Origin of the sequence: Paenibacillus thiaminolyticus (assembly GCF_007066085.1) — a bacterium.
Taxonomy (GTDB): domain Bacteria; phylum Bacillota; class Bacilli; order Paenibacillales; family Paenibacillaceae; genus Paenibacillus_B; species Paenibacillus_B thiaminolyticus.
In genome coordinates, this window is sequence record NZ_CP041405.1 from 1,268,775 (window position 1) to 1,326,445 (window position 57,671).

General features: G+C 54.8%; 59 protein-coding genes and 1 pseudogene (2 of these 60 cut by a window edge). 13 read left to right on the forward strand and 47 right to left on the reverse strand.

From position 1 onward, the window contains the following. The 6 genes from FLT43_RS05750 to FLT43_RS05775 form a co-directional block, all read right to left on the reverse strand. Positions 1–645: the 5' portion of a sugar phosphate isomerase/epimerase family protein gene (locus FLT43_RS05750; protein WP_087442608.1), read on the reverse strand. 243 nt of this gene lie to the left of the window's left edge; only the first 645 of its 888 coding nucleotides appear in the window; it begins with the start codon at positions 643–645; the stop codon falls past the left edge of the window. 174 nt (positions 646–819) lie between these two features. Beyond that, positions 820–1,590 (reverse strand): SDR family oxidoreductase, encoded by a 771-nt coding sequence (locus tag FLT43_RS05755; RefSeq protein ID WP_373994943.1) that lies wholly within the window; start codon positions 1,588–1,590, stop codon positions 820–822. Between the two features lie 2 nt (positions 1,591–1,592). Then, positions 1,593–2,876 carry a hypothetical protein gene (locus FLT43_RS05760; RefSeq protein ID WP_087442606.1) on the reverse strand — a complete coding sequence of 428 codons (1,284 nt, stop codon included), beginning with the start codon at positions 2,874–2,876 and terminating at the stop codon, positions 1,593–1,595. Positions 2,877–2,955: 79 nt separating this feature from the next. Continuing rightward, on the reverse strand, positions 2,956–4,131 hold the full coding sequence (locus tag FLT43_RS05765) for a Gfo/Idh/MocA family protein (RefSeq protein WP_087442605.1): 1,176 nt from the start codon (positions 4,129–4,131) through the stop codon (positions 2,956–2,958). Positions 4,132–5,383: 1,252 nt separating this feature from the next. Then, positions 5,384–6,250 (reverse strand): helix-turn-helix transcriptional regulator, encoded by an 867-nt coding sequence (locus tag FLT43_RS05770; protein WP_087442604.1) that lies wholly within the window; start codon positions 6,248–6,250, stop codon positions 5,384–5,386. A 153-nt stretch (positions 6,251–6,403) separates the two neighbouring features. Beyond that, positions 6,404–7,534, reverse strand: a complete 1,131-nt coding sequence (locus tag FLT43_RS05775) for a M20/M25/M40 family metallo-hydrolase (RefSeq protein WP_087442603.1) — start codon at positions 7,532–7,534, stop codon at positions 6,404–6,406. 88 nt (positions 7,535–7,622) lie between these two features. Here FLT43_RS05775 and prli42 point away from each other — a divergent pair, with 88 nt between their 5' ends. Continuing rightward, positions 7,623–7,724: a stressosome-associated protein Prli42 gene (gene prli42 / locus FLT43_RS05780; protein ID WP_087442602.1), complete on the forward strand. Its 102-nt coding sequence runs from the start codon at positions 7,623–7,625 to the stop codon at positions 7,722–7,724. Positions 7,725–7,888: 164 nt separating this feature from the next. Here prli42 and lipB read toward each other — a convergent pair whose 3' ends face one another. The 5 genes from lipB to lpdA all read right to left on the reverse strand — a co-directional run bounded on the left by lipB (position 7,889) and on the right by lpdA (position 13,746). After that, positions 7,889–8,617: a lipoyl(octanoyl) transferase LipB gene (gene lipB, locus FLT43_RS05785; RefSeq protein ID WP_087442681.1), complete on the reverse strand. Its 729-nt coding sequence runs from the start codon at positions 8,615–8,617 to the stop codon at positions 7,889–7,891. Positions 8,618–8,679: 62 nt separating this feature from the next. Then, a complete protein-coding gene (locus FLT43_RS05790) occupies positions 8,680–10,077 on the reverse strand; it encodes a dihydrolipoamide acetyltransferase family protein (protein WP_087442601.1) in 1,398 nt (465 codons plus the stop codon). 99 nt (positions 10,078–10,176) lie between these two features. Beyond that, positions 10,177–11,160, reverse strand: a complete 984-nt coding sequence (locus tag FLT43_RS05795; RefSeq protein ID WP_087442600.1) for an alpha-ketoacid dehydrogenase subunit beta — start codon at positions 11,158–11,160, stop codon at positions 10,177–10,179. Beyond that, on the reverse strand, positions 11,151–12,182 hold the full coding sequence (locus FLT43_RS05800; protein ID WP_087442599.1) for a thiamine pyrophosphate-dependent dehydrogenase E1 component subunit alpha: 1,032 nt from the start codon (positions 12,180–12,182) through the stop codon (positions 11,151–11,153). Before FLT43_RS05800 ends, FLT43_RS05795 begins: the two co-directional genes overlap by 10 nt. A 136-nt stretch (positions 12,183–12,318) precedes the next feature. Beyond that, positions 12,319–13,746: a dihydrolipoyl dehydrogenase gene (lpdA, locus tag FLT43_RS05805; RefSeq protein WP_087442598.1), complete on the reverse strand. Its 1,428-nt coding sequence runs from the start codon at positions 13,744–13,746 to the stop codon at positions 12,319–12,321. A 192-nt stretch (positions 13,747–13,938) separates the two neighbouring features. Between lpdA and FLT43_RS05810 the strand changes: the two genes are divergently transcribed. Beyond that, a complete protein-coding gene (locus tag FLT43_RS05810; protein WP_087442680.1) occupies positions 13,939–14,307 on the forward strand; it encodes a DUF2627 domain-containing protein in 369 nt (122 codons plus the stop codon). Between the two features lie 56 nt (positions 14,308–14,363). Here FLT43_RS05810 and FLT43_RS05815 read toward each other — a convergent pair whose 3' ends face one another. After that, the gene (locus tag FLT43_RS05815; protein WP_087442597.1) at positions 14,364–15,866 is read right to left on the reverse strand and encodes a VanZ family protein; all 1,503 of its coding nucleotides are present in this window, start codon (positions 15,864–15,866) and stop codon (positions 14,364–14,366) included. Between the two features lie 151 nt (positions 15,867–16,017). Here FLT43_RS05815 and FLT43_RS05820 point away from each other — a divergent pair, with 151 nt between their 5' ends. Both FLT43_RS05820 and FLT43_RS05825 read left to right on the forward strand, forming a co-directional pair. Then, positions 16,018–16,635, forward strand: coding sequence for a DJ-1/PfpI family protein (locus FLT43_RS05820; protein ID WP_373994964.1), 618 nt, complete (start codon positions 16,018–16,020; stop codon positions 16,633–16,635). 305 nt (positions 16,636–16,940) lie between these two features. Further along, positions 16,941–17,255, forward strand: coding sequence for a winged helix-turn-helix domain-containing protein (locus tag FLT43_RS05825; RefSeq protein ID WP_087442595.1), 315 nt, complete (start codon positions 16,941–16,943; stop codon positions 17,253–17,255). Positions 17,256–18,163: 908 nt separating this feature from the next. Here the strand turns inward: FLT43_RS05825 and FLT43_RS05835 are convergent. The 30 genes and pseudogenes from FLT43_RS05835 to FLT43_RS05980 form a co-directional block, all read right to left on the reverse strand. Beyond that, positions 18,164–19,186: a serine hydrolase domain-containing protein gene (locus FLT43_RS05835; protein WP_087442594.1), complete on the reverse strand. Its 1,023-nt coding sequence runs from the start codon at positions 19,184–19,186 to the stop codon at positions 18,164–18,166. A 23-nt stretch (positions 19,187–19,209) separates the two neighbouring features. Next, positions 19,210–20,031: a MerR family transcriptional regulator gene (locus FLT43_RS05840; RefSeq protein WP_087442679.1), complete on the reverse strand. Its 822-nt coding sequence runs from the start codon at positions 20,029–20,031 to the stop codon at positions 19,210–19,212. 255 nt (positions 20,032–20,286) lie between these two features. Further along, positions 20,287–20,376: pseudogene (locus FLT43_RS30465) on the reverse strand (HRDC domain-containing protein); the annotation flags it as partial. Between the two features lie 297 nt (positions 20,377–20,673). Continuing rightward, positions 20,674–21,492, reverse strand: a complete 819-nt coding sequence (spo0A, locus tag FLT43_RS05850) for a sporulation transcription factor Spo0A (RefSeq protein WP_087442592.1) — start codon at positions 21,490–21,492, stop codon at positions 20,674–20,676. A gap of 226 nt (positions 21,493–21,718) precedes the next feature. Then, the gene (spoIVB, locus tag FLT43_RS05855; protein WP_087442591.1) at positions 21,719–23,056 is read right to left on the reverse strand and encodes a SpoIVB peptidase; all 1,338 of its coding nucleotides are present in this window, start codon (positions 23,054–23,056) and stop codon (positions 21,719–21,721) included. A gap of 120 nt (positions 23,057–23,176) precedes the next feature. After that, positions 23,177–24,898 (reverse strand): DNA repair protein RecN, encoded by a 1,722-nt coding sequence (gene recN, locus FLT43_RS05860; RefSeq protein ID WP_087442590.1) that lies wholly within the window; start codon positions 24,896–24,898, stop codon positions 23,177–23,179. 23 nt (positions 24,899–24,921) lie between these two features. After that, the gene (gene ahrC / locus FLT43_RS05865; protein WP_087442589.1) at positions 24,922–25,371 is read right to left on the reverse strand and encodes a transcriptional regulator AhrC/ArgR; all 450 of its coding nucleotides are present in this window, start codon (positions 25,369–25,371) and stop codon (positions 24,922–24,924) included. Positions 25,372–25,453: 82 nt separating this feature from the next. Then, complete coding sequence (locus tag FLT43_RS05870; protein ID WP_244194193.1) at positions 25,454–25,969, reverse strand: DNA-binding protein; 516 nt, start codon at positions 25,967–25,969, stop codon at positions 25,454–25,456. A 65-nt stretch (positions 25,970–26,034) separates the two neighbouring features. After that, positions 26,035–26,865 carry a TlyA family RNA methyltransferase gene (locus FLT43_RS05875; protein WP_087442588.1) on the reverse strand — a complete coding sequence of 277 codons (831 nt, stop codon included), beginning with the start codon at positions 26,863–26,865 and terminating at the stop codon, positions 26,035–26,037. 32 nt (positions 26,866–26,897) lie between these two features. Beyond that, complete coding sequence (gene dxs, locus FLT43_RS05880; protein WP_115057861.1) at positions 26,898–28,796, reverse strand: 1-deoxy-D-xylulose-5-phosphate synthase; 1,899 nt, start codon at positions 28,794–28,796, stop codon at positions 26,898–26,900. Then, positions 28,777–29,403: a CNNM metal transporter family protein gene (locus FLT43_RS05885; protein ID WP_087442586.1), complete on the reverse strand. Its 627-nt coding sequence runs from the start codon at positions 29,401–29,403 to the stop codon at positions 28,777–28,779. Before FLT43_RS05885 ends, dxs begins: the two co-directional genes overlap by 20 nt. A gap of 819 nt (positions 29,404–30,222) precedes the next feature. Next, a complete protein-coding gene (locus tag FLT43_RS05890) occupies positions 30,223–31,137 on the reverse strand; it encodes a polyprenyl synthetase family protein (RefSeq protein WP_087442677.1) in 915 nt (304 codons plus the stop codon). Continuing rightward, positions 31,130–31,396 (reverse strand): exodeoxyribonuclease VII small subunit, encoded by a 267-nt coding sequence (xseB, locus tag FLT43_RS05895; RefSeq protein ID WP_087442585.1) that lies wholly within the window; start codon positions 31,394–31,396, stop codon positions 31,130–31,132. Before xseB ends, FLT43_RS05890 begins: the two co-directional genes overlap by 8 nt. Positions 31,397–31,399: 3 nt before the next feature. Next, positions 31,400–32,755 (reverse strand): exodeoxyribonuclease VII large subunit, encoded by a 1,356-nt coding sequence (gene xseA, locus FLT43_RS05900; protein ID WP_087442584.1) that lies wholly within the window; start codon positions 32,753–32,755, stop codon positions 31,400–31,402. Between the two features lie 133 nt (positions 32,756–32,888). After that, complete coding sequence (folD, locus tag FLT43_RS05905; RefSeq protein ID WP_087442583.1) at positions 32,889–33,764, reverse strand: bifunctional methylenetetrahydrofolate dehydrogenase/methenyltetrahydrofolate cyclohydrolase FolD; 876 nt, start codon at positions 33,762–33,764, stop codon at positions 32,889–32,891. A gap of 65 nt (positions 33,765–33,829) precedes the next feature. Continuing rightward, positions 33,830–34,372, reverse strand: coding sequence for a transcription antitermination factor NusB (nusB, locus tag FLT43_RS05910; protein ID WP_174818140.1), 543 nt, complete (start codon positions 34,370–34,372; stop codon positions 33,830–33,832). Between the two features lie 196 nt (positions 34,373–34,568). Further along, positions 34,569–34,799 (reverse strand): DUF2273 domain-containing protein, encoded by a 231-nt coding sequence (locus FLT43_RS05915; protein WP_087442582.1) that lies wholly within the window; start codon positions 34,797–34,799, stop codon positions 34,569–34,571. A gap of 16 nt (positions 34,800–34,815) precedes the next feature. Next, the gene (amaP, locus tag FLT43_RS05920) at positions 34,816–35,355 is read right to left on the reverse strand and encodes an alkaline shock response membrane anchor protein AmaP (RefSeq protein WP_087442581.1); all 540 of its coding nucleotides are present in this window, start codon (positions 35,353–35,355) and stop codon (positions 34,816–34,818) included. A gap of 75 nt (positions 35,356–35,430) precedes the next feature. After that, entirely contained in the window at positions 35,431–35,838 is a 408-nt protein-coding gene (locus tag FLT43_RS05925; RefSeq protein ID WP_087442580.1) for an Asp23/Gls24 family envelope stress response protein, read from the reverse strand. A gap of 110 nt (positions 35,839–35,948) precedes the next feature. Further along, the gene (gene accC, locus FLT43_RS05930; RefSeq protein WP_087442579.1) at positions 35,949–37,292 is read right to left on the reverse strand and encodes an acetyl-CoA carboxylase biotin carboxylase subunit; all 1,344 of its coding nucleotides are present in this window, start codon (positions 37,290–37,292) and stop codon (positions 35,949–35,951) included. Between the two features lie 46 nt (positions 37,293–37,338). Continuing rightward, positions 37,339–37,827, reverse strand: coding sequence for an acetyl-CoA carboxylase biotin carboxyl carrier protein (gene accB / locus FLT43_RS05935; RefSeq protein ID WP_087442578.1), 489 nt, complete (start codon positions 37,825–37,827; stop codon positions 37,339–37,341). 153 nt (positions 37,828–37,980) lie between these two features. Then, the gene (locus tag FLT43_RS05940) at positions 37,981–38,697 is read right to left on the reverse strand and encodes a SpoIIIAH-like family protein (protein ID WP_087442577.1); all 717 of its coding nucleotides are present in this window, start codon (positions 38,695–38,697) and stop codon (positions 37,981–37,983) included. 49 nt (positions 38,698–38,746) lie between these two features. Further along, positions 38,747–39,406 (reverse strand): stage III sporulation protein AG, encoded by a 660-nt coding sequence (gene spoIIIAG, locus FLT43_RS05945; protein WP_087442576.1) that lies wholly within the window; start codon positions 39,404–39,406, stop codon positions 38,747–38,749. 110 nt (positions 39,407–39,516) lie between these two features. Further along, positions 39,517–40,317 carry a stage III sporulation protein AF gene (gene spoIIIAF / locus FLT43_RS05950; RefSeq protein ID WP_087442575.1) on the reverse strand — a complete coding sequence of 267 codons (801 nt, stop codon included), beginning with the start codon at positions 40,315–40,317 and terminating at the stop codon, positions 39,517–39,519. A 27-nt stretch (positions 40,318–40,344) separates the two neighbouring features. Then, a complete protein-coding gene (gene spoIIIAE, locus FLT43_RS05955; RefSeq protein ID WP_087442574.1) occupies positions 40,345–41,592 on the reverse strand; it encodes a stage III sporulation protein AE in 1,248 nt (415 codons plus the stop codon). A 12-nt stretch (positions 41,593–41,604) separates the two neighbouring features. Further along, positions 41,605–41,994: a stage III sporulation protein AD gene (spoIIIAD, locus tag FLT43_RS05960; RefSeq protein ID WP_087442573.1), complete on the reverse strand. Its 390-nt coding sequence runs from the start codon at positions 41,992–41,994 to the stop codon at positions 41,605–41,607. A 51-nt stretch (positions 41,995–42,045) separates the two neighbouring features. Continuing rightward, positions 42,046–42,249 carry a stage III sporulation protein AC gene (gene spoIIIAC / locus FLT43_RS05965; RefSeq protein WP_006676747.1) on the reverse strand — a complete coding sequence of 68 codons (204 nt, stop codon included), beginning with the start codon at positions 42,247–42,249 and terminating at the stop codon, positions 42,046–42,048. Between the two features lie 11 nt (positions 42,250–42,260). Then, the gene (gene spoIIIAB / locus FLT43_RS05970; RefSeq protein WP_087442572.1) at positions 42,261–42,785 is read right to left on the reverse strand and encodes a stage III sporulation protein SpoIIIAB; all 525 of its coding nucleotides are present in this window, start codon (positions 42,783–42,785) and stop codon (positions 42,261–42,263) included. Continuing rightward, positions 42,755–43,780, reverse strand: coding sequence for a stage III sporulation protein AA (gene spoIIIAA / locus FLT43_RS05975; RefSeq protein WP_087442571.1), 1,026 nt, complete (start codon positions 43,778–43,780; stop codon positions 42,755–42,757). Before spoIIIAA ends, spoIIIAB begins: the two co-directional genes overlap by 31 nt. A gap of 120 nt (positions 43,781–43,900) precedes the next feature. Continuing rightward, entirely contained in the window at positions 43,901–44,170 is a 270-nt protein-coding gene (locus tag FLT43_RS05980; RefSeq protein ID WP_174818139.1) for a YqhV family protein, read from the reverse strand. 266 nt (positions 44,171–44,436) lie between these two features. Here FLT43_RS05980 and comA point away from each other — a divergent pair, with 266 nt between their 5' ends. From comA to FLT43_RS05995, 3 genes are all read left to right on the forward strand, one after another. After that, positions 44,437–45,252: a phosphosulfolactate synthase gene (gene comA / locus FLT43_RS05985; protein ID WP_087442570.1), complete on the forward strand. Its 816-nt coding sequence runs from the start codon at positions 44,437–44,439 to the stop codon at positions 45,250–45,252. A 59-nt stretch (positions 45,253–45,311) separates the two neighbouring features. Next, positions 45,312–46,034 (forward strand): 2-phosphosulfolactate phosphatase, encoded by a 723-nt coding sequence (locus FLT43_RS05990; RefSeq protein ID WP_087442569.1) that lies wholly within the window; start codon positions 45,312–45,314, stop codon positions 46,032–46,034. A gap of 140 nt (positions 46,035–46,174) precedes the next feature. Beyond that, positions 46,175–46,636, forward strand: coding sequence for a DUF441 domain-containing protein (locus tag FLT43_RS05995; RefSeq protein ID WP_087442568.1), 462 nt, complete (start codon positions 46,175–46,177; stop codon positions 46,634–46,636). Between the two features lie 94 nt (positions 46,637–46,730). Here FLT43_RS05995 and FLT43_RS06000 read toward each other — a convergent pair whose 3' ends face one another. Continuing rightward, a complete protein-coding gene (locus tag FLT43_RS06000) occupies positions 46,731–47,984 on the reverse strand; it encodes an aspartate kinase (RefSeq protein WP_087442567.1) in 1,254 nt (417 codons plus the stop codon). Between the two features lie 599 nt (positions 47,985–48,583). Here FLT43_RS06000 and FLT43_RS06005 point away from each other — a divergent pair. Next, the gene (locus FLT43_RS06005; RefSeq protein WP_087442566.1) at positions 48,584–49,501 is read left to right on the forward strand and encodes a transposase; all 918 of its coding nucleotides are present in this window, start codon (positions 48,584–48,586) and stop codon (positions 49,499–49,501) included. Between the two features lie 701 nt (positions 49,502–50,202). Here FLT43_RS06005 and efp read toward each other — a convergent pair. The 4 genes from efp to FLT43_RS06025 form a co-directional block, all read right to left on the reverse strand. Further along, positions 50,203–50,760 carry an elongation factor P gene (efp, locus tag FLT43_RS06010; RefSeq protein WP_087442565.1) on the reverse strand — a complete coding sequence of 186 codons (558 nt, stop codon included), beginning with the start codon at positions 50,758–50,760 and terminating at the stop codon, positions 50,203–50,205. Between the two features lie 80 nt (positions 50,761–50,840). Further along, positions 50,841–51,917, reverse strand: a complete 1,077-nt coding sequence (locus FLT43_RS06015; RefSeq protein WP_087442564.1) for a M24 family metallopeptidase — start codon at positions 51,915–51,917, stop codon at positions 50,841–50,843. A 53-nt stretch (positions 51,918–51,970) separates the two neighbouring features. After that, positions 51,971–52,420, reverse strand: coding sequence for a type II 3-dehydroquinate dehydratase (aroQ, locus tag FLT43_RS06020; protein WP_087442563.1), 450 nt, complete (start codon positions 52,418–52,420; stop codon positions 51,971–51,973). Between the two features lie 132 nt (positions 52,421–52,552). After that, positions 52,553–53,149, reverse strand: a complete 597-nt coding sequence (locus FLT43_RS06025) for a YqhR family membrane protein (RefSeq protein ID WP_087442562.1) — start codon at positions 53,147–53,149, stop codon at positions 52,553–52,555. A gap of 192 nt (positions 53,150–53,341) precedes the next feature. Between FLT43_RS06025 and FLT43_RS06030 the strand changes: the two genes are divergently transcribed. The 5 genes from FLT43_RS06030 to FLT43_RS06050 form a co-directional block, all read left to right on the forward strand. Then, the gene (locus FLT43_RS06030) at positions 53,342–54,292 is read left to right on the forward strand and encodes a DUF1385 domain-containing protein (RefSeq protein ID WP_087442675.1); all 951 of its coding nucleotides are present in this window, start codon (positions 53,342–53,344) and stop codon (positions 54,290–54,292) included. Between the two features lie 49 nt (positions 54,293–54,341). Then, positions 54,342–54,665, forward strand: a complete 324-nt coding sequence (locus tag FLT43_RS06035; RefSeq protein ID WP_087442561.1) for a hypothetical protein — start codon at positions 54,342–54,344, stop codon at positions 54,663–54,665. Positions 54,666–54,948: 283 nt separating this feature from the next. Next, positions 54,949–56,697 (forward strand): stalk domain-containing protein, encoded by a 1,749-nt coding sequence (locus tag FLT43_RS06040; RefSeq protein ID WP_087442560.1) that lies wholly within the window; start codon positions 54,949–54,951, stop codon positions 56,695–56,697. A 193-nt stretch (positions 56,698–56,890) separates the two neighbouring features. Further along, entirely contained in the window at positions 56,891–57,589 is a 699-nt protein-coding gene (locus FLT43_RS06045; protein WP_087442559.1) for a response regulator transcription factor, read from the forward strand. Positions 57,590–57,615: 26 nt separating this feature from the next. Beyond that, on the forward strand, positions 57,616–57,671 hold the 5' portion of the coding sequence (locus tag FLT43_RS06050; protein WP_087442558.1) for a sensor histidine kinase. 1,174 nt of this gene lie beyond the right edge of the window; only the first 56 of its 1,230 coding nucleotides appear in the window; it begins with the start codon at positions 57,616–57,618; its stop codon lies beyond the right edge, outside the window.

Sequence of the window (57,671 nt, forward strand, 5' to 3'; positions counted from 1 at the left end):
TGCGGCGACATCCGCATTTTTGACATGGACATGCGCCAGATACGGACCCAGCATTTCCAGACCCATGCGGTGGTTCTCATACCCCTCGAACACCATATTGCCGGGGTCGAATAGCACACCGATATGTTCCGGATCGAAGGAAGACGCGATCCGGTATGCCGCGCTTGCGCTTGGCGCGATTGTCATATGATGCGTCTCGATCAGTCCCCGGATGCCATATTGCTTCAGCAGCGGCACGAGCTTCGCCACGTATTCCATCTGCTCGTCATACAGCTCGCTGTAAGGCCGGCTCCGGTTATAGCCATGGACGCCGATGCGCATCATCGGCGCGCCCAGCGCCTGGGCAATGCGCATCACTTTCTCCGCCGCCTCCATATCTCCGACCTTCAAGTAGGGCATGACGGCGGCACTGTCGAGGCCATGCTCACGCATCTGCCCCCGCAGGCCCTCAAGCACTTCTGGAGCGGTTCCGGGCTCGATGGTGCACAGATTGTTCCCCCAGAAGGATGGCGGCTGGTTCTTCGCTTCCGCCGGCCTTGGGGCGCAGCGCCATTCGATTCCGTGCAGTCCGGCCTCGGCTGCTGCCGGAATGACTTGTTCCACCGATAGATCGGGAACGGCTACGGTAAAGACAGACCATTTCATAGATGCGTCCTCCTTCATATAGAGCCAGTGATTTGAAATTGTTTGCTGTGTCCATTGGTGTATTGCAGCATAAGGTTCCTTCCGGTCCTCGCAGATCTGGTTCAGTACGATTCTCCCATGTTCAGTACGATTCACTCATGTTCAGCTCGATTCTCGGATGCGCCGGACAAGCCTTTAGATCGTCATCGCGCCGAAGCCGCCATCGACCCGGATCAAAGCGCCGGTCACAAAGCCCGAAGCCCGCTCCGACGCCAGCCAGACGGCAGTCCCTTGCAGCTCTTCGGGGGTGCCGAACCGTCCCATTGGCGTATGCCTCATAATCGCTTCCACCCGATCCGGGGACAGGATCGCCCGGTTCTGCTCCGCCGGGAAGAAGCCGGGGATGATGGCATTGACCCTGACGCCGTGAGGAGCGAATTCACGGGCCAAATATTTGGTCATGCTGTTCAAGGCCGCCTTCGACATGGAATAGGTAAACACGCGGGATAAAGGCGGATCCGAGGAAACGGAGGAGATAAGAATAATAGAGCCTCCCCTGCCGGCCCCGATCATCGATTGCCCGAACTGCTGGCACATCCGGATGGCGCCCTTGACATTAACGTCCATAATATGGTCCCATTCTTCCATCTCCAGCTCGAAGAACGGGGTCGCGCTGTTCACTCCGGGACAGTACAGCAGCACATCGACCTTCCCGTAGCACCGCATCACTTCGGCGTGGACGCGCTCGATGTCGCGCTCGTCCGTCATATCGCCCAAGAACGCCTGGGCTTCACCTCCCGCCTCGGCCAGCTGCGCCACCACTTCAGCGGCTGCATCCGCCTTCCGCCCGATGATGGCGACTTGGGCCCCATGCGCGGCCAAGGCCTCGGCCATCGAGCGGCCCAGCGTGCTCGTTCCTCCGGCAATGACCGCGGTCTTGCCGCTCAGATCAAACCACTGCGACATGTTCATCCTCCTTGCCCTTCCTCACGATCCGGCGCGATGCCGGCGAACGTCCGGAATTGACGGTTGAACCATTCATCCGCATCCCGTTCCATCTCTTCCCGCGACACCGTCCATCCGGCCCGCGCGAGACGGATATATTGATGAGCCAGCACTTCGGCGATGGTATGGCGCGAATAATCCCACTTCGTAATCAGTTGCTCCAGCACCCGGCAATCCGAATGCTGCGGAATATAGGAGGTGCCGAGCAGCTCGGTGCGCATCCGGGTCATCTCCGCAATCATCGATTCGGTATGCAGGAACCACCAGCAGCCGAAAGGCAGCAGATTGCGGAACTTGCGCGCCAGCACAGCTAGCTCATGCTGATTCTCGCGGGCGAGCAGGGTGACCATGAACCGCTGGGACGGATGGCGGACAAGCAGCCGCTCCAGGATGCCGATGTCGGTCCGCTCTCCGCGGTCTCCCGCCAGCCGCAAGGCCGGATTGACCTGCCGCTTGACGCCGATCATGAGCGCCAGCGGCAGATTCAACTCCCGGCAGACCGGAATGACCGCCTCGTCGAGCATGCGGCTGCTCCACCCGTCGTCCGGATACCGGAACGTTCCAGGCAAGGAGGCGGCTATATAGACCGCCTTCATCCGCACCGCCCATTCCTTCAGGAACCGGCGCGCCTCGCGGATATTGTGTTCTCCGTCCGGACCGCCCCATTCCGCCGTCACCGCCAAGCCTTCCGCCTGCAGCTTCGGACAGGCCGATTCCCAGTCCAGCAGCAAGGAATCGATCCGAAGGGCCGCCAGGAACCGGGAATCCCGGACTCCGCCGCCCTCCCAGACCGGCCGCTCCAACGGGTCGAACGGATCGTTGGTCATCACGACCTGCTTGATATTGGCCAAGCTGAAAATATGATCGATATGCTCGGATAGGCTTACCTTCGACCACGCCTCCCGGAGCGCCTCGATGCTGCGGCTTCCGATAGGCATGCCAAGCCGCTGACATATGCCAACGACCGCAATCGCCGCCTCGCTGACGGGAGAGCAATCGACGAACAAGGTCTGGAACACGTGTTTCGCCTGCTGCTCCTTGCTCCAGCCCCAGAATGTCTCCTCCGGAACGGCGGAATGCCGGAACATTTCGGCAACCAGATAATGGTACGTCAACAGCTCATCGATCCCCCAGAGCAGCAGGGAACCGAAGTTCTCCGCGTACAGATGGGTATGCATGTCGGTGACGGCGCATTGCTTCACGACCTCATGCGCCATCTGCCGAATCGCTTGTTCTTCCCGGTTCATCCACAGTCAACCTCCTTCTTCCCATTTTCCAGCCGCCGTATTCGGACGCGTCTGCCCCAGCCTCTCGGCTGACAGCCGCCTACGAACCAAATGAACGGCTCATATCCGCAGGAGCCCGCACCTCTTCCGGCGCATCGGCCGCATAGCGGGACTGGTCAATCCGCTTCTGCAGCTCCGCATGGAACAGATCCTCGTCCAGCGGGAACGTGACCCAATTGTCCGTCCAGGTCGACAGCAGCATCGCATTCGACAGCGTCAGGCCGTGGATGCCTTCCTCGCCCGGCGCAAGGAGCGGCGAACCTGTCCGGATCGCGTCGGTCCAGTTCTGAATAATGTAGCGGTGCTCGCCGCCCTGTCCATGAACGGGAATATCGCATTTCCAGCATTCGGGCTGTCCGAACATGCCTTCATACTGCCGGTTGAATTCCGGCTCAGAGACCCGCAGCCGCCAAAACGTCAGCTTCCCGTTCTCAATGACGACCTTGCCCCGATCCCCGGTAATCTCGAAGCGATTCGTGCCCGGCGCCTCGCCGGTCGTCGTCACGAATACGCCGCTCGCTCCGTTCTCGTATTCCACATAGGCAGTCACATCGTCCTCGACCTCGATGTTCCGGTAATGCCCGAAGCGGCAAAACGCCCGCATCCGCTTCGGCACAAGGCCAGTCGTCCATTGCCACAGATCAAGCTGGTGCGGATCCTGATTAATGAGGACGCCGCCGCCTTCGCCCGCCCAGGTCGCGCGCCAGCCGCCCGAATTATAATAGCTCTGGGGCCGGTACCAGTTCGTAATAATCCAGTTCGTCCGCCGGATCTCGCCCAGCTCTCCCGATTGAATCAGATCGCGGAGCTTCTGATAGATCGGCTGGCTGCGCTGATTGTACATGATGCCGAACACTTTGCCGCTTCGCGCCGCCCGCTCGTTCATCTCCCGCACCTGCTTCGTATAGACCCCCGCCGGCTTCTCAATCAGGACGTGCAGCCCCTGCTCGAAGGCGTTGATGGCCGATTGCGGGTGATGGTAATGAGGCGTCGCGATCAGCACGGCATCGATCTTTCCGGAGGCCAGCATCTCGTCCTCTGTCGAATAAAACGGGATATGCTCCCCCAATTCGGACTTCGCCCACTCCTGACGGCCGGGAATGGTGTCGCAGACAGCACCCAATACCGCCCCCGTTATCTCGCCGCGCGCGATGCACTTCGCATGCGCGCTCCCCATATTTCCTAATCCAATGACGCCAATTCGTACGGTATCCACTCGCGTTTCCTCCTTAACTGACGAATATATAGCTGGAACGCAGCCGGTACGGTTGCATTTGTACGTAGCGTATCACAAGACGAGTTGAGCGCGCTTTCATCGGATTGATCGTTTCCGGTGTTCATTTAACTGTGGTTGGCATTCAGAAGAACGATCCGCCTCGTCCGCTGGAAAAAAACCTCTCTTATTCCATCCGTGCAATCAAAGAAAGGGGGTGTCCCCAAAGTAGTTTTTCACTACAGTGAGACGGCCCCCTAAATCTCAAAACTCGACACGCCAAAAAAACTGAAAATTATACCTTTCCTTATATAATATGTACTCCGTTCTAGGAAAATCCTGAAAAACGGCATTAATTTCCGGCTATTCAATCTATAAAAGTGAAAAAGCGATGAACATCATGTACTTTTCAGGCTGTTGGAAAACCCCTGTTTTTTCGAAGGGGTCATTACCTAATCGAAACTTGGCATTCAGAGCGTCAGCGCCTTCTGGAGACATCATAATCTCCTGGGGTTTTAACGTTGGAGGGAATTGCTGCTATTTTACAGGAATTTCGGCTCAATGAGTCCACATTTCGAGGTATTGCTGCACAGCTACATCATTTTAGGCCCTTTTGAGCTAAGTCGAAGAGAAACGGGTGAAATTGCTGCAGTTTTACAGGATTCCCGTTCTGGTGAAGTCGTCCCTATCGAATTGCTGTATTTTTGCAGGATTTTGCCTACTGAATCAACGTGTCTTGAGAAACCGTGCAGTTTTGAGGACTTCGCCTATCGGATAGACATTTCATTGTGCAGTTTTCAGGCACTTCGATCAGAGCGTTTGAAATCAAAATTTTTCTACTGAGAGATAAGTCCTAATGAAGTGCCCAAAAAATCCTTTTGGCCTTTCTCAACAGCCTGTGTTTTGCAGGAATTTCATCAAATAGCGGCTTAAAAAGCAAAAATTGCTGCATCCACCAGGCCGTTGGAAAACCCCAGTTTTTTAGGAAGGGGTGGAGATTGTCCATTTTCCTGCTCAAAACTTGGCACCCACAGCGTTTTAGATCGATTTTTTCTACTGAGAGACGAGATCCACCACACAAAAAATAAAGTTCTACAAAATCCCTTGGACTTTCTCAACAGCCTGATCCACGCAGGATTTCACTGCTTTATCCATCTTCCGTCGTTTTGCGCGCCGCCGTTTTTCCGCTCCGTACAGTCTCCATGCGAGCGCATTTCCGTTTTCCCGCACTCGCATTCTCGTTTGAATCGTCAGCTCAATCATTTTGCAGTGCCAATGCCCCCCCTTGCAGCTGCTTGCGGTATTGATCTGGCGAACACCCAACCATTTGCTTGAACAGACGGGAGAAATGCGATAAATGCTTGAATCCCGCCCGCATCGCCACCTCGGTAACCGACCAATCCGGTTCGGTCAAAAACCAGATCTTCGCCTGGTTGATGCGGCGGTGGTACAGATACGTGAATACCGTCGTGCCGGTCACTTCTTTGAATACTTTGCTGAGATAATGCTTGTTCATATGCAGGCGGCTGGCGATGTCCTCCAACGTAATCTCCTCTTGATAGCAGCCTTCGATGACCTGTATCGCCTCCTGCACGCGGATCTCGGGCTCCCCTTCGGCCGATCGTTCCGCCAGCGGCTCCTGGCAGCAATCATAGATACAGTACAGCAACTCGAGAAAAGCAAGCCGCTGCCGCTGAACGCCAACGAAGTCCCCGCGCCCTTCCATCAGGCTCATGCGATCAAGCAGCTGCATCGCCTCCTCCAGTTGCCCTTCGGACAGCCGCAAGCGGGCGTACTTCAAGTCCCGGAACGGGCGCAGCAGCTCCTGAGCGGCATCACCTGCCGCATGAATCGCCTCCACAAATCGCGGATCGAAGTGGATGATGGAGCGGATATACGGATAACGGGTGTCGATGTTCGGCCGATGCAGCGTCAAGCCATGCATCAGAATCAGATCTCCCGGCTGAAGGAGATAGATCTGATCGCCGATCAAATAGTGAACATGGCCGGAATGAAACAGATAAATCTCATAATTGGCATGAGAATGGAAATACGGCGTCTCGTAAGGCGCCGTATTGCGATATTGAAAATCGAACATTGAGGAATGATGAATGAAGGACAATCGTCTCTCCTCCTTCAGGTGGCCGGGAAGCGGCCTTGAAGCCTGCACAATCGGTGCTGCGCGGACCGCACCCCTGCACGGAGCGGTTCCCGGAACGGACCGATTCCCCGCGCGGTCCGCACACGGAGGCTTCCATCCGAATCGCTCGGCCGCTTACGCCTTCGCCGCCTCTTCGATCAAGGCAACGACCAGTTCGCTCGTCCGTACCAGATCGGATACGTGAATGCGTTCGCTCGTCGTATGGATATCTTCGTAGCCTACGGCCAGATTGACCGTCGGCACGCCCATGCCGTTAAAGATATTGGCGTCGCTGCCGCCGCCGGAATGGAACAGGCGGGACACGGAGCCGATTCGCTCGATGGCGCGCTGCGCCAGCTTGACGACTTCATCCTTTTCCGTAAAATTAAACGCCGGATAGACGATATCGCTCTTGAATTCCGCACGTGCGCCGTATTCGGCCGCCGCGCTCTCCAGCGCTTCCTTCATCTTCTGAACCTGGGCTTCAACCTTGCTCTGCACGATGCTGCGCGCTTCGGCGTCCAGCTTCACATAATCGCAGACGATATTCGTGGCCCCGCCGCCCTCGAAGCGGCCGATGTTCGCCGTCGTCTCATGATCGATGCGCCCCAGCGGCATGCGTGCAATCGCCTTGCTAGCGACCTGAATCGCACTGATGCCGTCCTCCGGATTCACGCCGGCATGCGCGGACTTCCCGTAAATCTCCATCGAAATCTTTGCCTGGGTAGGCGCCGCAACCGCAATAGCGCCGACCTCTCCATTCGAATCGAGCGCGAAGCCGAGATCGGCTTGAAGATGCTCGGCCGACATGGCCCGCGCCCCGACGAGACCGGATTCTTCGCCCACCGTAATCACGAATTGAACCTGTCCGTGCGGACGATTCGTCTCCGTAATGACACGAATGGCTTCGAACATGGCCGCCAGGCCTGCTTTATCGTCCGAGCCAAGAATCGTGGTGCCGTCGCTGCGTATGTAGCCATCCTCTCCGAGCTGCGGGCGAATGCCGTTGCCCGGCTTGACCGTATCCATATGGGAGGTGAAGAACAAGCGGGTGCTGCCTTCCTGTCCCGGCGTCGCCGGCCAGTTGACGATCAGGTTGCCTGCGCCATGCCCTGTCACCGGAGCCGTATCGTCCTCGGTCACCTGCAGACCGATCGCTTCGAACTGCTGCTTGAGCACGTCGCAGATTGCGCGCTCGTTTTTCGTCTCGCTATCCACCTGCACCAATTCCATAAAGTGCTTCACTACTCTATCCTGCTGAACCATATTCGCTTTCCTCCTGACGAATTGTTCGTTACAATAAGGGTATGATCTGAAATTCAGCTATTGCTGAAGAAAGGAGCTTACCTGTTACATGCAATCCAAAAAGTGGTTCAAAATTATCGTCTATCTGATGCTGGCGGCCATGCTTGTGTCCACTGCGCTCGTGCTGATCGAGCCGTTGTTATACGGCTGACATCGGCAGCATCCGGAATGGGAGGGACAGGCTGTTCCCGACAGGACCCCTGTCCTCCCGCTATTCCCGTGCACTCGGCGTTCCACCGCTCCGTTCATGACCATTCCGCCCATGCTGAGGCGGGAACTCACTCCGCCTGCACTCGCTTCTACCTGCATTCGCTTTTACCTGCTCCGCGCCTCCAATGGCTCGTCGATCGCTTCGTCGTACTCCAGCACCTCGGCCAAGTAAGGCAGCAGCAGCCGGCCGACGTCCTCTACCGTAAATTCCATGCCTGTGCAGTCCTCCAGGGAAGTGACTCCATACTCGCTGATTCCGCACGGCACGATGCCGCTGAAGCCGCCTGCCTGGATGCCGCTCTTGACGTTCAGGGCGAATCCGTGGCTCGTGATGAAGCCCCGGTGCCGGCTGCATTTATTGAACTTGACGCCGATAGCGGCCAACTTCACGTCGCCGACCCAGACGCCCGTATATTCCGGCTTGCGGCTTCCCTCGATCCCGAACGAAGCGAGCAGCCGAATGATCGCTTCCTCCAGGGAGCGCAAGTAGCCGTGAAGGTCGATCCGCTTCCCTTCGAGCAGCAGAAGCGGATAGCCGACAAGCTGCCCCGGACCGTGATAGGTGATATCCCCGCCGCGGTCAATCTGATAGACGGCGATGCCTTGCGCCTTCAATTGCTCGGGAGACAGCAGCAAATGCTCCGGATGCCGCTGCGATCCAATCGTATAGGTCGGCGGATGCTCCAACAGCAGGAGCGTATCGTCCCGCTCGCCGCTATCGACCTGCTTCACGATGCTTTTTTGCAGCTCCCACGCTTCGCCATAGTCGGTGAAGCCCAGATGGTGAACACGAAGACTTCTCCCGTCTTGTCCCGATTCTGCCGTTCCATTCATCCTGATATCGCCTTCTTCTGTTAAAAAGTCTTCTCTCTTGCCGTTCATGCTGGATCCTTCGCTCAGTACACTTTCGTATCGAGCGTATAGCCTTCCAGATTCTCCTTCACCCGCTGCAGGAAGCGGCCGCAGATGACGCCGTCCAAAATGCGGTGATCGAGCGATAAGCACATGTTCGCCATCGAGCGGACCGCGATCATGTCATTGATAACGACCGGCTTCTTCACGATCGACTCGAACGTCAGAATCGCCGCCTGCGGGTAATTGATAATCGGGTAGGACAGAATCGAGCCGAACGAGCCAGTATTGTTCACGGTGAAGGTTCCGCCCTGCATATCATCGGGTCTGAGCCGTCCTTCGCGCGTTTTGCGCGCCAGCTCGTCGATTTCCCGGGCGAGGCCCGCAATGTTCTTCTGATCCGCATGCTTGATGACCGGCGTCAGTACCGAGTCTTCCGTGCCGACCGCCAGCGACAGGTTGATGTCTCGCTTGACGATAATCTTGTCGACAGCCCAGACCGAGTTCATGATCGGATAATCCTTGATCGCGTTGACGACCGCCTTCAGCACGAAGGCGAGATAGGTCAGATTGAAGCCTTCCTTCCGCATGAATTCGTCCTTGACCTTGTTGCGCAGCAGCACGAGATTCGTCACGTCGACTTCAATCATCGTCCACGCATGCGGAATCTCGGAGACGCTTTGCCGCATCCGGCTCGCGATCGTGTGACGGATAGGCGTCACATCAATGAACGTCTCGCCGCGGCCGGCTTCCTCTACGTCGATGGTCGGTATGCGCGGCGAATCCGCCAGATGGAGCCCCGAATGGCGCACCGGCACCTGAGCCGCATCCTGCAGCGGATTCGAAGCCGCGGCGGGCGATGCCGCGGCAGGCTGAGCCCCCGGCGATGAGGCTGCTTGGCGCTGCGTCTGTACGCCTGCTTGGCGCTGCGTCTGTCCGCCCGCACCTGCTCCACCGGCCGCGGCGGGCGTGCCTGACTCGACGGCCGCAAGCACGTCCTTCCGCGTAATCCGGCCGCCTAAGCCCGAGCCCTTCAAGCGGGTCAGATCGATGCCATGCTCGAAGGCCAGGCGTTGGACCGCAGGCGAGTAGCGCCCGCTCATATCTTGCCCGGCGGAACCTTGCGCCGGGGCATTGCCCTGCGCGGCGGCAGGTTGGTCCGCCTGCTCTGCGCCTGCCGGAACCCCTGCCGCATCCGTACGGACGCGGCAGATAACGGCGCCGACGTCGACCGTCTCGCCCTCTTGGGCGATAATCTGTTCCATGACGCCCGCTTCGGTAGCCGGCAGCTCGGCGACGACTTTATCGGTAATGACTTCACAGATCGGCTCATACGCCTCGAACGATTCTCCAGGCTGCTTCAGCCATTTGCCGATCGTAGCCTGCACGAGCGATTCGGCTAACTGCGGCATCGTGATTTCTTTCCCATTAACATCAGACATTGATTTTCACTCCCGTTCTTGACAACCGGCCGGACCCGCGAATCTGCGGCATGCTAGAGCACAGTGCCGGCGTTCCGCCTGTCCGGCCGCTTCCCGTCCTTAGAACAACGCCAGCTCGCGCATGGCATCCTTGACCTTATCCTTGTTCAACATAAAGAATTTCTCGAGCGGAGGGCTGTACGGACCTGCCGGAATATCCGGGCCGCACAGTCTCTTGATCGGCGCGTCCAGATCGAATAGAAGCTCTTCCGCAATAATAGCGGATACCTCCGCGCCGACGCCTCCCGACTTGTTGTCTTCATGAATGATCAATACTTTGCCCGTCTTCGCCGCCGCTTCGAGAATCGCTTCCCGATCCAGCGGCTGAATTGTGCGCAGATCAAGTATATGCGGGCTGATTCCTTCCTTGGCCAGCTCATCCGCAGCCTGCATCGCCATATGGACGGGGAGGCTGTACGCGATGACGGTAATATCCGTTCCTTCGCGCACGACATTCGCTTCTCCGATCGGAACGATATAATCGCCTTCCGGTACTTCCCCGCTAATCATGCGATAACATTTTTTATTCTCGAAGTATAGTACCGGGTCCGGATCGCGGATGGCCGCAATGAGCAAGCCCTTCGCGTCATACGGCGTAGCCGGAGCGACGATCTTCAATCCAGGCGTGCCGAAAAATACCGATTCGGGACATTGCGAATGGTACAGTCCGCCAGCCACCCCGCCGCCAATCGGGGCGCGAATGACGACCGGACAGGTCCAGTCGCTGTTGGAACGGTAGCGTATTTTTGCCGCTTCGCTAATGATCTGGTTCGTCGCCGGGAACATGAAGTCCGAATACTGCATCTCCGCGATCGGCTTCATTCCGACCATCGCGGCGCCGATCGCGACGCCCGCGATCGCGGATTCAGCCAGCGGCGTATCAAGCGAGCGCGCTTCGCCGAATTGCTCATACAGCCCCTTCGTCGTCGTGAACACGCCGCCCTTGACGCCGACATCCTCGCCGAGCACGAATACGTCGGCATCCCGTTCCATCTCTTCCTTCATCGCCGTTCGTATTGCATCAATATAATCGATTACCGCCATGTGCCTGCTTCCTCCTCCGCATAGACGTGCCGCAGCGCCTCTTCGCCAGCCGGGAAGGAAGCCTGCTCGGCGTAGGCAATCTCGCGATCCATCATCGATTTGATGTCCGCGATCAGCTGCGCGTCCTCTTCCTCCGACCAGAGGCCGCATTCCATCAAATACGCCTTATAGCGAGGCAGCGCGTCGTTCTTCCAGTTCATGTCCACTTCTTCCTTCGTCCGGTATACCATATCATTGTCCGAAGTCGAATGCGGAGTCAGCCGGTACATGACCGCCTCGATAAGGGTTGGCCCTTCGCCCCGAAGCGCCCGCTCGCGCGCTTCCTTGACTGCGCGGTACATTTCCAGCACATCGCAGCCGTCAACGCGCACGCCCGGGAAGCCATAGCCGAGCGCCCGGTCGCTGATGCGTCCCGCCACCTGCTTGTCCAGAGGGACGGAGATGGCATACTGGTTATTCTCCACCATCACGATCATCGGCAGCTTATGCACGCCTGCGAAGTTGCAGCCCTCGTGGAAGTCGCCCTGGTTGCTCGAGCCGTCTCCCAGTGTGACGAAGGAGACCGCTTCTTCCCGGCGCATCTTCGCCGCAAGCGCAATGCCAACGGCATGCGGCACCTGCGTCGCCACCGGACTGGATCCGGTGACAATGCGAAGACGCTTGCAGCCGAAATGGCCCGGCAGCTGCCGACCGCCGCTGTTCGGATCCTCCGCCTTGGCAAAAATGGCCAGCATCAATTCTCTTATAGTCATACCGACGGACAAGACGAATCCGTAATCGCGGTAATAGGGTAAAAAATAGTCTTTCTCCTTATCCAATGCAAATGCCGCACCGATCTGGGCAGCTTCCTGACCGATACCGGATACGTGAAAATTTATTTTTCCCGCCCGCTGCAGCAGCAGCGCCCGTTCATCGTACATGCGGGCAAGCCGCATCTTCCGGTACATGTCAACCGCCTGTTCATCCGAGAGTCCGAGGGACTCATGCCTCGTCTTCTGACGAGTATTCACTTCCGGCGCCATGAAGCAGACCTCCTTATTCATCAAGTCCATCGAGAGTATAATACCAGGTACTAAGACTTGACTCTAAACATATTATACTCTCATCATTCTGAAAAAGAAAACATCAGCTATGGTCAAGCTTCCGCTTCCGGATGCGTCAGATGTGAATCGCTTTGCCTTCAACGCCCAGCATCGCTTCGGTCAATATCTCGGAGAGCGACGGATGCGGCCGGATGACCTGTCCCATCTCCCATGCGGTCGCATCCAGCAGCATGGCTACCGAAGCTTCCCCAATCAACTCGGTCGCATGGGGCCCGACGATATGGACGCCGACCAGATCGCTGGAGCGGGCATCCGCAATCACCTTTGCGAACCCTTCCGGTTCGCCGTGCACCAATGACTTGCCGACCGCATGCAGCGGCACGCGGCTGACCTTCACGTCATAGCCTGCGTCTCTTGCTTCCCGCTCCGTCCGGCCGATCGAGGCTGCTTCCGGACGGGAGTAGATCGCGCGTGGAATGTTCCACGAGTCATAACCAACCGACGTATCGCCGCACAGATGGCGCACGGCGGTCAGACCTTCGGCTGCTGCGGCATGAGCCAGCTGCAGGCCGCCGATAACGTCGCCAATCGCATAAATATGGGACTCGTTCGTCTGCATCCACTCATTGACGCGGATGAATCCTTTTTCCGTCTCCAAGCCGACATTTTCCAAGCCGATATTCTCGATATTGGCCTGTCTTCCTATAGATACGAGCAGTTTGTCCGCTTTTATGCTTACGCTCTCCCCGTTTGCTTCAATGATGAGATGAACTTCTCCGTTCTCTTCATCCTTATGTACCGCATCCGGCTGAAGCACCGCCTTCGTATGGAAGCGGACGCCCCGCTTCGCCAATTGCCGCTGGAGCTCACGCGCCGTCTCCTCCTCTTCCATCGGGACAATCCGCTCCCCCGCTTCGATGACATCGACCTCCACGCCGAAGTCGGCTAACATCGATGCCCATTCGACGCCAATGACGCCGCCGCCCAGAATGGCGACGCGTTCGGGAAGCTTCTCCCATTCCAACGCCTGATCCGTCGTAACGATGAGGTCTCCATCGGCCTCCAGTCCCGGCAGCAACCGCGGACGAGATCCGGTCGCGATAATGAGATGCTTCGGCACAATCGTGTCGGCCTCCTTGTCCGGGTACTCGACCGCCACCGAACCGCTCTTCGGGGAAAAAATCGACGGCCCCATGACCCGCCCGGTGCCATGAATCACTTCAATCGCATGCTTCCGCATCAGCATCGAGACCCCTTGATGCAGCTTCTCGACAACGTCCCGCTTGCGCGCCTGGACACGGTCGAAGCACAGCTTCACGCCCTCGACCTCGATGCCGTAGGCAGAGCCGTTCACCGCTTGCTGATACACTTCCGCGCTGCGCAGCAGCGCCTTGCTCGGAATGCACCCGCGGTGCAGGCAAGTTCCTCCCAGCTTCTCCCGTTCGATGACGACAACCGATTTACCGGCTTGCGCCGCCGCGATGGCCGCGACATATCCGCCCGTTCCTCCGCCCAAAATGGCTACATCAACTTGCTTTGTCATACCAAGCACTCCTTTTTATCGTCCGAATCCATTGGTTCTATTGTACTCCCTTTTTCCGGCACCGCCAAACCTGAATCTGTCAGCGGCTAGCGTCGGGACAGCGCTATCTGATTAGACAATCCCCCGATTTCAAGGTAAGATATAACATAGTTAATGATGAATGATGAACATATTCCGACAGGTGATCTATTCATGAGACAGGATACGCATGTGATAACCCGCTTTATCGCCATCTTGCTGCTCGTCATTCCGGGCCTTCTCGCGACCTTCGGCTTTCTGACGATGAAGAACGTCATCTTTGATTACATCGCCGATCATGGGAATGACAGTCTCGCCGCCCCATCCTTCGGCTGGCTTCCTTTCCTTGGCGGCTTCATCATGTTCGCCATCGGAGTCGCCTTTATCGGCGGATGGGTGTTCTACCGCGACCGCAAGCGGAACTACGTCGCCCCCCGCTTCCGCAAGAAGAAGGGGCCGCGGCCAGCCTCGTTCAAGCCCATGATCGATCAGCAGGCCAATGCCCGCGAGGTTTCTTCGTCCGAACCTCCCGCCTCGCCATAACACAAAACGGTCTCCCCGCCCTTCCGGACGGTTGGAGACCGTTTTTGCATTTCCTTTTATTTACCGGAGCGGTCTTGATCGAGCTTGGCGCGCAGCCGCGCCAGTTCCTTTTCAACCTGCTCTTCCCGGCTCCATTGCTTCGCTTCGTCTTCGGGGGCCGTCTCTTCCTGCTCCGCCACAGCTTCAGGCCCTCCCGGGGCAGCATCCTGAGACTCCTGTATCTCGACGGAGGCAGGCAATTCCTCCTGCCGCTCCGCCACGGCATCCGCCCGAATAATAAGCTGCGATCCATCCTGGAAATCCATCGTGCGGCGGACAGGCGGATTCTCTTCCGCTTCCTCCCTCGTCTCCTTCGGATCAGCCGTTCCCGCGTAAGGCAGCATCCGGTCCGGGATCGTGATGGCGTTGCGGGTTCCGCTCATTTTTTCATAGAAGAGACGCTTATCCCGCCGGAAAATATGCAGCAGGACATGCAGACCCACGAACGCATTGAAGACGAGCCATAGAATGATGACGATCCACGCGAATCGTCCCAGTTCCAGGATAGATCCGGAATTCATCACATAGAAAAATACATAATTGATCCCGCCGATGCCGAAATACAGCAAGCCGTACCGAATGAGCAGACCTTTGAAAGAAAGCTTGTTCGTCCGCTCCGGATCCGCCGCCAAGCGGTCATCGATCAGATGAATGCGCGTCACCCATTTGCCGAACGTCTTCCCTTCGGTCCACAGGGGCATCAGCATGAAATAGACGAAAATCGTGATTGCCAGCACCCACCCATTGGACTCCAAGTAATTCAAGAAGTGATCAACATCATTCCCGTTGGCCGCCACCATGAAAATGGCGATAATCCAGTAAATAAATCCGATGCACAAATAGTCGAGCCAGAGCGCAATCGCCCGGCGAATGAAGCCGACCGGCCTGCGCGTCAGATCCACGTCCGCATCCAATTGGCTGCTGCGCGGCAGGAAATACGTAATCAAGGGAGCCAATAAAAATCCAAGCATCCCCCCGACCGTATTGAGAAGCAAATCATCGACATCGAACAGCCGGTACGGGCACGCATAGATCCCGTACAAGCCCGTGCGCTGCGTCGTCTCGAAAAAGAGAGACACGACAAAGGCGATGATCGTCGTCGACAAGAACGATTTGCGGAAATAATAACGAAGATAGACCCCAAGCGGCAAGGTTAAGACGACGTTGAAGGCCGCCTGCCAGAAAGCCCGCTCCCCTAATATCGTCACATAGGTCGAAGGCTGGGACCAGACGACATTCGTCTCCTTCATGATGTCGCGTATGAATGTGAATGGAACCCATTGAGAAAAGACCCCGCTCCCGCCGGGCACGCAGTTGTCGCGATTGGCTGGCAGAGGCAGAATGACGAGATAGTACGCTGAAATAAAATAAAGCAGCATCGAGTACAGCACAAATGACCGTACTTTGTTCACATAGCCGTATTTGCGGTACTGCACGATTAAAAACGGCAGCGTTAGAAAAAAGGCCACGATCGGAAACGTAATCAATGCGATTTTGATCGGAAATAAATAAGCATTCATCGTTGCTGGCTTACCCCTTTATTGCACAGTCATGTTTGATATCTTTATGGCGTCAGGCTGCCGCACACCGAAGTCTTATTTTGGACGCGATCGTATACGGCGATTCCTTCAACGTTCGTATATTTTACCGTATTTCGCCGAATTCTCCAATATAAAATCTGGCAACGCGCCCGCTCGACAAACCGAGTTCGTTTTTCGAATCCGACAATTCGATTTCGCAGGGCCATTCGAAGTGTTCGCTGTAACGGAGCAGACGCTGCACTCCGCAGTCAGTCCTTTTCTCGTTCACACCGTGTCAGAAGACGGCAAGCTGGTAACCGCACGGAATGATTTGAAAGTACAGCCTGATTACAGCTATGACAATGCGCCTCGCTTCGATATTCTCCTCGTGCCCGGCGGACTGGGAAGCCGGACGGAAATGTATAACAAGACGACGATTCAATGGATAAAGAGTCGCATGGATGAGGTAAATATTATGGCCTCCGTCTGCACCGGGGCCTTAATCTTGGCAGAAGCCGGATTGCTTGACGGCAAGACAGTCATAACCCATTGGAACTCCTACGACCGCATGGAAAAGGACTACCCTAACCTGACAGTGAAGCGGAATGTAAAATATGTCGATGATGGCAAAATCGTCACATCCGGCGGCATCTCGGCGGGCATCAATATGTCCTTCCATCTCGTCAGCCGGCTGATGGGCAAGGACGTTGCCGAACGTACGGCCAAAAGTATGGAATATGATATTGATTTATCGAATGAGCCTAGATAATTTATCGGAAAGCAGTTATCGATTGATGAGGAGAAATACCGCTCTACAACTCTGCTAAACATGTCAAGAAGCAAAAAAAGCAGTATGAAGCCGAATAAATGAATTCGATAGATTTGATGTTCTTTGCATGAGTGGTGAGATTTTTCTTTTCATATCCAGGTGATATTTCAATAGACAGATCTGCACCGATTAGAGAGATCCATTCGATTTGTAAACTTCCGTTTTCGTAGGAAATCAGGTCTTCCCATCATTTTCTTTCCCCACGGTTCATTGATAGACTGGGACAAAAGGAGGCTATGGGATCCATGCTAAAACTACCATCCAACGAAGTGACGGCGGGTATGCTCGTAATGATGCTCTATTTTTTGAAAAACGGCTTACCAAGTAAAGATGCCTATCAGAAATTAGCTGATAGGCTAGGATTATCAGCGGCGCAGCGTAATGCCAGAATGCACCGCGATCAACGTTTGCATTGGGAGAACCGAGTTCAACAAGCCGTTCGGCTATTAAGAGACCTTGGTTACCTGCAACCTTATGTTCCAGGGAAGAACAGAGGGTACTGGGAGCTTTCCGATGAAGCAAGAGCATTATTTGACCGTATAGCAAGTGTAACAGCATAGTCGCAGTCCTCGTATCGAAATAATGGTCATGAAGAAGCCCCCGGCGGGATGTACCCGCTTGCGGGGCTTCGCCTTCACAACTTGCGTATTTCTTCTTCTGGGAGACCGATAACTGCTCACGCCTTATAAACGTTATCCCCATGCTTCAGGAGCGGAAATATGCGGTTCTATAGTTATTTCTGACTATCCGGTCATAGAAAGGAATGCCCCATAAAGCAAGGCAGGGAACCAGAGCAGCATCATGAGCCCCGATACGACATTAAGTAATATACAAAATACAAAACAAGTCTCATTTTTCATGGGTAAGATCCCCTTTATGTGTGGGCCTCCAAAGAAAGATCGCTACCACTGGGCAGGTTGAAAAATTTATGTATTTCTTTTAGCTTACCACATATTGGGTTTTGAATAAATAAAAAAATGACGCCTGAATGGGACTGATTGAAGGTTGAACGGGTAAATATGACGGAAATTCGTGTGTGACACGTTGAGTATTAGTAAAGCCCCGTTTATTCAACAGGGCCATTTCGGAATGGTTAACGTTTTCTTCACAGCCTTCTCCGTCATATAGTCACGGAATGGCGGCATCCATACGTCGATGAGAACAGCCGACTCATTAGCTTCGAGTCTAAGGTCAAGCGCACGGGTTGGTTCCGGAATCTCTTCTCCGTCTTGTTCCATACCGTACAGATGTAAGGCAAGACATTCTTTTCATACGGAACGCCTCTTCGTCGGTCTCTCCGCAAGAAAATGCTCTAGGTAAACTTGACGGAAATACCATCATCTCCATAATCGAAGATCGCAGGAAAGATATATCGGTCGTTCATATTTTCAACCCCTCAGCTATAGCAGGTACAATAGCGTTTTTGTGTGGAGTTCTGTAGATGTGTATAAACCTCGGGGAAATAGAGTTAATCCAGTACAGCCGGGATAATGCCTTCCTTAATCAGTATCCATCGATCACGGGGATTCATGCTGAACTCGGAGGCAATAGCTACGACCAGGTCTTTTTCAGGAATGCAACAAATGACATTACCGCCATCGCCTAGTGCCGAATAGGCAAAAACTCCGTCCTCTTGGCGCAACCACCATAGATAACCGTAATGATTAGGGTTCATCGCCTTTGATTCGTCAATCCATGTCTCCGCAATAATCTGGTGATTGTCCCACATGCCACGGTTCAAATAAAGGGCACCAAATCGTGCCATATCCCGGGGAGTTAATGTAAGTCCCCACCCTCCCGTGGAGTGGCCGTGCGGGTCCGTAACCCATCCTTTTACGTTTTTCCCGAATAAATCGTCAAAGCCGAAAGATTTCATTTCAATATGCGGAATTTCTCTCATGCCGCTTGGTTTAAATAAATGGTCGTTCGCAAACTCACGGGCACTTTTTCCTGTGCTGCGAGTGAGGATGGCTGAAAGCAGGTGCGCCCCTGCGGTGGAATATTTGAAAGCTCCGATACTTCCTTTTTGACCCATCATATCCAGCGTATACGTTACCCAATCGGGTTGCTTGCATAACTTGTCCAGCGGTTCATGCCAGTCCTCAAATGGATAGGGAGCCGTCATCGTGAGAAGATGGCGTATCGTGATTTCCCGCTTCTGCCTGTCAGCCACCGCGGGCACATATTCGGGAAAAAACTCGAGTACCTTTTGGTCAACATTTTGAATATATCCCGCATCGATGGCAATGCCAATGAGGGCAGATAGGATGCTTTTCGTTACAGATGCCACATGGTGCGCAGCATCCGGGCCATACCCATTATAATAACTTTCAAAAGCAATGTATCCTTTTCTTGCAACGACAATACCGTTAATATTGCTATACTCGGATGTTATCACAGGTTCAAGCTCTGACAGCTTGGCAGCGTCCATTTCCAAGGTTGCCGGGTCTGCGGCTTGCCATTGTGTAGTTGGCCAGTAGCTTCTTTGCATGATAGATACCTCTCTGCAAGACGTTATTTTTTCTTTACGGGAAAATACACTTCAGTTACCATATCTTCCGGCACTACTTGATTAGGGTCGGTTATATACACTTCATATGGTGATTTCACCAGTTCGTAGCCTTCATTTTCTACCCATTCCCTCAGCCTGGCATATACCGATGTCAGTTCTGAGTATGAACCCTTTAACAGAGATTTCGCACAAAGGCCACCGGGGAAATCTCTCGTCCCCTTTATAGACTCCACTATCGGGATAGCAAACTCGGTGTCATTGCCGGCAGGATTGTATTCCGGGCTGTGATAAATCGTCATCGGTGCGCCAAGCAGGGTAAGTTTTTCAGTCGCAATCTTTTCATAGAGGCTGCTAAAATACATTCCATATCCGGCCGCATAGTCATCACTGCTCAGCATCTGCCGCATATACAGGATATTTATTGACTCGGTTTCAACAAGTTGTACCTCAATAGTGTCAAGGTGTGACATCATTGGAATGCCCTTCTCTACACTTGAAATATCACGGTTCATTTGATTGAGGGCATATGCGAAAGCATTTATCTTTTCCTGTACTTCTTTTCGCTTGCGATTCAGGGCAGAACGAAGCTTCTCCGCTGATTGATCCTCTTCCCATTCCAGAATGTCTTTAATTTCTTCAAGAGAAAAATAATAAGATTTCAACCGGTTGATTAAAAGCATCTTTTTGAGTTGCTTGATGGAATAATATCGGTAACCATTTTCGGGATTAATCTCATCCGGATGGATTAGCCCGATTTCAGCATAATATCGAAGCGTTTTGGTAGATACTCCGCATATCTTCGAGAATTCTCCAATCGACAGCAAGAGGTCACCTCCATTCTTCATTTTTACGGGCGTTAAGGCTTTATTTTTCAATAGTTTGCTCAAGTCAACCGTACACCTTACCCTACGGGCAAAGTCAACGGCAAAATAAAAAGAAACCCAACGTGCTAAGTCAAGGCCCTATTCAGTGATATTGAAAATGCACCCCTTAGAATTCATCGGGCTAGGGGCCCAATGACTATTCTAAGAAGTGCACTACATCAACTTAGGGTTCTTTGATACGCAATTATTATTTTGTCATCCATTGAATATACCTAGAATCGCAGCGCCATATTTCTCTATTTTCGCTCTTCCAAAGCCTTTAACAGCGAGCAATTCCTCCATTGTTCTTGGATATTTAGACGAGTGAAGAAAAGGAAGGACTTCAACATGAACAAGCTATAGTGGAGAGATTCGTGCTTTTGATACATCTTATTTTGAGGTTATGGGCTAGAATCGAACATAAAAGAAAAATTAAAGCTGGCTTTCTTGCCACGCGCTAACAGAGCCGCAGGAGTCATCCCGCGGCTCTTGCGTGCAAAAATGGACCCTAGATTTCCCCGAAGACATAAAGAGAGTCTCTAAAGAGGTTGGCCTTTAGGCCAATACGTCTAGCCCGGTTCCTCGTGTGACCCCCTACTCCCTTCAGCTCACCTTATGCTCAATCCGCAGCTTGTCAGCGACCATCGCGATGAACTCAGAATTTGTGGGCTTCGACTTGCTGATGTTGATCGTGTAGCCGAACAGGCGGCTGATGCTGTCGATGTTGCCGCGGGTCCAGGCGACCTCGATGGCATGGCGAATCGCGCGCTCGACGCGGGAAGGCGTCGTTTTGTATTTCTCGGCAATGGCCGGATAGAGCGTTTTCGTGATCGAGCCGAGAATTTCGATGTTGTTGTACACCATCGTAATCGCTTCGCGCAAGTACTGATATCCTTTAATATGCGCCGGAACGCCGATTTCATGTATGATGGACGTAATATTTGCATCCAAATTCTTGGTCTTGCCCAATTGGACGACATTCGACTTCGAGGAGGTCATGTAGCTGCCGGCATTGGAGCTGCCTACGGACGGATTCGATGCGACCCCCGCCAGCTGCCGAATGCGGTTCGCCAGGATATCCATGTCGAACGGCTTCAGGATATAATAGGACGCGCCCAGCTGCACGGCACGCTGTGTGATGCTCTCCTGCCCGAATGCGGTCAGCATGATGATCTTCGGTTGCGGAGACAGATTCATACTGCGTAAACGTTCTAACACGCCCAGACCGTCCAGGTGAGGCATAATAATATCGAGAATGAGCACATCTGGCACCGCTCTCGTCTGTTCCAGGAATTGAAGCACCTCCTCGCCATTATAGGCGACACCGGTGACAACCATGTCTTCCTGTTCTGATAAAAAATCAGCTAATAAGTTCGTGAATTCTCGGTTGTCGTCCGCTAACAGTATTTCGATCTTTTGCAACTTCTGATCCTCCCTTGTCAAAGTTTAGCATTCCCGTGCATTGATGTCGTTGGCTTTCCTCTACAAGAATAACTTATTCGACACCAAGAATGAAATTCCTTCTGTCGAAAACTTTTTTTCTTTATTTTTTTAGGAACATGATTTATAATGTATAGTTATTCATTTTTTCTACATCATTCGCATTCCTTCGACAAGCAAAAGGCGAATTATCGCATAAAAAGAAGGCTCACGCAGCATGTGAGCCTTCTCTGCTGGAGGTCGGGGGTGGCGAGAGCACCACGCCCGCATCCTGCAGCATCCATTCAATAAAGCATCCATATCCGGAGCTCGGATCATTGACGAATACGTGAGTAACAGCGCCAATGAGCTTGCCATTCTGAATAATGGGACTTCCGCTCATCCCTTGGACAATGCCCCCGGTCTTTTGCAGCAATCTAGGGTCTGTAATGCGGATGACCATCCCTTTGGTTGCCGGTGACGTCTGCTTCGTCACATGAACCACTTCCAGCTTGAATCGTTCCACCTGCTGGCCGTTGACGACCGTAAGCATTTCGGCGGGGCCTTCCTGCACTTCCTCGCTAAAAGCGACAGGAATGGGCTCCTTGTACAAACTGTGCTCCGGTTGATTCGTCATTTTGCCAAAAATGCCAAACGGTGTATTGCGTTCAATATTGCCCAATACCCGGCTTTCCTTCAAGAAATGAGCCCGCTTCTCGCCAGGCTCGCCATTTTGACTTTTGGAAATGGAGGTTACGTTGGACTGAACAATCTCGCCCTGGCCTACCGTGATGGGCGTCTGGGTATCCATGTCGGTAATGACATGGCCAAGCGCGCCGTACACTCCTTGATCAGGAGCATAAAAAGTAAGCGTGCCTACCCCCGCCGCTGAATCCCGGATATATAACCCAAGCCGCCAGGTCTTGTCCTCCACATCATAAGCCGGCTTCAGCTTCGTCTTGATCTCGGTGTCGCCTCGTTGAATGACCAGTTCAATCGCCTGCTTCTTCTCGCCGGCTTGGCGAACGATATCCGCCACCTTGGTCACATCGTTAAGACGGGTTCCGTTCATGCTCATAATCATGTCACCTAACCGGACGCCTGCTTCTTCACCCGGCGATATTTTGCGCTCAGGTCCGACATGAACAAGATGGTGTCCGACGACGAGAATCCCCGACGATTTGACCTTGACGCCGATCGTCTGCCCCCCGGGAACGACCCGCAGGTTAGGAACGACATTGACCTTCAACGTCTTCAACGGAATGCCGCCGAACAGCTTCAGCTTCAATTCAGCCTGCCCGGTCTGGGAAGATTGCAGCGAGATCGGCTTCTGCAGCGATAAGCGGAAGGAGGTCTCGCTCTGCCCGTTGACCTTCAGAATATCAGGCCGGTCCACGGTAGCCTGCGCATGGACAGGCATAACCAGATTCAATTGCTTGTGTTCTCCTTCAAAAAGGCGCAGATGATCAGGCAAAGCCGCGTAGGTGCGGAAAGGGGCTGTGGTGCAGCATAAACAAACAATAATGGCTAGCATAAGACCGAGCAGCCGTTTTGCGTTGGGGTTCAAAGGTGTCACACTCCTTTGTTGACGGAAGCTTTGACGAAAAAGGGCGTGCCCGTTTCGTAACATTAAGGTAACCTTGACCCCAGCGTTTTATGAGTGAAAATCATTCCTCAAGCCCTTGAATTACGCACCTTTTTGACGTTCAGCCAACTTCAGCATTTCTTGAGCATGATGCAGGGTTCTTTCCGTTACTTCCACGCCGCCAAGCATGCGAGCCAGTTCGGCCACACGTCCTTGTTCCTGCAATTCCGTTACCTGGGTCGATGTGCGCTCGTCCCGCACGAGCTTCTCTATGTAGTAATGATGATCCGCCATGCACGCCACTTGCGGGAGATGGGTAATCGCGAACACTTGGCCGCTGCGGGACACTTCGGCCAGCTTCTCCGCGATCGCCTGGGCTGCCCGGCCGCTTACTCCGGTATCCACCTCATCGAAGACCAGCACCGGAATGCGATCCATCTCGGCAAATATCGTCTTCAACGCCAACATAATCCGCGACAGCTCCCCGCCGGATGCGATCTTATGCAGGGGCCGCAGCGGTTCCCCCGGATTCGGTGAAATCAGGAATTCCGCATCGTCCCATCCGTTCTTCGTGAACCGGACGTTCACCCCGTTCACATCGAAGCCTTGTCCATCCTGAAGCCGTTCCAGCCGGACATCGAGACGGGTTCGTTCCATATGAAGATGCTGCAGCTGCTTCTCGATTCGCTTCGTCAGCTTACCGGACAATTCCCGCCGGGAATCGCTCAGTGCCTGAGCCCGCTTGGCCAGCTTCGCCAGCCTCTCCTCGCTTTCCTTCTCCAGCGCGGCAATCCGTTCATCCTTATGCTCGATTTTATCCGCCTCGGCCTGTATCCGTTCGCCATAGGCGATCATTTCTTCCACCGTCGCTCCATATTTCCGCTTCAATCCATTCAGCTGCTCCAGCCGATCCTCGATTTGCTCCAGCCGTTCCGGATTGAATTCGATGTTCTCCCGGTAGTCGCGCAGCTGATATGCCGCATCCTCCAATTGATAATAAGCGGTCTGCAGCTGTTCGACCATGGGCTGGAACCGCGCCGCATCATACGGCATAACGTCTTCGAGCTTCGCAATGGCGACGCTGACCGCATCCATTGCACCTTGGCCATACAATCGCTCATATGCATGATTGACATGATCCATCAGCTTCTCGGCATTTGCTAGTTTGCGCTTTTCTTCCGCCAATAATTCATCTTCGCCTACCTGGAGGTTTGCATTGTGGAGCTCCTCAATCTGAAAACGGTACAGATCAAGCATCTGATAAGCTTGCTGGCTCGTCTGCTTCAATTGGTTCAGCTCATGCTGCAGCGCCATGAAGCAGCCGAATTCTTCCCGGTAGCGCTTCTTGAGCCCAGCCAGATCTTCGCCGCCGTATGCATCAAGCCAGTCCAAATGACGCTCTACCTTGAGCAGAGATTGATGCTCGTGCTGGCCGTGGATATTGATGAGCAGCTCGCCGACTTCCCGCAGCATCGTCAGATTGACCATCTGGCCATTGATGCGGCACATGCTCTTGCCGTTAGCCGTCAATTCCCGGCGAATGATGAGCAATTCTTCCGCATCGGCCTGAATGCCCAGCTTCGCGACAGCTTCCCATGCCGGATGGTCTGCGGGCAGATCGAAGGATGCCTCCACTTCCGCCCGATCGCAGCCATAACGCACGAATTCCGAGGAACCGCGGGCTCCCCCGATCAATCCCAGCGCATCGATAATGATCGATTTGCCGGCGCCTGTCTCCCCGGTCAGCACGTGAAAGCCTTGATGGAACTGAAGCTGAACGGATTCAATGACCGCCAGATTCGTAATGGATAATGCGATTAACATGGACTTCCCTCCCAGGATGCCGTTTACGAAATATACTCTTCAATTTGCGCTACGACTTGGTCGCTTTGTTGCTTGGTCCGGCAAATGATAAGTATCGTGTCGTCTCCGCAGACGGTGCCCATTATCTCTGGCCACTCGATGCTATCCATCAATACGGCAATGGCGTTTGCCGTGCCAGGCAGACATTTAATCACGACCAGATTTTCCGTGCTATCGATGCTGATGAAGTTATCCAGCAGCGCCCGCTTCAGCTTTTGGGCCGGGTTGAAGCGCTGGTCAACCGGCAGCGAATATTTGTACCGCCCGTCTTTCATCGGAACTTTGATCAAATGCAGCTCCTTCATGTCCCTGGACACGGTTGCCTGCGTCACGTGGTAGCCTGCGCTCCGTAAGGCATCGACTAATTCATCCTGGGTTTCGATCTCGTTGTTCATAATGATTTCCCTAATTTTGATATGTCGTTGACCTTTCATGTGAGCCCTCCGTTTTTGTTCCTTCTACTCTTGGCCTTGGCCGCAGCCAGCAAGACGGTTGTTAATTATACTTAGTATAGCCTTATTCGCCGTGGACATAGGCTTCCCCCCAGTCCATGCGAATCAGGCGCACCCTGCGTTCCAACATATCTACCACGAGCAGGCCGGCGCTCTCGGGATAGGCGGCGAAGTAAGGCATCCATTGCCGCTTCATGCCGCTTCCGTCCCAATCGAGCTTCATCCGTTCGCGTGCGATACGAACAATATACCATTGATTGTCGCGTTTGACGATCATGTCGATCCAGATGCGGGCCTCGATCTCCTCATCTTCTAACGTGAAGTGCAAGGGCATGCAGAACTTGCCGCCGATGAGCTCATAGCCAGCATCCTCGACCAGCTCCAGAGCCTCCTCATCCTCAGGAAACCGATCGCTCAAGCAGATATCCTCCATCGGCTCGGGAGAATGCGCGTACGTCCGCAAGCCGAAGCAGATCCAAATCAATACCCCGATGAAAATCAATCCCATTACCCATATATCGCTCAATGGAATCACCACCCCGCTATGATGGACAGACACCGCCGATGCCTGCCAATTCATAAAGAAAGCTCATCCGTCGGATGTCTGTCCCGGATGAGCTTCTGCGGATGGAATCGTACGAAGGATTAAGAGGTTGAGCGGAACACCGAATTGGCCTCCTGGACGACCGCGTGAATCTGCTCGCGGGAGGCCGCAGGTTCCGGCGACCCGCCGTCCGGCACGCACCAATAGGCCAAAAACTCGATATTGCCTTCTCCTCCCGTAATGGGAGAATACGTCAATCCTTCTAGGCGGAAGCCCAACGATGCGGCAAAGTCCAATATCTCCCTCAGCACCTGCTCATGCGTCCCCGGATCGCGGACGACGCCAGATTTGCCGACCTTGTCTCTTCCCGCCTCGAATTGAGGCTTGATTAGCGCGATGACGCGCCCCGGCTTGCCGATAAGCGCCTGAAGCGGCGGCAGAATCAGCTTGAGCGAGATGAAGGATACATCGATGGTCGCCGTATCCGGGGCCGGGCCTTGCAGATGCTCTGGCTCCGTATACCGGAAGTTGGTCCGCTCCATGACATGAACCCGCTCGTCGTTGCGAAGCGACCAATCAAGCTGGTTATAGCCGACATCGATGGCGTACACATAAAGAGCCCCGTGCTGAAGGGCGCAATCGGTGAATCCGCCTGTCGAAGCGCCGATATCCAGCATGACGGCATCCGTCATGGAGAAGCCGAAGTGGTGAATCGCCTTCTCCAGCTTCAAGCCGCCCCGGCTTACATAAGGATGAACCGCGCCCTTCACCGTAATCGTTCCGTCCCGCGGGACTTTCGTCCCCGCCTTCTCAATCCGTTCCTCGTTCACATATACCAAGCCGGCCATAATGGCGGCTTTCGCTTTTTCACGACTGTCGTAATAGGCCTGCTCTACGAGCAGAACATCAATCCGTTCCTTCGGTATGGACATGCTGTACTCCTGTCTGTCATTGCTTACTCGGGCTAGGCCCGGCTCATCCGGTTATCGCCATGAGCGAAGAGCATCGTATGGACTTCCTTCACCAGCTGTTCCACCGTTAGGCCTGTCTCCTGGCGCTGCTCCTTGATGCTGCCGTGCTCTACGAAGCAATCGGGAACCCCAATCGGCTTCACCTTGACGCCGAATACATGATGCTGCGCATAATATTCCATGATGGCGCTGCCCAGGCCGCCTGCCACGGAGCCCTCCTCCAGCACGATCATCGGCAGCTGCTCTCTGGCGAGCAGAGTCAGCATCGCCTCGTCGAGCGGCTTCATGAAGCGCGCATTGATGACGCGCAGCTGAATGCCTTCGCGCCGCAGTTGCTCCGCCGCTTCCTCGGCGACCTGAACCATCGGGCCGATCGCGACGACAGCGGCATGATCGCCGGGGCGAACCATTTCCCATGTCCCGATCGGAATCGGAATCAGATCGGCATCCAGTTCGACGCCGACCCCGTTCACGCGGGGGTACCGCACCGCAATCGGACCTTCATCGTATTCGAGCGCAGTCTTCAGCATATGGCGCAGCTCATTTTCGTCCTTCGGCATCATCAGCACGATATTCGGAATATGGCGCATAAAAGCGATATCGTACACGCCTTGATGCGTCTCCCCGTCCGGTCCGACGAACCCGGCGCGATCGATTGCGAAGATTACGTTCGCGCTCTGGCGGCAGATGTCATGGACCACCTGATCGTATGCACGCTGCAGGAAAGTGGAGTATACCGCGAATACCGGCTTCATCCCTTCCATAGCCAACGCGGCACACATCGTGGCGGCATGCTGTTCGGCGATGCCGACATCGATCATGCGGCTCGGGAAGCGCTCAGCGAATCCAAGCAGTCCGGAGCCCCCCGGCATGGCAGGCGTAACGGCCACCACGCGATCATCCTGCTCCGCCAGCTCGACGAGCGTCTTGCCGAACACCTCGGTATACATCGGATTGCCTAACGCCTTCAGCACTTGCCCGGATTCAATCTTGTACGGCGAGATGCCGTGCCATTTATGCGAATCGGCTTCCGCCGGCGTGTATCCTTTGCCTTTGCGGGTCACGACATGAATAAGCACCGGGCCGTTCACGCGGCTCGCTTGCTGAAAAATATCGATCAGCTTGTCAATGTCATGCCCGTCGACGGGGCCGAAATATTTCAGTCCGAACTCTTCGAACAGCATGCCGGACACGACCAAATATTTAAAGCCGTCTTTCACCCGTTCCGCCGTCTTGGCCAGCTTGCCGCCAATCGCCGGAATCTTTTTGAGCAGCTGCTCGACTTCTTCCTTCGCCTTTAAATAGTTCCGGTCGGAGCGAATCTTGCACAAATAGTTATGTAGCGCTCCGACATTCGGGGCAATCGACATCTCATTGTCGTTCAACACGACCATCAGATTCTTCTTCTCATGCCCGATGTGATTGAGCGCCTCAAGCGCCATGCCGCCAGTGAGCGCACCGTCGCCGATGACCGCGATCACCTTGTTGCTCTCGCCCTTGAAATCCCGGGAAAGCGCCATTCCCATCGCCGCCGACAGCGAGGTGCTGCTATGGCCGGCTTCCCATACGTCATGCTCGCTCTCCGCGCGCTTGACGAAGCCGCACAGCCCTTTATACTGGCGCAGCGAATCGAACCGGTCCTTGCGGCCGGTCAATATTTTATGGACGTATGCCTGATGACCGACGTCGAATATCATTTTGTCCCGGGGACTGTCATATAAATAATGCAAGACAAGCGTAAGCTCGACGACGCCCAGGTTCGATGCCAGATGTCCTCCGGTCACCGCCAGCTTTTCAATGAGAAATTGTCGAATTTCTTCCGCCAGGACAGGCAGTTCTTCCTTCGTCAACCGCTTCAGATCGCTAGGTTGGTTAATCTGTTCGAGCAGCACGGGAATTCCCTCGCTTTCGTTGTTTCGATTTGCCGCGTTTCTTGGCGAGCAAGCGAATATGGAGCTTGGTCTCCAAAAAATAGAAGCATTTGCCGATCAGCAATACAATCGAAGTGGAGTAATGAATCGCAAATGACTTCCCCAACGCTTTGCCTCCGACGGTTAATGCGGATACGAGGCCAGTAAATGCAACGCTTACCGCTGTCGTCATCCATACGCTCTCCGCATTCATGGACCATAGCAAATTCGTCACTACGATCGCCGTGGCCGAGCCGCTGATAACCCCTGTCATGTCACCAATCACGTCATTGCAGAAGTTCGAGAAACGATCCGCGTTGCGCACGATATAGATTGCTTGCTTGGCTCCGCGCACCTTCTCCGCCGCCATCGCATGGAACGGAGTCTCCTTCGCGGCAGCCGCAGCTAAGCCCATAATATCAAAAAACACTCCAATAAGCACGAGCATCAACACAATCACCATACCGACGCCCCAGCCTGCTTTCCCCAGCATTGACGTGGAGGCAACAGACAATATGACGGCCAGCGCAAAGGTGACGAAAAAAATGAATATGCTCCACTTGACGGAATGTTTGAATGAAAACTTCATTATCGCTGTCAACTCATCCTTTTATGAGATCCACGAACGATCCCATGTGTATGTGTCTTGATAACCAATGATGGTTGGAGTGGTAGCTTTCTGGATAAACGCTGTGGCTTAGGTCCAGTAGGTTTTCCCAGACGCCCGCCTCCCCGTCGCCGGGCAGGCCGTTTCCAATTAAGAGCGTCTTGACGCCGTCGCCGGACGTCAGACTGGATTACCACTTAGACCACACTATAATCCCCACAAAGCCTCACAATGTGAACAGTCTAGGAGTTTTCCTCGAGCAGCCCTGAACCGACCCTTAGCCTCTTTTGCAAATCAGATTTCATGCGGCATCCGATAGGCCGGTCATTGGCCTAAGACCGGCGTCTCTACACATCCGCAATCCCTGCAGACTCACTCAAGGCAGGCTACGCTACATACAAGCCACCTTCACGGAACGATCCGGCAAGCCGGAGAGCGTTCCGCGTGACTCGCGGTATAGGTTCATACCCCAAGCCGTAATGCGGCGCGCGAGGGCGCCGTACCACGCACTTGGGCCTCCGCGGAAGCGGGGTCAACGCCCACATGCCATTGTGGATCGCCCCACAACCTTAACTCCCAGCATCAGCCCACGACTGGGCGTCGCAAGCCAACACCAGGAACTTCATCGATGTGCCCTTTGGCGAATTTTTAGGCCCGCCTTCGGTGTCGGGAGGCCGACTAGAATACTGCACCACTCTATGTACGCTCTATTATATCACAAAACGGGAAAGCGAATCACGCGATATCATTTCCATGGAAGCGCTGCCCTGGAATTCCACCGGTCATCAGACCGGCGGGCATTCAGAATCGGCGCGCCATCAAATAATCCGCCAGCTCGTACAGGCGCGCCGGATAAGGAAATCCGGCCTGCCGCACGGCTTGCTTCGCTTCCTCCGTCAGCCGGGCGACCTCCTGCTTCGATGCCTCTAGACCGATAAAATACGGGTAGGTCACCTTCCCGCTCTTCTCATCGCTTCCCTTCGGCTTGCCGAGCAGCGCTTCCTCGCCGGTGATATCCAGAATATCGTCCTGAATCTGGAAGGCGAGGCCGAGCTTCGTCCCGAATTCGGTCATCGCGTTCAGTTGAGCTTCATTGGCCCCCGCCAGATGGGCGCCTGCGCGGAGCGCGAACACGATCAGATCGCTCGTCTTGTGAAGATGAATATACTCAACCTGGTCCAGCGTCGTCATTCCCTGTTCGCCCAGCATATCGGCGGTCTGGCCGCCCACCATTCCTCGCATGCCGGCATAGAAGGACAGCTCCTCGGTGATGGTCAGGGCGATCTCGGCCGGAATGCCATGACGGCGCGCGCATTGCGCAACCGTATAGAAGGCATGGGTCAGGAGCGCATCGCCCGCCAATATGGCCAGAGCTTCCCCGAACACCTTATGGTTGGTCGGCTTGCCTCGGCGGTAATCATCGTTATCCATCGCCGGCAGATCATCATGCACGAGGGAGTAGGTATGTATCATCTCGATGGCGCAGGCAACCGGATCGGCGGCTTCCAGCGGGCCATCCAGGCTCTCGCATGCGATGACAACACAGAGCGGCCGCAGGCGCTTGCCCCCGGCCATCAGTGAATACAACATCGATTCCTTCAATTCGGCAGGCACCTGCCAGCCGGCAGGGAATTGAGCGGGCAGCAGCCGCTCAATCCGCGCGACGTGACGCTCCAGATAAGAAGCGAACCGTTCTTCTGCTTCAGTGCTACTCAATCCGATCACCCGCTTCTTCCACTGGGAACGGCTGCCGCTTCAATTCGCCATTCTGCTCCGACAAGACCTCGATTTTGCGTTCCACCTGCTCCAGCTTGCGGGCGCATAGACCGGACAGGCCCATCCCTTCCTGGAAAAGCTCGATCGCCCGCTCCAGCGGCACATCTCCGCTCTCCAACTGCTCGACGATATGCTCCAGCTTCTCCATTGCCGTCTCGAAGCTCATTTCCTGAGTGGTAGCTTTTTCTTGATTATCCATCGATCAATCGCTGTCTCCTTTCATCGACCAGACGTGGCAATCGAGCTGCCCGTCGTTCAGCTTCACGCGGACGACGTCTCCCAGCTGCACATCCTTAATCGTGCGGATAATGTTCTCTTCCCGCTCGTCATAGACGAGGCTGTAGCCGCGCGCCATAATCTTCAACGGACTCAGCGCGTCCAGATGCTTCAGATGCGCGCCGAGCTTCAAGCGGCGCTCATTCATCTGCATCGCCATCGCCCGGTGAAGCTGCCGTTCGATGCCGTTCAGCCGCTCCCGGGCGGAACGCACCTGATGCACCGGCGTCTGCTCCCGCAGCCGTCCTCGCAGCTCCCTCCACCGCTCGTCCGCCTGCTTGAAGCGGCTGCGCGACCGGTATGCGAGCCGCTCAAGCAGGCGTTCATACCGCTCCTGATGCTTCGCCGCCAGCAGCTCGGGCTTCCTGAGCACAGGCGAGCGCTGGGCGCGCAGCAGCCGTTCCTGGCCCTGCTGTACCGTCCGCCGCATGCCGTGCCGCATCCGCTCCGCCAGATGCTGAAGATGCTGCCGCAGCTCCTCCTGATGCGTCACCGCCAGCTCGGCAGCCGCTGTCGGCGTCGGCGCGCGCAGGTCAGCGGCGAAATCCGCAATCGTGAAGTCCGTCTCATGCCCAACGGCCGAAATGACCGGGATGGCCGATTGGGCGATGGCGCGGGCCACGATTTCCTCGTTGAAGGCCCACAATTCCTCCAGCGATCCGCCGCCGCGCCCCACGATCAGCACATCGGCTTCCTGGTGGCGGTTCATCGCCTCGATGGCCGCCGCGATCGAGGCGGCCGCCTGGTTGCCCTGAACCAGCACCGGATAGAGGACCACATGAACCCCCGGCTGGCGCCGCCCCAGCGTAATGATAATATCGCGCACCGCGGCGCCCGTCTGCGAAGTAATGACCCCAATCTTCTTCGGATAGCGGGGAAGCGGCCGCTTGCGCTCGGCGGCGAACAGCCCTTCGGCTCCCAAGCGCTCCTTCAGCTGCTCGAACGCCGCATACAGGCTGCCGATGCCGTCCGGCTGCATATGCTGCGCATAGAATTGATACTGGCCGTCGCGCTCATACACCGTCACGTTGCCGCGGGCGATGACGCGCGCCCCTTCCTTCGGCCGGAAGGGGAGCCGTTGATTGTAGGATGCGAACATAATCGTCCGCAGGCGGCTGTCCGCATCCTTAAGCGTGAAATACATATGACCGCTGGAATGGTGAGTGAAGTTCGAGATTTCGCCCCGCACCCAGACATCCTGCAGCCGCGCATCCCCATCCAGCTTCATTCGTATATAACGGTTCAGATCCTTAACAGAAAGAACCCGTGCCTGATTCGCCATTCCGGCAGCCTCCTCCCCCGAGACATCCTGCCAATCGAACGTTAGCGGCCGCGGCCCATGCTGCTGATCGCGCTTCGAAGCGTCTTCGAATTCATGCCCCGATGCGCCGCACAGGTATCCGCCTTGCCGCCAGCTACACCTGGACCGAAGCCTGGCCCAAGCGGTGGAACCTTTCCGCCGACTTGAGCGTATTGGACATCAGCATCGTTATCGTCATCGGCCCGACGCCGCGCGGCACCGGCGTAATCCAGGAGCACAGCTCCTTCACGTCATCTGTGTCGACATCGCCAACGAGCTTCCCGTTCTCCAGCCGGTTCATCCCGACATCGATGACGACGGCTCCAGGCTTAATGAAGGAGCGGTTCACGAAATGCGCCTTGCCGATGGCGACGACAAGAATATCGGCCATGCGGGACAGCTCTTCGATATGCTGCGTGCGCGAATGGCACATCGTCACCGTCGCATGCTCCCGCTGCAGAAGCAGCGAGATCGGCTTGCCGACGATATTGCTGCGGCCGATAACGACGGCATGCTTGCCGGCAATCGGAATGTCGTTGCGCTTCATCATTTCCATAATGCCCGCCGGCGTGCAAGGAAGAAGAGACTCGTCGCCAAGCACCATGTTCCCGACGCTGACCGGGTGGAAGCCGTCGACATCCTTCTCCACCGCAATCGCGTCAATGACAGCCTTCTCATCGATATGAGACGGCAGCGGGAGCTGGACGAGGATGCCGTGAATCGTCGCTTGCCCGTTCAGACGGCTGACCAGATCCAGAAGCTCTTCCTGAGAGGTCTGTTCCGTCAGACGGTGCACTTCCGAATAGAACCCCAATTCGAGACAGGCTTTGTGCTTGCTGTTCACGTATACGTGGGAAGCCGGGTCGTCGCCCACGATGATGACCGCCAATCCGGGGCGGGTTCCTTGCTCGATCAGCCGTGCCGCCTGCTGCTTGATTTCTTCGCGGATCGTCTGTGATAATGCTTGGCCATTCAAAAGTTGCGCTGTCATGGTCTCTCCTCCATTCGTTCATGTAAGCTAGTCCAAGGTCGCAGATTATCCCCGCAATTCGCTGTCTAACGCGGATCCATCCGCTGGCTCATCGCATCGGAATGAGCACTTCCGCTTGCGTCTGCGCTTGCATCTGCGCTTGCATCTGCGCTCGCGTCAGCTCCGTCCTGCTTGCCGCTGCGATCGCGCAGCATCTGGCCGAGCACGCCGTTCACGAATTTGCCCGATTCCTCTGTGCCGAAATGCTTGGCCAAAATGATTGCCTCGTTGATGGCCACCTTCGGCGGCACATCGGTCCGGAACGCCATCTCATAACAGGCAAGGCGCAGCACCTGACGATCGACCCGCGACAGCCGGTCGACCTGCCAGCCCTTCAAATAACGGGCCAGAAGAGCATCGATCTCGTCCCGCTTCTTCCAAGTATCGCGAACCCATTCCAGCACATGGTCATGCATCGCCCGCGCGTGCTCCGGCTTCAACCCGATTTCATTCTCTTCTTGATTCGATTCCGAAACGATCATGTCCACCGCTTGTTCAGGGGTCACGTCCGTCATTTCCAGCTGATACAAGCTTTGAACTGCCATCTCTCTGGCAATGCGTCTCTTCATGAAAAAAACTCCTCCTGCATCTATATAGCATCCGAATCGCCACTTACATCCAACCGCCGGAAGGCGGCTCCTTCTCTCTAGGCTGCCATGGGCCATCCGGAATCATGCCCAGTCCAAAAAATCCTATGACCGCCCCGATTGTTGTTCCGTCGGTATGAGACCGGCGGTCAAGCAGTCGTTCGGAGCGTCCATAGGACTACTTAAACCTATCAAACCGTTCTGACAGCCATAATCCGATACGCCGCCACGGGAACATGGGGCCCAGCTTCAAATCTTGTTGCCTGCCTACATTGTATCCGATGAAGACGAGCAGCGCAAAAAATAGCATATCCCAAAATCCGGCGATCAAATAAATGACGCCGAAAAAAATTCCAGCCGCGATGCCGATGATGCGATTCCTGTGACTCTCCCACCATTCATTCCACATCCGGAAAGCTCACCACCTATTCCACTCGCGCTTTGAAGGTCTGCGTCTGGACCACATTCGCCACATACACTGATACGTATGAGACCGGAATCCCCGTAATTTGCTGGACATAGTCGCGAACTTGGCGCTGGACCTCCTCCGTCAGCTCAGGAATGGATGTCTCGCCGTCTACGACCGTCCGGATAACAATGTCCAGACCGGCCTCATTCGTGCGGATGCGGGCCTTCAAGTCCTTGACTCCCCGTACCCGTCCGGCCGCCTTGAGCGCCAGGTTCTCTATCGTCTCAATCGAGATTTTGATATCGCCAATCTCTGTCCGCTGATCGATCGAAGGCAGCGCCGCACGCTCTCTGCGAATCGACACATAGAAAAAACGGATGCTCAACAAAAACAAGACGGCGGCGGTCGCGATGACCGTCGACTGCAGCCAGAACGGCTCCGTCAGCCGAATCGGTTGAGAGATGAAGCCTGAAGCGGCAAGAATGACAGCTATGGCAATCGTGCCGATCGCGAAACTGTATATAAACAGGAAGAGCCTGTCCACAATTTTGCTCACACTAGCCTGCCTCCTTTGAACAATATCGTATTGAATGGCAGTAAACCCCCTCCAAGAGGGGGTTCCATATCGATCTTATTTAACTCGGGCCGGATCCGTCTCTTCAACCTTCTCTTGCGACTTGAAATGGACATCATGCACGTGCACGTTCACTTCCACCACATGAAGCCCGGTCATCATCTCGATCGAGCGCTTGATGTTCTGCTGAATCTCGCTGGCTACGGTAGGAATGCGATGGCCGTACTCAATAATAATATTGACATCGACAGCCGCTTCACGCTGTCCTACTTCTACCTTCACGCCCTTGGACAAGTTCTTCCGTCCGAGCATCTCTGCGATGCCGCCGGCGAATCCGCCGCTCATGCCTTCTACGCCTTCCACTTCGATTGTCGCAAGACCGGCGATAACTGCAATAACCTCCGGCGCAATCTGGATGTTGCCCAGATCCGTGCGCTCAAATTCCGATGCGATTGCCTGATTCATCCGTCACACTCTCCTCATCTTTTTGTACTAGAGGCGTTCCTGTCCATGATTACCCTAACTATACCATTTGACCCTGCGTAAGACAAACGGCGCTGGCTTACCTAGGACTATTAGACCTCGTGTTCTTCCAAAAACTTAATGTCAAAATCGCCCTTGATGAACGTAGGGTGTTCAAGCAGGCGGATATGAAACGGTATTGTCGTATGAATGCCCTCGATGGCAAATTCGGCCAAGGCCCGCTTCATGCGGTCGATCGCCTCTTCGCGCGTCGGCGCCCACACAATAAGCTTGGCAATCATCGAATCATAATGCGGCGAGATCTGGCAGCCTGGATAGGCGGCGCTGTCGACGCGAACGCCAAATCCGCCCGGCGGCAGATAGAAACCGATCTGGCCGGCCGAAGGCATGAAGTTGCGTGCCGGATCCTCAGCATTAATGCGGCACTCTATAGCCCATCCGTCAATGACGACATCCTCTTGACGGAAAGATAAAGGTTCGCCTTGAGCGACGCGAATCATCTCCTGAATGAGATCGATTCCCGTAACCATCTCCGTCACCGGATGCTCAACTTGAATCCGGGTATTCATTTCCATAAAGTAAAAGTTGCCGTCCGGCCCGAGCAAAAACTCCAACGTCCCTGCACCGGAGTAATCGACAGCCAGCGCGGCCCGAACCGCGGCTTCTCCCATCCGCTCCCGGTCTTCGGGCGTCAATACCGGACACGGCGCTTCCTCGACCAGCTTCTGGCGGCGCCGCTGCACGGAGCAGTCGCGCTCACCCAAATGAACGGCATGACCATGCTTGTCGGCAATGATCTGAATTTCCACATGCTTCATTCCGGTTAAATACTTCTCCAGGTACACGCCCGGATTGCCGAACGCTTTCTCGGCTTCCTGCTGAGCAGCCGTCATCTGCTTGATCAGGGCTCCTTCGTCCTCCGCGATGCGGATTCCTTTGCCTCCGCCGCCTGCGGTAGCCTTAATAATGACGGGATATCCGATATCCCGCGCGATCATAAGCGCCTGCTCCAGATCCTCGACCAGTCCGTCCGATCCGGGAATAACCGGAACGCCGGCGTCCTTCATCGTCTGCTTGGCGACGGATTTGTCGCCCATGCGCTCGATGGCGTCTGCAGACGGACCGATGAACGTAATGCCGCATGATTCGCAGATCTCCGCGAAGTCCGCGTTCTCCGCCAGGAACCCGTAGCCCGGGTGCACGGCGTCGCATTCCGTCAACGTGGCGACACTCATCAGATTCGTAAAGTTCAAATAACTGTCCTTGGACGCGGTGGGACCGATGCAATAGGCTTCGTCCGCAAGACGCACATGCAGCGCTTCCCTGTCCGCCTCCGAATAGACGGCGACCGTCGCGATACCGAGCTCGCGGCAGGCGCGAATGATGCGAACGGCAATCTCACCGCGGTTAGCGATTAAAATCTTATGGAACTTCATCCTTGGACCTCCTTGGCTGGGCATCGTAATGGAATGACGGGATACGTCATTCTGGCTTCACCAGGAATAAAGGCTGGCCGAATTCGACCAATTGGCCGTTCGTTGCTAGCACCTCGACAATCTCGCCCTTGACCTCGGCTTCCAGCTCGTTCATCAATTTCATCGCTTCCAGAATGCACACAACCGTCTTCTCGTTAATCTTGTCGCCCGCCTTGACATACGGCGGTGATTCCGGCGAAGGCGCACTGTAGAAGGTGCCGACCATAGGGGATACGATGCGGACCAAGCCCGCCTGCTCTTCCTTCTTCTCCGGCTGTGTCTCAGCCGCTGCCGTGACCGCCTCTGCAGGGGCAGCGACCGCTGCTGGCGCAGGCGCTGGATATGTAAGCGGCGCGGCCGACTGTACATTGAACACCTCAGTCTTGCCGGGCTTCCGGATCGCGATGCGGCAGCCTTCGTTCTCTATTTCCAGTTCATGCACGGATGTCTGGTCCAGGAGCTTGATCAGTTCCTTGATTTCGCTAATTTTGAACAACGTGAATCACTCCTTGAGACGATATGTATGAGCAAGTAGATTATGTTATCAGGCGGACAATCTACGACGTATGTATTATATCATAATCGCCTCAAATGGAAAGAGCCCAGTTTTTAACCGGGCCAGTTCCGACAACTCCGCGGCAACTCCGCATTATTCCGAGACATACTGCACGCTTACCTTGTCCTGCGTAATGTTCAGCTCTTTCATCATTTTCGAGATGATGTCCACCGCTTCGGTCACTTCCATCTTGTTGCTCTGCACGACGACGGTGAACCGGTCGTCATTCTGCGTAATGACCGCGCTGTTGTAATCTTTCTGAAGCTCGCTTTCCAGATTGGAGATTTTGACCTCCCGCTCTTCCAGTTGATTCATATCTTCATAGGCTTGCGCCAGCTTGTCGCCCGTCGTCTTGTCATCGTTGATCATGCCCATCAGCTTTTCCAGCTCCTGCTGGTAATGCTCGTTGCGCTCCATCTGCTTCTGCTCGATCGTGCTTCGCTTCATGACGCCTTCAGCCACGACTTGATCCAGCATCGCCTGCTCTTTGTCCTCCGGAGTCGCATCTGGCGCCGCCACACCCTGTTCTGGCTGTCCGCCCTCGACGTTGACCGCAGGATCGGCTCCTTGCTCCGGAGCGGCCATTCCGTTCTCTGCCGCCTTGGCCTGCGCGTCCTCCCCTACGGACACCTCGGTCACTTCCACTTGCGGAAGCTGGGTCGCTTCAGTCGCATCGCCCTTCAGGTGCTGCTGCTCGGCCGCCATTTCAGGGGCTTTGGGCGTATCCTCCGTGAACAGATAATAAGCGGACAGCACCACCATCAAGCTGAGCATCGATACCAGCCATATCGTTTGTCTTTTCGTATTCATCGTCCTTTTTCTCCTCCTTCACGATTCATGCATTATGCAGGTTGATTTGCTACTCGGCGATTTTGCGCGGCACGACAGAGATTCGATAGGCCGGCACATTCAGCCCTTTCTCGACCGCATCGACGATGAGCGACTTGACAACGGCGTTCTCCGCTCCTTTGGCGACGACGACAACGCCGCGAACCTTCGGCTTGATGCGCTTGGTCACGATCGGCGTCTTGCCGCCGGTAGACTCATACATCACGATCTCGCCATCCCGGGTATGCTGCGTAGTATGCCGCTTGCCCCCGTTCGCATCGGACTCGTCCGTCAGCTGCTGATTGTCCTTGAAGTTGCGCTGGACAACAATTTCTTCCGTCGAGTCAATCGTGACCAACACATCGACTTGTCCCACCCCTACAATTTCCTCCAAAATGGACTTGACCCGGGCTTCGAATGTCATCTCCACCGACTCAAATGAGCCCGGCGCAGCCGGTGTGCTGGACGCGCTCTGTTCCGTGCCGTCAAAAACGCCTACCGCCGGCGGTTCCCGGCTCACATTGCTTGTGCCCTTCGGCCATCCGCCACCCCCGGACTGAAACGTGCCGTACAAGAGGAGCGCCGCGCCGGTCAAGCCGAGAAGAAGCAGCCAGCGGAACGCTTTGATGCGTGTGGAACCGTTCGAGCCCTTGCCGATCCACTGTTCAATCTGCTGCAACCATTTCGCCAACGCTATCGACCGCCTTTGCGTAGTATGGACCTGCTCTCACTTGTCCTATTTTCACCTATACGCGGGGCTGGCGATTTTATGACGGTTTGTCCGCATTTTTTTTGCGGCGGCTATCTTTTGAAGGCGCCTGCCGGGAGGGCACGTTCCGGCGACCAGGACACCGCAATCTGCTCGGGCTTCACGAGCCAGGCGGAGGTCAGCGCCCCAACGGCAGCCGCCTCCAGGCCCAGGAGCTCGCTGCTGCCCGTGCCAGAGGCTGACGCTTCCTCCGGCGCTCTCTCCGGCGTTCCCGGCGGCGGGCTGCCGGCCATCGAGCCGGCCTCTATTGGTTCGATCCGGACCGGCTCGATGGCCGCAACCGGGTTCGGCTCGGGCGGGCCACCGGAGCCCGGGGCTGCCGCCTGCCCGGTCGCTGGGGCTTCCTCCAAGGTGAGCGCGATCCGCTCAATCGCCGGCTGGCCCCGCCCGGCGTCCTGCGCCAGCGTCACGTGCACGGCCGCGACCTGAACGGCCGTTCCCCCGCTGGAGCCGGCAGCGCCTGCCTGGAGCAGCGCCCGGTTGATCTGCTCCTTCATGCTCGCTTCGATCTGCGCACCGGCTAATCGGAGCGCCTCCTGCTCGCGTGCGTGCGCCAGCCGTTCCCCTTCACGGCGGATCTGCTCCAGCGTCCTCCCTTCGGGACTCTTGGCGGACGAAGTGCTCAGCAGTGAATCCCATTCGCGGGCGAGCTCCGCCGTCACATTAGAGTCGAAGAGACGGAGCACCGGGGACAGCAGCGTGAGCAAAATTATGAGGCTGAGCATCAGCTTGACATAGCGCTGCATCGATCGGTTCGGCAGCAGCAGGTCGATGAAGGCGGCCAGCAAAATGACCATGATAATCTCTTTGAGCCATTGACTGAACCATTGCATACTCCTGCCTCCCTTCTCTTCCCCGGCCTACCTCATCATGACCGCGACATTGCCTGCCGTCAGCAGTATCGTAATAGCCAGGAAGAACATCAGGCCGACGGCCGCGAGCGCCGCGAAGACGTAGATCATGCTTTTGCCTACCGTCTTGAGGCACTCGGCTGCCGGCGTATCGCCAAGCGGCTGCATGATGGCGGAGGAGACGTTGTAGATGAGCGCGAGCGTCACGATTTTCAGCGCCGGGAACGCGCAGATGAACAGCAGGATGACCACCCCGGCCAAGCCGACCGCGTTCTTGACAAGCAGTGAAGCGGAAATGACCGTATCGGCGGCATCCGAGAAGACGCGTCCGACGACAGGCACGAAGTTGCCGGTAATATACTTCGCTGTCCGGACCGTCACGCCGTCGGTAACCGAGCTCGTCGCCCCCTGCACGGAGATGACGCCCAGGAAGACGGTCAGCAGGACGCCCAGCATGCCGATGCTGATCGTGCGCAGCAGATTGGCGAGTTGCGTTACTTTGTACTTCTCCGACAAGGCGCTAACAATGTGCAGCAGGGTGGAGAAGAACAGCAGCGGAAAGACGCCGGTATAGATTAGCGTTCCGATGAGATGCACCATGAAGACGATGAGCGGGTGCATGACCGAGACAGTAACGAGATTGCCCATCGAAGCAAGCAGCGTGAACAGAAGCGGCACCATCGCCATCATGAAATGAATCATGCCCGATATCGCTTCCTTCGCATAGCCGATCGCCACATGGAAGCTGTTGATGGCCAAAATAATGATGACCATATAAGAGACGGCATACGCGATCTTACTGACGGCATTCCGTTCGAACGCCGATTGCAGCGTCTCTAGCACCATGCTGAATACGGCCAGAATAACGATGGTCAGGATCAGCTTGCCGTTCAGGATCACTTCCTGTATAAGGAACTTGCCGAGCGCTTGCAGCACCGTCCCGGTTGTGAGCTTCTCTCCCCCGGGCAGCAGCAGATCGGCAAAGTCGGGCAGCGAGTCTCTCGGAAAAAAACCGCTGTATTTGCCCAGCAGTTCGTTCCAATAGCGCTCGACATCCCCCGTATCCAGCTTGTCCGCCTGCTCGCGGCCCCACTGTTCAGTTACCGCCTTCACACGAGTATTCCCCGCGTCCCCCCGAGGGGAATCGGGAGACGCGTACCCGGACCCGATGAAGGCGAACAGGAAGCACAGCAGAGCCGAGATCCAGATACGCAACCTCTTCAGCGGCGGCTTGTCTATCCGTCGTAATCGATTCATTCCCTCTCCACCTTATGTTGGAAGCAATCTCATTACGGTCTCGATAATGACGCTAATGATCGGAACCGCCAGCACCATGATGAGCACCTTGCCCGCCAGCTCGATCTTCGAGGCGATGCCTTCCTGACCGGCGTCCCGCACCACCTGTGCGCCGAATTCGGCAATATAGGCGATTCCGATAATCTTGAGAATCGTCTTCAGATAGACCGGCTGAATCCCGGATCGATCCGCCAGATCCTCCAGCACATGAATGACGATCTCGATTTTGCCGATAAGATAAATAAAAATAATAACTCCGGTCACGGCCGAGATCAGAAAGGCGAACATCGGCTTCTGTTCCTTGACCACCAGCACAAGGATGGCGGCAATCAATCCGAGACCGACCACCTGGATGATTTCCACGGAAATACACCTACCCGGAAAATGCGGCCGCGCCGCGCTTGTCAATTTCACTCATTGGAACAAAAAGATGGTCCGGATCTCTTGAAAGAGATGATCCAGCAGACGGACGACCATGAACAGGACAACGACGAAGCCGATGACCGTCACCCAATGCGCCATGTCCTCTTTGCCCATTTGCTTGAGCACCGTATGTATCATGGCCACGATAATGCCGATCCCGGCGATTTGGAAAATGGCGCTGACATCCACATTCATTTACTGGCACCTCAATACATCAAGATAACGGCCAACAAGCCGCTCAAAACGCCGAGACTCCGGCACATCGTGCCATACCGCTGGTATTCCTCCCGGGCCACGAATTCTTCCTGCTCCAGCTGCTTGATCGCATGGCGGATATGCTTGCGCTGATCGTCGCGATCGCTGATGCCGAGGCTGTAGCCCAATTCGAGCAGAATGCGCAGGTCTTCGTTCGCCAGCGCCGTATTCCCGCGATGGCGTTCCCAGGACAACTGCCACGCTTCGCGGGCAGTGAGCGGGACCGCATCCGCGGCGTCCATCGCCTGCGCCGCATCGGCGAAGACGGCGCGCAGCGGATGCGGAAGCTGACGGCTAATCTCGGCGAACGCCGCAGCAAGCGGCGTGTAGCCGTACACGATGGCCGTCTCGAGCCGCTGAAGCGTATGGTTGAGCAGGCGGAGTTGCTTCGGCCGCGCTGCGAAGGAAGCGGACTTGAGCCAGCCGATGCTGGCTGCTGCGGCGATCAAGATGGCCGATCCGAGCAGCTTGACCATTCCGCCTGCCTCCCCTCCATCGGCAGCACGGGCTTCTGCAGCACTCTGCCTTTCTCGTCGTATATTTTGCGCTGCCATTCCCTTTTGGTCCGGCGGAGCGTGACAATTCGGCGGAAAGTCCCTTCCTCGAGCAGCTGCCGAAGGCCGGGGCGTCGCAGCAGATCGTCCATATCCTCGGCATGCGCGGTCGATATGAGGCGGATGCCGGCATGCATCGCCTCTCTCATCGCCAGCACATCTTCCTCCCGTCCCATCTCGTCAACAGCCAGCACGTCGGGCGACATCGAACGGATGAACATCATCATCCCTTCCGCCTTGGGGCACCCGTCCATCACGTCGGTCCGATAGCCGAGATCATAGCTCGGCACGCCCTTGATGCAGCCGGCAATCTCGGACCGCTCGTCGACGACGCCTACCTTGAGCGCCTTCCACCTCGCTTCGGGATGATGCCATAATCCGCTGCTGATCGCCCGCACAAGGTCGCGCAGCAGTGTCGTCTTGCCCTGCTGCGGAGGCGACACGATCAGCGTATGATGAACATGCGCATGCTTGAAATCAAGCAGCATCGGCATGACCGGCGCCGCGATGCCGTGCACCTCGCGCGCAATCCGCAGATTGAAGCCGGTAATCTCCCGCAGATGGCTTACCCGGCCTTGTGTGAGCACCGTGCGTCCGGCGAGGCCAATCCGGTGTCCGCCGGGAATCGTGACGAATCCGCGGCGCAATTCTTCCTCCATCGTGTACAACGAATGATTCGTTATCAGATCGAGAAGCTGATGCCCATCCTCCCGGCTTGGGCGGTAGGCGGCATCCGGATTGTCCGTCCGCTCCCCACGCTCCGTCACGAGCTGGAAGTCGCCCATGACGCCGATTTCGAGCGGACGTCCTACGCGGATGCGAATCTCCTCCAGCTCCCGATATGTGCCGGCGGGCAGCCGCATCAGAATTGACTTGAGCATCGGCGGCAGCACCGCCGACCAGCTTAGCGCTTCCATTGGCATTCCCTCCCGTGTCATCATTCGACAGCCGGACAACCTTGGCTTGTATCCCTATATGTATGGCGCCGCGCCGCTTTTTATGCCCTCGCCGGGCCCGGCGCCTCGAATACCCGGTTCCTACTTTTTCAAAATGCCAATTAGCAGACAAGATACCCCGACCGCAATCCAGGCGATCTTGCTCCAGTTCAGCTTGTCTGCGATGCCGATGAGACCGATGGTCGTCGTCGCGATGAGAACGAGCGGACCGACTAGCGCAAGCATAGAATTAACGGCCAGCGCCTTCTCCGGCTCATTCAGCTTGAGCATAATCAGAGCCGCAGTGATTTCCAGGCAGCCCGATATGATACGGAGCCCTGACATACTGGCTACAAATTTATCGACGGACAACTTGGCACCTCCTTTCGCTGCAACGGTAACGGTTGAGCGGATCCTATTCTTCGGCATTTGACACCCGCAGGCTCAACACGTGTGCCTGTCCTTTTCCGTATATTGACCATTGTATGCGTACAACCGTCCCGTTCATGCTCGTCCTTTCGAACATCCCATCTTCTCCCTTGCCCCCACTTCCCGCCCGGGTAGGCACCTGTCAGCAGGCGGGCGCATATATTGCTTGCATGATTCGACTAATCTGGGGACATGAAGGGGATTATGTGATGAGTCTTTCTGAACCTCAAATCGAACTATGGCCTCGCGCCATGGTAGATCCGAGCGGAGTACGAACCCACAAGCCGAGAACAACCGGATTGACGATGGTAATGGACAAAGGCTTGGGAGCGAACGCATTTACCGATCTGCTCTCTTCAGCTCATGAGCATATCGATATCATTAAGCTGGGCTTCGGCACGGCTGCGGTTACGCCGGCCCCGCTGTTGTCATGGAAGCTGGACACAGCGCGGCAGTATGGCGTTACGGTTATGCCAGGGGGGACATTTCTCGAATACGCCGTCGCCAAAGGCATGGTCGAACCATTTTTTCATATGATGAAAGAAATGGGCTTCACTGGAATCGAAGTATCTGACGGGACGATCGCGCTGCCGCGGCAGAAGCGCAATGACCTGATCCAACGCGCCCGCGAGGAAGGGTTCTTCGTCTGCTCCGAATATGGAAAGAAAGCGGCCGGCTCCACCTTCATTTGGGATGATGTTTTGGAAGCGTTCAATGAAGATATTGCGCATGGCGCCGAATGGATGACGCTTGAAGGCAGAGAATCGGGAGCAGGTGTAGGCGTATTTGACGAGCGGGGGATCTGCGATACGGAGATGGTGTCGCTGATTGCCGAAGCGGTCCACTCCCCGCAGCGGCTCATGTGGGAGGCTCCGCGCAAGGCTCAGCAGACCGCCATTCTCCGAACGCTCGGTCCGCAAGCCAATCTGGGCAATATCGCGCCGGATGATATTATCGCTTGCGAGGCGCTTCGGCGGGGACTTCGTTCGGATACGATGGGTCATTTGCTGGATACGGTGAAGTAGAGCCGCAATCTAACGGCATCGCCAGTGCGAATTCGAGAGAGAGGGAGGGGGGAGCACCTATGCAAGTCGATGTCATAGCTAGCGTCAATGAAGCAAGAGCGATTGAACTGGCTAACCGGACGGTCATCGTCATCGATGTGCTTCGGGCCACGAGCACCATCATTACCGCGCTGGCGCACGGGGCAGCAGGCATCCTGCCGGTCGAAACGGTCCAGCAGGCCAAGCAAGCTGCCCGTGACGGGGACATAACGGGAGGCGAGCGTAATTGCAAAAAAATACCGGGATTCGATGCCGGCAATTCTCCGTTCGAATATATGGGCGAGAGCGTATACGGGAGGCGTGTCGTGTTGACGACGTCGAACGGGACACGGGCCATTCACAAAGCGTCGAAAGCCGATGTCATATTGGCCGGCGCCTTCCTTAACGCGTCGGAATGCGCGCGCACCGCCTACCAATTGCGCAAAGACATTGCGCTATTATGCGCCGGCACGCAAGATGAGTTCGCCTTCGAGGACGCTCTATGCGCCGGTCTCATCGTTGCCGAGCTGTTCCGGCTTGGCTGCCCGGAACAGGAGATGCGTACGAATGATCTCGGAAGCATTCTTATCAGCGCCTATCAACACCATGCAGGAGAGATTCCGGCTGCGCTGCTCGCCTGCTCCGGCGGCATGCGCCTTGCCAAGCTGGGCTACGCCAAGGATGTTGAATTCTGTGCCGGCATCGATACGGTGTCGGTCGTACCGGTATGGGTTCAGCAGATGATGCTTCCGTTTGCGCCATAGGACGCGGCAGTTCATGGATGATAAGGTATGATCATTGTTCTAAACGGAGAGGGCTTGTTCATACAGTAAATAGAGGATGTTCAATACGTCCCCTTTTGATCAATTGGACGGACAAACTTTCTTGTCGAGGAGCAATAATCATGAATGGCGAGTTGGTACTGGTTGTACTCATTGTTGTCGGACTGGTCAGCCGTTCTCCGATCATTACGACGGCTGCATGCATCCTGCTTATCGTCAAGCTCGTACATCTGGAACGGTATCTGCCTGCCATCGAGCGGAGAGGACTGGAATTGGGGCTGCTGTTCCTGACGATAGCCGTACTTGTTCCCTTCGCCGCCGAGCGGATTACGTCCGAACATCTATGGAGCACACTGACATCTTGGCCGGGAATTATCGCGTTGGCCGGCGGCGCTATCGCCACATCCATGAACGGCAGAGGCCTGGAGCTGCTGAAAACAGATCCTCAGATGATCGTTGGCCTCGTTGCCGGGTCTCTTATCGGGATCATTCTATTGCGGGGCGTGCCTGTGGGTCCGCTGATGGCGGCCGGAATCACAGCCTTGCTCTTGACTATTAGCCGGTGGATTATTGATAAGTTCTAGCCGCTTCTCCCCGCCTCTTATTTGAGGCATGACAACAAGCCGGCCCTCGCGGACCGGCTTATCTTGTGCACAGCTTCCTATATTTATCTGCGATTTATCTGCGGTCTTTCGGACCGCCGACGAACGCTTCCTCTACCGCATCAAGCCCGTATGAAGTGTGAAGTGCAGCAATAATATCATTCAGCTTGGAGTTCAACACGACGCAGGACACTTTGATCTCGGAGGTGCTTACCATTTTAATGCTAACGCCTGTCTCCGAGATGACACGGAACATTTGCGCCGCGACACCAGGGTGGCTGACCATGCCCGCGCCGACGATCGAGATTTTGACCAGATCCGCTTCAGAGGTCACTTCGCGGTAAGGAACTTCACTCCGGATGTTCTCCAGTACCTGAACAGCGCGATCCCGGTCATGCAGCGCGGTCGTGAACGAGAAATCGGCTTCCCCGTTCGTTACCCCGCTCTGAACGATGATATCTACATCGATCTGCGCATCGGCGAGCGCGCCGAACATGCGGGCGAGCACCCCCGGAAGATCGGCTACGCCCAGAACACTAATGCGCGCCACATTTTTGTCATAGGCGATGCCGCTAACGACCACCCCTTGCTCCATCTTCGCTTCCTCCTTCACATAGGTCCCTTCATTGTAATTGAAGCTTGATCGCACGACGAGACAGACCTTGTTATGCTTCGCATATTCTACAGCCCGGGGGTGAAGAACCGCCGCGCCAAGATTGGCCAGCTCCAGCATTTCATCGTATGAGATCTCCTTCAGCTTGCGCGCACGGCGCACGATTCTCGGATCGGTAGAATAGATTCCGTCGACATCCGTATAGATTTCACACACATCGGCTTCAATCGCCGCAGCCAGCGCGACCGCCGTCGTGTCGGATCCGCCGCGGCCGAGGGTTGTAATCTCTCCATCCTCGGTCATGCCTTGGAAGCCGGCGACGATAACAATGTTCCCCGCTTGCAGCGCCGCATGCACGCGCTCCGGAACGATGTCCATAATACGCGCCTTCCCATGCGTGGCATCGGTCCGGAAGCCCGCCTGCCAGCCGGTCATCGACATGGACGCATGGCCCAGCTTCTGGATGGCCATCGATAACAGGGACACCGAGATCTGCTCGCCCGTTGTCAGCAGCATATCCATCTCACGTGCCGGCAGTTGATCGTTTATACTTTTCGCTTGATCAATCAAATCATCCGTCGTATCGCCCATCGCAGACACAACGACAACACATTGGTGGCCTTCTAATTTTTTCTGTACGATCCGTTCGGCAACCTGCTTCATCCGTTCGACCGTACCGACGGAGCTGCCTCCGAACTTCATAACGTATAGTGCCACGCTGACTCACTCCCACCCTAAATGGACTGTATCAATCATTAATTGCATATTATAGCACGTTTTTGGGTGGATGGAAGAAAAAAATACAAAAATCACGGACGTCCTGACACCCTTCATCGGAATTCGTTCGGATTGGGCAAAATAGAAGATACTGTGCTCATGACCTTTGAATATCGTCCCCATCGCTCAGGACCTTTCTCTACTCATTTTGTACTCCTTCTGTACCCATCCAATGATTCTCCCAGACACTCAGGTAAACTCGCTTATCCTTATGCTAAACCTCCCAAATATTCAGGTAAGTTCGCGCATCCTCATAGCGAGTCTCCCGTACATTCAGGTAACCCCGTATAACCTTATGACAAGCCTCCCATTCGTTAGGTAACCTTCTACATCCATATACCGAGTCTCCCAAGCGCTCAGGTCCTACAATCTTCAACAAATCGCTTCCTTATTAATGAGTCGGACATGCCACAACCAGGTTACGGTTTCAATGGACTTTTTTAGGGAATATCATCCCACTTTCATGCTTGATATGGAAACATATGTTTGGTATAATCAAAATGAGAACATTTGTTTGCATTTAAAAGGAGGCTGCTGGGATGAATGGCTGGTCGAACGTCGGCACGTTGGAGGAGTTAATGAATCTATTCCCTACAGAAGAATCATGCATTCCTGCTCTGTTTGCGTCGAGATGGCCTCATGGCTTTCGCTGCCCGAACTGCCGGCATGCCCGCGCCTATATAATCCGAACAAGGCGGGTTCCTCTGTATGAATGCAGCGACTGCAAGCACCAGACGTCTCTGACGGCCGGCACAATTCTGGAAGGAAGCCGGACCTCTTTGCGGAAATGGATCGCAGCGATTTGGCTTGTCTCTCATCCTGATGAAGGAATTAATGCGGTTAGGCTGAGCTCTGTGCTTAAGATTACCTATAAAACAGCATGGGCGATGCTGCATAAGATTCGGATAGCGATTAGTTGTGCCGATGAAGAAGAACGGCTTGATCATCGTGTGTTTGGCTTTATTGCCTTTAATGGCCCGCGCCAATATCCCAATGTCGAGCTGGGTCCGCGGGAGCAACCGATTATCGTGTCAGTCTCTTTGGATTCGAACGGGGAAGAACGTCAATATAAAATGAAGCAGATTAACCGGCGGCATATATCCGGCAAGCTGTTGCTTCCTTGCGGCCGCGATCATTTTATTGCAGAACATGTCTCTGCGCCGGAGTCCATGATCTCTATCATCCGCCAACGATTTCGGGTTAAGCAAAATAGTCCTCTGTATGGTGTGTTCCGGCGTGCGCAGCGTTGGTTATCCGAGACGTTCCGCGGAATTAGCGGCAAGTATTTGCAGTATTATTTGGACGAATTTTGTTATCGTGAAAATGCCGCCGCCCGCCAGACAGCAGGATGGGAACCCTTGGCGGCGATATGCTTTGCCAACAACGGGGCAAGACGCCGTTATTTATGGAGGGTATCCTCCTCTAAAACTTCCGTTCACTTGCTTACGGCTGCCTAAAAGAATTGATGCAGGAATTCGGGAAAAATCTATGCCTGCTGGACTGATCAGTCCCTCTGTTCTTAGTAATTTTTCGTTGAGAATCCCACATCAAAAAGTTCCATTTTTTGATTGGGTCGTTTTTTTGCTGATCACAACATTATCGTGCTCCAGAGTAAAGCTTTCCTGAGTCACCGGGATAACGGAATGATGGATAATGAATGATGGATAATGGAATGAGTGCTACCGAAATGAGGGATGAGAGGATATTGGTGTTGGCACTCCTCGCGAAAGAGAACCCTGAGCAAAGGGGATATTATGCATAAGGTAAAGATATAGAGATCCTGGTCTCGCAATCTGAACATCGTTATTCGTCATCTCAGGCATATTAAAGGTCATATCTCACGGTGTTTCTGGTTATCTCAGACAAATAGTTAACGGTAATGCCAGAGCGTATTTATGATTCTATGCAGGTAGAATGAATGGTTATGTTAGCGTAAACGGTCTTGATAGCCAGATCCTACACGCTTGACTTCCTGAGTTACGGGGATACTGTTCATAAGAGGTCGAGCATACTTATCTACATAGATTCGCGGATGTGTAACAGTTTAAGAGATTTAAGACATCCGTATCCCCAAGGCAAGGCAACCCCCCGGAAGCGAGCTTGCTTCCGGGGGGTTGCCTTTCGGAGCGGGCGATTACCGCCGTTCGCTAGTATTATGTTATGCGCGGGAAATATATTTACCTTCGCGCGTGTCGATCAGAAGGACGTCGCCTTCGTTGATGAACAGTGGCACTTGAACGTTGAGGCCGGTTTCCACGGTTGCGTTTTTCGTTGCGCCCGTTGCGGTGTTGCCCTTGACGCCCGGCTCTGTCTCAACGACCTTCAGCTCAACGCTGTTCGGGAGATTGATGCCGATAATCTCGCCTTGGTAGCTGCTGATATGAACGATCATGTTGTCTTTGAGGAAGTTCAGTTCCCATTCGAGCTGATCCTTCGTCAGATTGAACTGATCATAGGACTCATTATCCATGAACGTATATTCATCTCCGCTGTTGTACAGGTATTGTACTTCGCGGTTATCGATTTGCGCCCTCGCAAGCGTTTCGCCCGCGCGGAACGTTTTCTCCACCGTGTTGCCGTTGCGCAGGTTTTTCAACTTGGAGCGCACAAACGCGGCGCCTTTGCCCGGCTTCACATGCTGGAAATCGAGGACCGTAAAAATATCTCCGTCCACTTCAACTGTCAATCCTGTCTTAAAATCGTTAACTGATATCATTCGCTTGATTCCCTCCTACAATTATGCAACCCAGATTCCTTGGACGGAGTAGATCCCTGATGCTCCCCAATCCTGTCCGACTACATGTCCAATACGAGCAGTTCCTTGGTCGATTGAGTAATAATCTCAATTCCACTGTCCGTAATGACAATATCATCCTCAATGCGCACACCGCCGAAGCCCGGCAAATAGATGCCCGGCTCGACCGTTACCGTCATGCCCGGGGCGAGCACATCATCGGACGAAGAAGCAAGACGAGGCATTTCATGGATTTCCATGCCTACGCCGTGCCCGGTGCTGTGTCCGAACTGATCGCCATATCCATGGCGCTTGATAATATCGCGCGCCAACGCGTCGGCTTCCCGTCCCGTCATGCCCGGACGGATGTGAGCCAGCGCATTCAGCTGCGCTTCCAGTACAATATTGTAAATGTCCCGGTGTTTATCCGACGGAGTGCCGAGAACGACAGTCCGTGTCAGATCGGAACAGTAGCCGTTGTACAATGCGCCGAAATCAAATTTGATGAATTCATTGCCTTGAATGACCCGTTCGCTCGCCACGCCGTGCGGAAGAGCCGAGCGCTCCCCGGATGCAACGATCGTATCGAACGAACTGGACGTCGCCCCATGCTTGCGCATGAAGAACTCCATTTCCAAAGCGAGATCCTTCTCCCGCACACCAGGCTTGATGAAGCCAAGTATGTGGCTGAAGGTTGTGTCGGCAAGTTGGGCCGCTTCCCTCATTACCGCCAGTTCCTCCGCATCCTTGATCATGCGCAGATCTTCTACCAGTCTGCCGACCGGAACCAGCTCGATTCCTTGCAGCTGCTCGCTGTATGCGGCATACGTCGAATACGTCACATGCTCCTGCTCGAAGCCGATACGGGTTAGTCCCGCCTCCGACAGCAGCTGCTTCAGCGTGTCTGTCATTTTCGGCGCGTGCTCCACCACTTGCATATGCTTCGCCTGATCCGATGCTTGCGTCGTGTAACGGAAATCCGTCATTAGAACCGCCCGATCGGCTGTAATGAAGACGTAGCCTGAAGAACCGGTAAATCCGGTCAAATACCGCCGGTTAACAGCACTGGCCACAAACAGTGCTTCCAAGCCGCGAGCTTCCATCGCTGCTCTCAATCGAGTAATGCGGTGTTGACTCATTCTCATCATCTCCTGACATGGACTATTGTCAATCCGTAATTCGGGCCGCCCGATTATTCCCGCTTCGAATCGGTTATAGCCTGGTGAAGCGCCACAAGTCCCAACTCGTAGGACCTCGATCCGAACCCCGCAATCTGACCGAGGACAACCGGTGCGGTTACCGATACATGCCGGAAGGCTTCCCTTTTATGTATGTTCGACATATGGACTTCAACTGTCGGGATATTTACGGCGCTAATCGCATCGCGCAGCGCATAGCTGTAATGCGTCAGTGCGCCCGGATTGATTAGGATGCCGTCATGCGTGCCGTAAGCGGCATGAATGCGGTCGATCAGTTCGCCTTCGTGATTGCTCTGGAAGGTCTCCAACTGAACGCCCCATTCCTCCGCCATCCTCGACAGCCTGCCCTCTATCGCGGCCAACGATTCGTCTCCATAGACTCCGGGCTCGCGTATGCCGAGCATGTTCAGATTCGGTCCGTTCAATACCAGATAGGAAGCCAAGCCGTACACCCCTTTCCCCGTACACGATTACATGAGAATCCTCACGTATTTTAACATACGAAGCGGCAAATGAGAAGCGTAACCACAGAGGAGAAGGTACTTTCGAAGCGTACTTTCCGGCACCCGGACGAATTACATGACAGGCTGAGGCTGCGAGCGGTCGTCGGATGCATCCCCGCCGCCGTCCTTTTCTCCCTTGTCCGGCGAATCTTGCCGGTCTCCCGACGCATCGGATTGCTCCGAATCTTGCGGCTCCCGCTCCCGCTCTTCATTGAACTCCGTCGCCACAGTGTAGCCGATGAACAGCCCCCACAGCAGCATCGTGCACGATTCTGTCCATATCGTATTCCATGTCGTATGCCGCACCGGCGGAACCAAGCCTAGCATTGGCCCGGGTGCAACGAATAGGATAACCCACCACACGAGGCCGAAGACGACGCCCGCCCAAGGGCCAGGCACTTTGCGGAGCACAAGCACATACAACAGCGCCGCCAAAATCGAGAAGACGATGAATGTACCCAAGCCGAGAAGCTGGCCGTACCCCGTTGTCAAATAGGCATGCTTGAAAAACGGCTCGACCAAAAAACCGGGCACGATAATCGTAAAGTGAAAAATATAGCTGAGCCAATGCAGTCCCCCCCATATCAACCCGGCAAAAAAGCCGGTCACCACGCCGAACGAGAACGGATTCGTCCGCTGCTGCTGCATGCGAGTTTGTCGTTCGTTCATTTCGATTGCTCTCCTTTCCTCGGACATAATATATGCGGTAGTATGCACCAATCAGGAAAGGGAGATTACAGAATTCCGCATTGAAATCATGAAGTGGAAAACGGTGTTGAAATTCGTTACAATAATATAACATTCCTAATACATTAGTACTGACGGAACAACTGTTTTGAATACATGAGGATGGTGAAGAATTTGTCTGAACAGCAAAACCGGTCAATTTATGGCGGACAGGCCGTTATCGAGGGCGTCATGTTCGCTGGCAAGCATGTCAATGTGACAGCGGTCCGCCGTAAAAATAAGGAAATCACTTTTTATGAAGTTCCGCGCGAAGACAAGCCTTGGCTTACCGCATTGAAGAAGATTCCCTTTATTCGCGGGTTCGTCAGCCTGCTGGACGCGAGCGGCAAAGGGTATCAGCACTTGACTTATGCGGCGGAGAAGTACGCCGAGGATGAAGAAGGAGAGGAGGCGGCCGAACAAGGCAAAGACGATGGTAAATGGAATCTCGTCATGATTATCGGGGTCGCAGCCGTCGGCGTTCTGTCGCTTATTTTCAGCAAGGTCATCTTTACCGCCGTCCCTGTCGTCATCGAGCAATTTTTATTCGGAAAAGCATTCGATAATCGGGTCATTCATACGCTGATTGAAGGAATTATTAAAATTATTTTCCTGCTTGCCTACTTGTGGCTAATCGCCAAGACGCCGATTATACGAAGACTGTTCCAGTACCACGGCGCGGAACATAAGGTGATCAGCGCTTATGAAGCAGGGCTGGAGCTGACGGTGAAGAATGTACAGAAGTTCAGCACGCTTCATTACCGCTGCGGCAGCAGCTTTATCATTTTATCGGTCATCGTAGGTGTCGTCATTTACTCCTTCATTCCATATGATAATTTATGGGAACGGATTTATCCTCGACTCCTGCTTATCCCTGTCGTCATGGGCGTAGCTTATGAGTTCCTCCGCCTGACCAATGCGCTGAGAGATGTTCCCGTGCTGCGCTGGCTCGGCTACCCCGGCTTGTGGCTGCAGATGCTGACGACGAAGCAGCCGACCGACGATCAAGTGGAAGTATCCATCGCTTCGTTCAACCGAATGCGCGAGTTGGATCAGGAGTTAACCGCGAAGAAAGCGGCCTCCTGAGCAGCATCGGCTTCTGCGGTAGAAGACCACAGGCGAAAGGAATGATGATATGCGCGCATTTCCAAGATGGGCTCTGGCTGTAATCCTTGCATTGGCCGGGATTGGCGTACTGTACTCCGCCCTGCAAAGAGGCATAGCATCGTTGCTCATTCCCGTCGTGCTGATTGCAGCGGTGTTCCTCCTATATAAGCTGGGACCGAAGAAATCAGCTGCCCCCAAAATCAAGAAGTCGGCACAGACAGAAGCCAAGGCAAAGGGCAACGTGAAGGGCATCGCGAACCGGCAGCCTAAGCGGATCCGGCCCCGATCTCAGGCCAACCTGCGGGTCATTGAAGGAAGCAAGCCGAAGGATAACAAGAAGAATACGAAGTAGCGGAACGGAAGCGCTCGCCATGGCGCTTCCTTTTTTATTTCTTAACATTTCATTAATATTCCATTAAATAAAAGGACAGATTGATGCATTGCGATTCATCTCCCTGTACAATCAGACCGTAACGCTTCTTTTCTTTGATGCCGAATCGGCTCCCCTCCTTCACTGCACAAGCGTCTGTCGGATGCGCAACTTCTTCCTTATTTGTACGTAAAAGGGTCTGGAATAAGTTTTTAACAACTATCCAACACGCATGTTATCCCCTAAGAGAGAAGGAGTGTTCTTGATGAAACGCAACAAATCATGTAGTCTGAAACTTATCGCATTCAGTACGGTTCTGGCTTGGCAGCTACTATTTCCATTCGCTGCCGCAGAGGCCTCCGATGCAAGCCATGTGCTTGCTTTAACAGCCGATAAAGCCACGATGTCTCATAATGGACAAGAGGTTGTCGCCGATCAGCCCGTTGTCGAAAAGGACAACTTGGCGTATATTCCCCTGAAGAGCGTGGCGCTCCTCTACGGATTCTCGGTAACCTATGATGCCGATACCAAGGAAACGGCAGCCAGCAAAGAAGACATGACGCTCCGGTTCAAAGCAGGCGCGAAAACAATTGATGTCAACGGAACGGCAGTGGAATCGGCAGGAGATATTTTCAGCCAGAAGGGCAGCCTAATGATACCGCTTCGCACTTGGGCCAACATTATGGAGAGCGATCTGAAGGTGTCCGGCTCGGAATATATGCTTTCCTGGACAGAGGCCATCGCCGAGCCCTCCCCTCCCGTCGCCAAGTTCACAACGGACAAAACTGTCTACCGAATGGGCGAAAATATTGTGTATGAGGATATGAGCGAGGACGAGCATAGCGAGATCGTGAAGCGGACCTGGACAGGCAAAGCGCCCGCCTTCTTCGAACCCGGAGAGCATGAAGTTACGCTTCGGGTCGAGAACGAACATGGAAAGAGCGATATGATCACTCATAAGATAACCGTTACCAATGATTCCCTATATACCCCGTACGAGCACGGGATGCTCTACGCTGAGCCCGGAAGCAAATTTCCGGTTGACCGCAACGACGTCCTTGTCTATGAACCGGTCATTTATACGACAACGACAAGTCCAATGACCTTCGTCCGCAGCAATAGTCCGGAGCATCTGTATGGGGAGGAAGGCATCGGTTACCGGGATACGCTCTCGGGAAGCTTCCGGATTAACATCCACAATCAGAATCGTTCGCAGCAAGATATTTCCGTATACTTGCTGGCGACGAATCATGGCACCACCGATGCCAATGTCACGCTCAACGCATTCGGAATGGGCGGCCCGACCAAATATGTGTCCACCAGCGGCAAAACCGCCGTATCACGGTTCCTGGACTCACTCGCTAAGTCCGAACCGGCCCGGACGATGAAGGTGCCGGCCGGCGAGTCGGTCGTTGTCCTGCCAGAGATCAGCAAATCTCCGATGAAGGGCGGCTTGACCATGACATCCTATTCCGAAATTCATACGGATCAAGAACTTGAATTCTCGGTTGTCATCCTCAATCCGGAGAAGGATCCGATCGAAGCGCTGCCGGAGCTTCCCGTGCTGGAGCGGGACGGCAAACATGTGCGCGGAACGTTCCCTGAAGGTAACCGCACGTTCCACGTCAATCAAGTGCTCGGCGCCAAGCCGCAGCGGATGATTATCGGGGACAATGATCTCGATACATTCGTGACAGGTTCCGATAGCGTCACCGGCCTTGAGGAGGTCAATATCGGGAACACCGGGGTGCTCTATGATATAGAGCTGCAGGTTGCCCCGCACACCCTTGTCGGGCTGAATGCGCGCGGCGGACATTATGCAGGCGCCTTCCTCGTGAACGGCAAAGTCGTAAATATGTTGGACGGAAGCATACTTATCAATCCGGAAGAAGCCGGGGTTCTCCACCGGACAGGAGATCAAGAGGAGACGGTCCATCTGACCTTCGTGCTGGCCTCGGGAAGCAATCTTCCGATCCATATGTTGTTCTTGCCGATACCGGAAGCAAAAGAATAGGGTTGCGTTCTCGTTCAGTTACGCGCATCCTATATAGAGTATAAAGAGAATATATGATTCGGTTGATTGGCGCGCTCAAGACGCTGCCGGGCGGAATGCCCGGGGCGTCTTGAAGCATGTCCCGCTGCTGTCATGCTGGCGGGCCATGGGCCACATCACATAACCGTACCTACACTGCAAAGGAGTCAGTCTGATGCCGAAAGAGACCATTCTATTGGTAGATGATGAAAAAGAAATTATTGAGCTTATGGAAATCTATTTAAAAAACGAAGGGTATGAGCTGCTAAAGGCGCCGAACGGACTGGTCGCGCTCGACTTGCTGCAGAACCATAAGGTCGATCTGATTATATTGGATGTCATGATGCCGAAGATGGACGGAATTCAGGCCTGCATGAAAATACGGGAGCAGAACAACACACCGATTATTATGCTCTCGGCCAAGAGCCAGGATATCGATAAAATTGCAGGCCTCAGTATCGGAGCGGACGATTACGTTACCAAGCCGTTCAATCCGCTTGTCCTCATTGCCCGCGTCAAGTCCCAGCTCCGCCGTTACAAGCAGTTCAATACGGCGCGCCCGGCGGACGAGAATGAGATCCAGATCGATGATCTCGTCATTAATTTTGCCACTCACTCGGTGACTGTGGATGATATGCCCGTGAAGCTGACTCCGCGGGAGTTCGCAATCCTGAAGCTGCTTGCCGTGAATCAGGGAATTGTATTGAGCATGGAGAAGATATATCAAGAGGTATGGAACGAACCGTTCATGGAATCCAAAAACACCGTCATGGTCCATATTCGTAAAATTCGCGAGAAAATCGAAAAAGACAGTCAAAATCCGAAATTTATTAAGACCGTATGGGGCATTGGCTACAAGATGGAGTCCCTGTAAAACGGGATGCGATAGGAGTGTCATGAATGGGAAAACCGAAAAGCGCCAACCTCATCCGCACCGTCCGCTGGAAGTTCCTGCT

What these genes read in the sequence shown, in the direction of transcription:
- FLT43_RS05755 (WP_373994943.1), bottom strand. Translation starts at nt 1,590, where the DNA reads ATGTCGCAGTGGTTTGATCTGAGCGGCAAGACCGCGGTCATTGCCGGA.
- FLT43_RS05760 (WP_087442606.1), bottom strand. Translation starts at nt 2,876, where the DNA reads ATGAACCGGGAAGAACAAGCGATTCGGCAGATGGCGCATGAGGTCGTG.
- FLT43_RS05775 (WP_087442603.1), bottom strand. Translation starts at nt 7,534, where the DNA reads ATGGTTCAGCAGGATAGAGTAGTGAAGCACTTTATGGAATTGGTGCAG.
- prli42 (WP_087442602.1), top strand. Translation starts at nt 7,623, where the DNA reads ATGCAATCCAAAAAGTGGTTCAAAATTATCGTCTATCTGATGCTGGCG.
- lipB (WP_087442681.1), bottom strand. Translation starts at nt 8,617, where the DNA reads ATGAATGGAACGGCAGAATCGGGACAAGACGGGAGAAGTCTTCGTGTT.
- FLT43_RS05790 (WP_087442601.1), bottom strand. Translation starts at nt 10,077, where the DNA reads ATGTCTGATGTTAATGGGAAAGAAATCACGATGCCGCAGTTAGCCGAA.
- FLT43_RS05795 (WP_087442600.1), bottom strand. Translation starts at nt 11,160, where the DNA reads ATGGCGGTAATCGATTATATTGATGCAATACGAACGGCGATGAAGGAA.
- FLT43_RS05800 (WP_087442599.1), bottom strand. Translation starts at nt 12,182, where the DNA reads ATGGCGCCGGAAGTGAATACTCGTCAGAAGACGAGGCATGAGTCCCTC.
- lpdA (WP_087442598.1), bottom strand. Translation starts at nt 13,746, where the DNA reads ATGACAAAGCAAGTTGATGTAGCCATTTTGGGCGGAGGAACGGGCGGA.
- FLT43_RS05810 (WP_087442680.1), top strand. Translation starts at nt 13,939, where the DNA reads ATGAGACAGGATACGCATGTGATAACCCGCTTTATCGCCATCTTGCTG.
- FLT43_RS05815 (WP_087442597.1), bottom strand. Translation starts at nt 15,866, where the DNA reads ATGAATGCTTATTTATTTCCGATCAAAATCGCATTGATTACGTTTCCG.
- FLT43_RS05825 (WP_087442595.1), top strand. Translation starts at nt 16,941, where the DNA reads ATGCTAAAACTACCATCCAACGAAGTGACGGCGGGTATGCTCGTAATG.
- FLT43_RS05835 (WP_087442594.1), bottom strand. Translation starts at nt 19,186, where the DNA reads ATGCAAAGAAGCTACTGGCCAACTACACAATGGCAAGCCGCAGACCCG.
- recN (WP_087442590.1), bottom strand. Translation starts at nt 24,898, where the DNA reads ATGTTAATCGCATTATCCATTACGAATCTGGCGGTCATTGAATCCGTT.
- ahrC (WP_087442589.1), bottom strand. Translation starts at nt 25,371, where the DNA reads ATGAAAGGTCAACGACATATCAAAATTAGGGAAATCATTATGAACAAC.
- FLT43_RS05870 (WP_244194193.1), bottom strand. Translation starts at nt 25,969, where the DNA reads ATGAATTGGCAGGCATCGGCGGTGTCTGTCCATCATAGCGGGGTGGTG.
- FLT43_RS05875 (WP_087442588.1), bottom strand. Translation starts at nt 26,865, where the DNA reads ATGTCCATACCGAAGGAACGGATTGATGTTCTGCTCGTAGAGCAGGCC.
- FLT43_RS05885 (WP_087442586.1), bottom strand. Translation starts at nt 29,403, where the DNA reads ATGAAGTTTTCATTCAAACATTCCGTCAAGTGGAGCATATTCATTTTT.
- xseB (WP_087442585.1), bottom strand. Translation starts at nt 31,396, where the DNA reads ATGGATAATCAAGAAAAAGCTACCACTCAGGAAATGAGCTTCGAGACG.
- xseA (WP_087442584.1), bottom strand. Translation starts at nt 32,755, where the DNA reads ATGGCGAATCAGGCACGGGTTCTTTCTGTTAAGGATCTGAACCGTTAT.
- folD (WP_087442583.1), bottom strand. Translation starts at nt 33,764, where the DNA reads ATGACAGCGCAACTTTTGAATGGCCAAGCATTATCACAGACGATCCGC.
- nusB (WP_174818140.1), bottom strand. Translation starts at nt 34,372, where the DNA reads ATGAAGAGACGCATTGCCAGAGAGATGGCAGTTCAAAGCTTGTATCAG.
- FLT43_RS05915 (WP_087442582.1), bottom strand. Translation starts at nt 34,799, where the DNA reads ATGTGGAATGAATGGTGGGAGAGTCACAGGAATCGCATCATCGGCATC.
- FLT43_RS05925 (WP_087442580.1), bottom strand. Translation starts at nt 35,838, where the DNA reads ATGAATCAGGCAATCGCATCGGAATTTGAGCGCACGGATCTGGGCAAC.
- accC (WP_087442579.1), bottom strand. Translation starts at nt 37,292, where the DNA reads ATGAAGTTCCATAAGATTTTAATCGCTAACCGCGGTGAGATTGCCGTT.
- FLT43_RS05940 (WP_087442577.1), bottom strand. Translation starts at nt 38,697, where the DNA reads ATGAATACGAAAAGACAAACGATATGGCTGGTATCGATGCTCAGCTTG.
- spoIIIAF (WP_087442575.1), bottom strand. Translation starts at nt 40,317, where the DNA reads ATGCAATGGTTCAGTCAATGGCTCAAAGAGATTATCATGGTCATTTTG.
- spoIIIAE (WP_087442574.1), bottom strand. Translation starts at nt 41,592, where the DNA reads ATGAATCGATTACGACGGATAGACAAGCCGCCGCTGAAGAGGTTGCGT.
- spoIIIAC (WP_006676747.1), bottom strand. Translation starts at nt 42,249, where the DNA reads ATGAATGTGGATGTCAGCGCCATTTTCCAAATCGCCGGGATCGGCATT.
- spoIIIAB (WP_087442572.1), bottom strand. Translation starts at nt 42,785, where the DNA reads ATGGTCAAGCTGCTCGGATCGGCCATCTTGATCGCCGCAGCAGCCAGC.
- spoIIIAA (WP_087442571.1), bottom strand. Translation starts at nt 43,780, where the DNA reads ATGGAAGCGCTAAGCTGGTCGGCGGTGCTGCCGCCGATGCTCAAGTCA.
- comA (WP_087442570.1), top strand. Translation starts at nt 44,437, where the DNA reads ATGAGTCTTTCTGAACCTCAAATCGAACTATGGCCTCGCGCCATGGTA.
- FLT43_RS05990 (WP_087442569.1), top strand. Translation starts at nt 45,312, where the DNA reads ATGCAAGTCGATGTCATAGCTAGCGTCAATGAAGCAAGAGCGATTGAA.
- FLT43_RS05995 (WP_087442568.1), top strand. Translation starts at nt 46,175, where the DNA reads ATGAATGGCGAGTTGGTACTGGTTGTACTCATTGTTGTCGGACTGGTC.
- FLT43_RS06005 (WP_087442566.1), top strand. Translation starts at nt 48,584, where the DNA reads ATGAATGGCTGGTCGAACGTCGGCACGTTGGAGGAGTTAATGAATCTA.
- efp (WP_087442565.1), bottom strand. Translation starts at nt 50,760, where the DNA reads ATGATATCAGTTAACGATTTTAAGACAGGATTGACAGTTGAAGTGGAC.
- FLT43_RS06015 (WP_087442564.1), bottom strand. Translation starts at nt 51,917, where the DNA reads ATGAGTCAACACCGCATTACTCGATTGAGAGCAGCGATGGAAGCTCGC.
- FLT43_RS06025 (WP_087442562.1), bottom strand. Translation starts at nt 53,149, where the DNA reads ATGAACGAACGACAAACTCGCATGCAGCAGCAGCGGACGAATCCGTTC.
- FLT43_RS06035 (WP_087442561.1), top strand. Translation starts at nt 54,342, where the DNA reads ATGCGCGCATTTCCAAGATGGGCTCTGGCTGTAATCCTTGCATTGGCC.
- FLT43_RS06040 (WP_087442560.1), top strand. Translation starts at nt 54,949, where the DNA reads ATGAAACGCAACAAATCATGTAGTCTGAAACTTATCGCATTCAGTACG.
- FLT43_RS06045 (WP_087442559.1), top strand. Translation starts at nt 56,891, where the DNA reads ATGCCGAAAGAGACCATTCTATTGGTAGATGATGAAAAAGAAATTATT.